At 37.9% G+C, this 57,671-nt stretch carries 57 protein-coding genes (1 of these 57 running past the window's edge); 43 read left to right on the top strand and 14 right to left on the bottom strand.

The features are described 5' to 3' along the window. Window positions 1-82, bottom strand: the start of a protein-coding gene (gene modA, locus HHO41_RS14230) for a molybdate ABC transporter substrate-binding protein (RefSeq protein WP_169099768.1). It extends 719 nt beyond the left edge of the window; only the first 82 of its 801 coding nucleotides appear in the window; its start codon is at window positions 80-82; its stop codon lies off the left edge, out of view. A gap of 185 nt (window positions 83-267) precedes the next feature. On the opposite strand from modA, the gene HHO41_RS14225 reads away from it, so the two are divergent. Both HHO41_RS14225 and HHO41_RS14220 read left to right on the top strand, forming a co-directional pair. Continuing rightward, window positions 268-1,053 carry an enoyl-CoA hydratase-related protein gene (locus HHO41_RS14225; protein ID WP_169099766.1) on the top strand — a complete coding sequence of 262 codons (786 nt, stop codon included), beginning with the start codon at window positions 268-270 and terminating at the stop codon, window positions 1,051-1,053. A 244-nt stretch (window positions 1,054-1,297) separates the two neighbouring features. Beyond that, complete coding sequence (locus tag HHO41_RS14220; RefSeq protein ID WP_169099764.1) at window positions 1,298-1,693, top strand: winged helix-turn-helix domain-containing protein; 396 nt, start codon at window positions 1,298-1,300, stop codon at window positions 1,691-1,693. 224 nt (window positions 1,694-1,917) lie between these two features. Here HHO41_RS14220 and zupT read toward each other — a convergent pair whose 3' ends face one another. Then, entirely contained in the window at window positions 1,918-2,715 is a 798-nt protein-coding gene (gene zupT, locus HHO41_RS14215) for a zinc transporter ZupT (protein ID WP_169099762.1), read from the bottom strand. Between the two features lie 343 nt (window positions 2,716-3,058). Here zupT and HHO41_RS14210 point away from each other — a divergent pair, with 343 nt between their 5' ends. The 9 genes from HHO41_RS14210 to HHO41_RS14170 all read left to right on the top strand — a co-directional run bounded on the left by HHO41_RS14210 (window position 3,059) and on the right by HHO41_RS14170 (window position 12,623). Beyond that, window positions 3,059-4,042: an endospore germination permease gene (locus tag HHO41_RS14210; RefSeq protein WP_169099876.1), complete on the top strand. Its 984-nt coding sequence runs from the start codon at window positions 3,059-3,061 to the stop codon at window positions 4,040-4,042. Continuing rightward, on the top strand, window positions 4,020-5,342 hold the full coding sequence (locus HHO41_RS14205) for a spore germination protein (protein ID WP_348981282.1): 1,323 nt from the start codon (window positions 4,020-4,022) through the stop codon (window positions 5,340-5,342). Before HHO41_RS14210 ends, HHO41_RS14205 begins: the two co-directional genes overlap by 23 nt. A 31-nt stretch (window positions 5,343-5,373) precedes the next feature. Further along, a complete protein-coding gene (locus tag HHO41_RS14200; RefSeq protein ID WP_169099758.1) occupies window positions 5,374-6,513 on the top strand; it encodes a Ger(x)C family spore germination protein in 1,140 nt (379 codons plus the stop codon). A gap of 246 nt (window positions 6,514-6,759) precedes the next feature. After that, window positions 6,760-7,923, top strand: a complete 1,164-nt coding sequence (locus tag HHO41_RS14195) for an acyl-CoA dehydrogenase family protein (RefSeq protein WP_169099756.1) — start codon at window positions 6,760-6,762, stop codon at window positions 7,921-7,923. 83 nt (window positions 7,924-8,006) lie between these two features. Continuing rightward, window positions 8,007-9,185, top strand: coding sequence for a lipid-transfer protein (locus HHO41_RS14190; RefSeq protein ID WP_169099754.1), 1,179 nt, complete (start codon window positions 8,007-8,009; stop codon window positions 9,183-9,185). 69 nt (window positions 9,186-9,254) lie between these two features. Continuing rightward, complete coding sequence (locus HHO41_RS14185) at window positions 9,255-9,698, top strand: MaoC family dehydratase N-terminal domain-containing protein (protein ID WP_169099752.1); 444 nt, start codon at window positions 9,255-9,257, stop codon at window positions 9,696-9,698. 28 nt (window positions 9,699-9,726) lie between these two features. Beyond that, complete coding sequence (locus HHO41_RS14180; protein ID WP_169099750.1) at window positions 9,727-10,119, top strand: MaoC/PaaZ C-terminal domain-containing protein; 393 nt, start codon at window positions 9,727-9,729, stop codon at window positions 10,117-10,119. 20 nt (window positions 10,120-10,139) lie between these two features. Further along, window positions 10,140-10,952 (top strand): SDR family NAD(P)-dependent oxidoreductase, encoded by an 813-nt coding sequence (locus HHO41_RS14175; protein ID WP_169099748.1) that lies wholly within the window; start codon window positions 10,140-10,142, stop codon window positions 10,950-10,952. Between the two features lie 81 nt (window positions 10,953-11,033). Next, window positions 11,034-12,623: a long-chain-fatty-acid--CoA ligase gene (locus HHO41_RS14170; protein WP_169099746.1), complete on the top strand. Its 1,590-nt coding sequence runs from the start codon at window positions 11,034-11,036 to the stop codon at window positions 12,621-12,623. Between the two features lie 36 nt (window positions 12,624-12,659). On the opposite strand, the gene HHO41_RS14165 is transcribed toward HHO41_RS14170, so the two are convergent. Next, on the bottom strand, window positions 12,660-14,234 hold the full coding sequence (locus HHO41_RS14165; protein WP_169099744.1) for a hypothetical protein: 1,575 nt from the start codon (window positions 14,232-14,234) through the stop codon (window positions 12,660-12,662). A gap of 277 nt (window positions 14,235-14,511) precedes the next feature. Here HHO41_RS14165 and HHO41_RS14160 point away from each other — a divergent pair, with 277 nt between their 5' ends. Then, window positions 14,512-15,486, top strand: a complete 975-nt coding sequence (locus HHO41_RS14160) for an NAD(P)H-dependent flavin oxidoreductase (protein ID WP_169099742.1) — start codon at window positions 14,512-14,514, stop codon at window positions 15,484-15,486. Window positions 15,487-15,543: 57 nt separating this feature from the next. Here HHO41_RS14160 and HHO41_RS14155 read toward each other — a convergent pair whose 3' ends face one another. Then, on the bottom strand, window positions 15,544-15,903 hold the full coding sequence (locus HHO41_RS14155) for a Lin0512 family protein (RefSeq protein ID WP_169099740.1): 360 nt from the start codon (window positions 15,901-15,903) through the stop codon (window positions 15,544-15,546). Window positions 15,904-16,057: 154 nt separating this feature from the next. Here HHO41_RS14155 and HHO41_RS14150 point away from each other — a divergent pair, with 154 nt between their 5' ends. The 4 genes from HHO41_RS14150 to HHO41_RS14135 all read left to right on the top strand — a co-directional run bounded on the left by HHO41_RS14150 (window position 16,058) and on the right by HHO41_RS14135 (window position 19,337). Next, window positions 16,058-16,417, top strand: a complete 360-nt coding sequence (locus HHO41_RS14150; protein ID WP_211171167.1) for a hypothetical protein — start codon at window positions 16,058-16,060, stop codon at window positions 16,415-16,417. 45 nt (window positions 16,418-16,462) lie between these two features. Then, window positions 16,463-17,104 (top strand): hypothetical protein, encoded by a 642-nt coding sequence (locus HHO41_RS14145; RefSeq protein WP_169099738.1) that lies wholly within the window; start codon window positions 16,463-16,465, stop codon window positions 17,102-17,104. Between the two features lie 88 nt (window positions 17,105-17,192). Next, a complete protein-coding gene (locus HHO41_RS14140; RefSeq protein WP_248278472.1) occupies window positions 17,193-18,257 on the top strand; it encodes an NlpC/P60 family protein in 1,065 nt (354 codons plus the stop codon). A gap of 123 nt (window positions 18,258-18,380) precedes the next feature. Further along, entirely contained in the window at window positions 18,381-19,337 is a 957-nt protein-coding gene (locus HHO41_RS14135; RefSeq protein WP_169099736.1) for an aldolase catalytic domain-containing protein, read from the top strand. Window positions 19,338-19,423: 86 nt separating this feature from the next. Here HHO41_RS14135 and HHO41_RS14130 read toward each other — a convergent pair whose 3' ends face one another. Beyond that, window positions 19,424-20,239 carry a DUF3939 domain-containing protein gene (locus tag HHO41_RS14130; protein ID WP_169099734.1) on the bottom strand — a complete coding sequence of 272 codons (816 nt, stop codon included), beginning with the start codon at window positions 20,237-20,239 and terminating at the stop codon, window positions 19,424-19,426. A 478-nt stretch (window positions 20,240-20,717) separates the two neighbouring features. On the opposite strand from HHO41_RS14130, the gene HHO41_RS14125 reads away from it, so the two are divergent. The 12 genes from HHO41_RS14125 (at window position 20,718) to HHO41_RS14070 (ending at window position 34,130) form a co-directional block, all read left to right on the top strand. Beyond that, window positions 20,718-21,335: a response regulator transcription factor gene (locus tag HHO41_RS14125; RefSeq protein WP_169099732.1), complete on the top strand. Its 618-nt coding sequence runs from the start codon at window positions 20,718-20,720 to the stop codon at window positions 21,333-21,335. Window positions 21,336-22,022: 687 nt separating this feature from the next. Further along, entirely contained in the window at window positions 22,023-23,312 is a 1,290-nt protein-coding gene (locus tag HHO41_RS14120) for a TrkH family potassium uptake protein (RefSeq protein ID WP_169099870.1), read from the top strand. 197 nt (window positions 23,313-23,509) lie between these two features. After that, window positions 23,510-24,373 (top strand): ABC transporter permease subunit, encoded by an 864-nt coding sequence (locus HHO41_RS14115; RefSeq protein WP_169099730.1) that lies wholly within the window; start codon window positions 23,510-23,512, stop codon window positions 24,371-24,373. After that, on the top strand, window positions 24,366-26,798 hold the full coding sequence (locus HHO41_RS14110) for an ABC transporter permease subunit (protein WP_169099728.1): 2,433 nt from the start codon (window positions 24,366-24,368) through the stop codon (window positions 26,796-26,798). The genes HHO41_RS14115 and HHO41_RS14110 overlap by 8 nt, the downstream gene beginning before the upstream one ends. Before the next feature lie 98 nt (window positions 26,799-26,896). Further along, complete coding sequence (locus HHO41_RS14105; RefSeq protein ID WP_169099726.1) at window positions 26,897-27,958, top strand: DUF3231 family protein; 1,062 nt, start codon at window positions 26,897-26,899, stop codon at window positions 27,956-27,958. A gap of 159 nt (window positions 27,959-28,117) precedes the next feature. Next, complete coding sequence (gene aroD / locus HHO41_RS14100) at window positions 28,118-28,879, top strand: type I 3-dehydroquinate dehydratase (RefSeq protein WP_169099724.1); 762 nt, start codon at window positions 28,118-28,120, stop codon at window positions 28,877-28,879. Window positions 28,880-29,012: 133 nt separating this feature from the next. Beyond that, complete coding sequence (locus HHO41_RS14095; protein WP_169099722.1) at window positions 29,013-29,327, top strand: metal-sulfur cluster assembly factor; 315 nt, start codon at window positions 29,013-29,015, stop codon at window positions 29,325-29,327. A 156-nt stretch (window positions 29,328-29,483) separates the two neighbouring features. Continuing rightward, window positions 29,484-29,789, top strand: a complete 306-nt coding sequence (locus HHO41_RS14090) for a hypothetical protein (RefSeq protein ID WP_169099720.1) — start codon at window positions 29,484-29,486, stop codon at window positions 29,787-29,789. Window positions 29,790-29,924: 135 nt separating this feature from the next. Next, entirely contained in the window at window positions 29,925-31,502 is a 1,578-nt protein-coding gene (locus tag HHO41_RS14085; protein WP_169099718.1) for a peptide chain release factor 3, read from the top strand. A gap of 204 nt (window positions 31,503-31,706) precedes the next feature. Continuing rightward, window positions 31,707-32,183 (top strand): hypothetical protein, encoded by a 477-nt coding sequence (locus tag HHO41_RS14080; RefSeq protein WP_169099716.1) that lies wholly within the window; start codon window positions 31,707-31,709, stop codon window positions 32,181-32,183. A 184-nt stretch (window positions 32,184-32,367) separates the two neighbouring features. Continuing rightward, window positions 32,368-33,126, top strand: coding sequence for an RNA polymerase sigma factor SigI (sigI, locus tag HHO41_RS14075; RefSeq protein ID WP_481747098.1), 759 nt, complete (start codon window positions 32,368-32,370; stop codon window positions 33,124-33,126). Continuing rightward, a complete protein-coding gene (locus tag HHO41_RS14070; protein ID WP_169099712.1) occupies window positions 33,123-34,130 on the top strand; it encodes an anti-sigma-I factor RsgI family protein in 1,008 nt (335 codons plus the stop codon). Before sigI ends, HHO41_RS14070 begins: the two co-directional genes overlap by 4 nt. Window positions 34,131-34,164: 34 nt before the next feature. Here HHO41_RS14070 and HHO41_RS14065 read toward each other — a convergent pair whose 3' ends face one another. The 5 genes from HHO41_RS14065 to HHO41_RS14045 form a co-directional block, all read right to left on the bottom strand. After that, the gene (locus tag HHO41_RS14065) at window positions 34,165-34,368 is read right to left on the bottom strand and encodes an alpha/beta-type small acid-soluble spore protein (protein WP_169099710.1); all 204 of its coding nucleotides are present in this window, start codon (window positions 34,366-34,368) and stop codon (window positions 34,165-34,167) included. A 323-nt stretch (window positions 34,369-34,691) separates the two neighbouring features. Next, window positions 34,692-36,035 carry a (Fe-S)-binding protein gene (locus HHO41_RS14060; protein ID WP_169099708.1) on the bottom strand — a complete coding sequence of 448 codons (1,344 nt, stop codon included), beginning with the start codon at window positions 36,033-36,035 and terminating at the stop codon, window positions 34,692-34,694. Continuing rightward, on the bottom strand, window positions 36,032-37,444 hold the full coding sequence (gene glcD, locus HHO41_RS14055; RefSeq protein WP_169099706.1) for a glycolate oxidase subunit GlcD: 1,413 nt from the start codon (window positions 37,442-37,444) through the stop codon (window positions 36,032-36,034). Before glcD ends, HHO41_RS14060 begins: the two co-directional genes overlap by 4 nt. A 137-nt stretch (window positions 37,445-37,581) precedes the next feature. Next, window positions 37,582-38,697 (bottom strand): CdaR family transcriptional regulator, encoded by a 1,116-nt coding sequence (locus HHO41_RS14050; RefSeq protein ID WP_169099704.1) that lies wholly within the window; start codon window positions 38,695-38,697, stop codon window positions 37,582-37,584. A 198-nt stretch (window positions 38,698-38,895) separates the two neighbouring features. After that, window positions 38,896-39,243 carry a DUF3905 domain-containing protein gene (locus HHO41_RS14045; RefSeq protein WP_169099702.1) on the bottom strand — a complete coding sequence of 116 codons (348 nt, stop codon included), beginning with the start codon at window positions 39,241-39,243 and terminating at the stop codon, window positions 38,896-38,898. Window positions 39,244-39,389: 146 nt separating this feature from the next. On the opposite strand from HHO41_RS14045, the gene HHO41_RS14040 reads away from it, so the two are divergent. Continuing rightward, window positions 39,390-39,575 (top strand): hypothetical protein, encoded by a 186-nt coding sequence (locus HHO41_RS14040; protein WP_169099699.1) that lies wholly within the window; start codon window positions 39,390-39,392, stop codon window positions 39,573-39,575. After that, window positions 39,556-39,714 carry a hypothetical protein gene (locus tag HHO41_RS14035; protein ID WP_169099697.1) on the top strand — a complete coding sequence of 53 codons (159 nt, stop codon included), beginning with the start codon at window positions 39,556-39,558 and terminating at the stop codon, window positions 39,712-39,714. Before HHO41_RS14040 ends, HHO41_RS14035 begins: the two co-directional genes overlap by 20 nt. Window positions 39,715-39,760: 46 nt before the next feature. Here the strand turns inward: HHO41_RS14035 and HHO41_RS14030 are convergent, their stop codons facing one another. Then, on the bottom strand, window positions 39,761-41,503 hold the full coding sequence (locus HHO41_RS14030) for a B12-binding domain-containing radical SAM protein (protein ID WP_169099695.1): 1,743 nt from the start codon (window positions 41,501-41,503) through the stop codon (window positions 39,761-39,763). Between the two features lie 131 nt (window positions 41,504-41,634). Continuing rightward, complete coding sequence (locus HHO41_RS14025; RefSeq protein WP_169099693.1) at window positions 41,635-43,329, bottom strand: L-lactate permease; 1,695 nt, start codon at window positions 43,327-43,329, stop codon at window positions 41,635-41,637. Window positions 43,330-43,895: 566 nt separating this feature from the next. Between HHO41_RS14025 and HHO41_RS14020 the strand changes: the two genes are divergently transcribed. From HHO41_RS14020 to HHO41_RS13990, 7 genes are all read left to right on the top strand, one after another. Then, window positions 43,896-44,612: a (Fe-S)-binding protein gene (locus HHO41_RS14020; RefSeq protein WP_169099691.1), complete on the top strand. Its 717-nt coding sequence runs from the start codon at window positions 43,896-43,898 to the stop codon at window positions 44,610-44,612. Window positions 44,613-44,687: 75 nt separating this feature from the next. After that, the gene (locus HHO41_RS14015) at window positions 44,688-46,115 is read left to right on the top strand and encodes a LutB/LldF family L-lactate oxidation iron-sulfur protein (RefSeq protein ID WP_169099689.1); all 1,428 of its coding nucleotides are present in this window, start codon (window positions 44,688-44,690) and stop codon (window positions 46,113-46,115) included. Continuing rightward, a complete protein-coding gene (locus tag HHO41_RS14010; RefSeq protein WP_169099687.1) occupies window positions 46,115-46,834 on the top strand; it encodes a LutC/YkgG family protein in 720 nt (239 codons plus the stop codon). The genes HHO41_RS14015 and HHO41_RS14010 overlap by 1 nt, the downstream gene beginning before the upstream one ends. Window positions 46,835-46,975: 141 nt before the next feature. Then, a complete protein-coding gene (locus HHO41_RS14005) occupies window positions 46,976-47,638 on the top strand; it encodes a copper amine oxidase N-terminal domain-containing protein (protein ID WP_169099685.1) in 663 nt (220 codons plus the stop codon). A gap of 19 nt (window positions 47,639-47,657) precedes the next feature. Beyond that, on the top strand, window positions 47,658-47,924 hold the full coding sequence (locus tag HHO41_RS14000; protein WP_169099682.1) for a hypothetical protein: 267 nt from the start codon (window positions 47,658-47,660) through the stop codon (window positions 47,922-47,924). Continuing rightward, the gene (locus HHO41_RS13995) at window positions 47,899-48,837 is read left to right on the top strand and encodes an FAD:protein FMN transferase (RefSeq protein ID WP_169099681.1); all 939 of its coding nucleotides are present in this window, start codon (window positions 47,899-47,901) and stop codon (window positions 48,835-48,837) included. The genes HHO41_RS14000 and HHO41_RS13995 overlap by 26 nt, the downstream gene beginning before the upstream one ends. Further along, on the top strand, window positions 48,830-49,405 hold the full coding sequence (locus tag HHO41_RS13990) for a ferric reductase-like transmembrane domain-containing protein (protein ID WP_169099679.1): 576 nt from the start codon (window positions 48,830-48,832) through the stop codon (window positions 49,403-49,405). Before HHO41_RS13995 ends, HHO41_RS13990 begins: the two co-directional genes overlap by 8 nt. A gap of 23 nt (window positions 49,406-49,428) precedes the next feature. Here HHO41_RS13990 and HHO41_RS13985 read toward each other — a convergent pair whose 3' ends face one another. Then, a complete protein-coding gene (locus HHO41_RS13985; RefSeq protein ID WP_169099677.1) occupies window positions 49,429-50,670 on the bottom strand; it encodes a sensor histidine kinase in 1,242 nt (413 codons plus the stop codon). Next, window positions 50,663-51,340 (bottom strand): response regulator transcription factor, encoded by a 678-nt coding sequence (locus HHO41_RS13980; RefSeq protein ID WP_169099675.1) that lies wholly within the window; start codon window positions 51,338-51,340, stop codon window positions 50,663-50,665. The genes HHO41_RS13985 and HHO41_RS13980 overlap by 8 nt, the downstream gene beginning before the upstream one ends. A 355-nt stretch (window positions 51,341-51,695) precedes the next feature. Between HHO41_RS13980 and HHO41_RS13975 the strand changes: the two genes are divergently transcribed. The 6 genes from HHO41_RS13975 (at window position 51,696) to HHO41_RS13950 (ending at window position 57,389) form a co-directional block, all read left to right on the top strand. Continuing rightward, complete coding sequence (locus tag HHO41_RS13975; RefSeq protein WP_169099673.1) at window positions 51,696-52,709, top strand: 2-oxoacid:acceptor oxidoreductase family protein; 1,014 nt, start codon at window positions 51,696-51,698, stop codon at window positions 52,707-52,709. After that, window positions 52,709-55,003: a thiamine pyrophosphate-dependent enzyme gene (locus tag HHO41_RS13970; protein ID WP_169099671.1), complete on the top strand. Its 2,295-nt coding sequence runs from the start codon at window positions 52,709-52,711 to the stop codon at window positions 55,001-55,003. The genes HHO41_RS13975 and HHO41_RS13970 overlap by 1 nt, the downstream gene beginning before the upstream one ends. Before the next feature lie 143 nt (window positions 55,004-55,146). After that, complete coding sequence (locus tag HHO41_RS13965) at window positions 55,147-55,632, top strand: methylated-DNA--[protein]-cysteine S-methyltransferase (protein ID WP_169099869.1); 486 nt, start codon at window positions 55,147-55,149, stop codon at window positions 55,630-55,632. 138 nt (window positions 55,633-55,770) lie between these two features. Further along, window positions 55,771-56,694 carry an NERD domain-containing protein gene (locus HHO41_RS13960; protein WP_169099669.1) on the top strand — a complete coding sequence of 308 codons (924 nt, stop codon included), beginning with the start codon at window positions 55,771-55,773 and terminating at the stop codon, window positions 56,692-56,694. Window positions 56,695-56,818: 124 nt separating this feature from the next. After that, window positions 56,819-56,980, top strand: coding sequence for a hypothetical protein (locus HHO41_RS13955; protein ID WP_169099667.1), 162 nt, complete (start codon window positions 56,819-56,821; stop codon window positions 56,978-56,980). Between the two features lie 157 nt (window positions 56,981-57,137). Continuing rightward, complete coding sequence (locus HHO41_RS13950; RefSeq protein WP_169099665.1) at window positions 57,138-57,389, top strand: aspartyl-phosphate phosphatase Spo0E family protein; 252 nt, start codon at window positions 57,138-57,140, stop codon at window positions 57,387-57,389. Window positions 57,390-57,671 lie beyond the last annotated feature (282 nt).

The raw sequence follows: 57,671 nt of genomic DNA, 5'->3' as shown, positions 1-57,671 counted from the left end.
TGTTTGGTAATGTGTCAGCACATCCAGTAGCTAATGGTAAAATAAGCATAAAGGAAAATAGAAGTGGTAGGTATTTGTTCATGATCAACATCCTTTATATGTTATAAACCATATTATAACTAATTAGACTTTGAGTTAAAGGTGATCCAACGTAAAAAATGGCCATTCTACTGAAAAAAATCACATAATCTCTATTTCTACTTGACCTGAATTTACAGAACATTCAAAATATAGTTATCAACTATAAAATAGCCAAGGAGTGGAGAAATGGAATTTTTAGCTTTTAGACAAACAGAGGATATTGCTTATATTACATTGGATAATCCATTAGAATTTAATACGTTATCAATGACACTTTTAGAAGAATTGGATATGTTATTGAAAGAAATAGCAGCTAAAAGAGAAGTAAAAGTTGTGGTAATTGAGGGATCCGAAAAAGTATTTTGTGCCGGGCACAGCTTAAGAGAGATTGAAGCGAAAACTGAAACAGAAGTATTACAGCTTTTTCAAACCTGTCAGGTCGTTATGAGAACGATGCGAGAAATTCCACAGCTTGTGATTTCTAAAGTTCGTAAAGCTGCTGTGGCAGCAGGCTGTCAATTGGTTGCAGCCAGTGATATGGCGATTGCCAGTGATGAAGCGAAATTTGCCACTCCAGGTATTAATAGTGGGTTATTCTGCAGTACGCCTGCAGTCTTTTTAAGTCGGAATATTGGTCGAAAAAAGGCAGTTGAACTATTATTCACTGGGAATTTTATGTCTGCTGAAGAAGCGTTACAGCATGGCCTAGTTAATAAAGTGGTTCCAGTAGAACTATTAGATGTAGAAACTGAGCGGCTTGCGAAAGATATCACGAAGCAGAGCCTGAATATTATTGAATTAGGAAAGCGTCAATTCTATCAGCAAATCAATATGGAAGATTTCCAAGCTTTAAATTATGCAACCGAAGTGATTTCGCTTAATACGAAACATCCAGATGCACAAGAGGGGATCAGAGCATTCTTAGAAAAAAGGAAACCTGTTTGGAACGATACAAAAAAACCAGTTCTTTAATAAAATTGAATACTAATAAATAGATGGAGGGTGCTCATGTACTATGAGCACCCTCTTTATGTGCGTTTGGCAACGCTTCGCACTAAGGTGTGAAAGTCCTCAACGTCCATTGTGGGGGAATGTATAAATGAAAAGCATGGTTTTATATAAATAATCTTAGTATAATTTAGTTATAGTTAATTGATTACTTACATTTGATAAATAGTGTTTTGAACATAATGAATATTTGAAAGGTGGGGAGTACTTGAGCAGTAAACAACAATTTACGGTGAAGTCAAAAATATGGATCGAACTTAACGATGAAGTAATTTTTGGACTCGGAAGAATTCGTTTGTTTGAGGAAATTGAAAGAACAGGTTCAATGAATCAAGCAGCTGCGGCGTTAGGAATGTCATATCGTGCAGCATGGGGGAAGGTAACTGCTACGGAAGAGCGCTTAAACATGCAGTTGGTGGAGCGACAGCAAGGTAATCGGCAGAAAGGAACGATATTGTCACCTGCAGGGAAAGAATTGCTCCATCGCTATAGATTATTTCAAAAAGAAGCACAAGCTGAAGTGGACACACTATTTGAGAAACATCTTTTAAGCCATCTAAATCAACAGAGTGACACAAAAAGTCAAGGAAAGGAGCTTGAATAATTAGCTCCTTTCCATTTTTTTTGTTTAGGCTGTGTTAAAGCTTAGTGTTGATTTTTCTCAAGTTGATTGGAGCGGAAGGCACGAAGACTCCTGCGGGAGTAGCTGGTATGGGAGACCCCACAGGCGCGAATGCGCCGAGGAGGCTCCCAACTAGCCCCGCGGAAAGCGAAGTGCCTGCAGCGGAAATCAACATTCATGTTTAACACAGCCTTTGTTTAAGAATGTTAAATAAATAATAGTAGGCTTACAGCCATCACAGCCATTCCACCAACAAGGCCGTAAATCGAGGTATGTGCTTCATCGTATTTCTTGGCAGCTGGCAATAATTCATCCAGTGAAATAAACACCATAATTCCTGCCACTCCAGCAAAAATAATACCAAACAACGTATCAGTTAAGAAAGGCATCAAAACCAGATAGGCAAGTAAAGCACCAATTGGTTCGGATAAGCCAGATAAGAATGATAGTTTAAAAGCTTTTTTCTTACTTTTTGTAGCAAAATAAATCGGTACGGAAACGGCAATTCCTTCTGGAATATTATGAATGGCTATCGCAAAAGCAATGGCAATTCCCAGTCCTGGATCTTGAATCGCTGAAGCAAAGGTGGCAATGCCTTCGGGAAAATTGTGAATACCAATTGCTAGCGCAGTAAAGGTGCCCATTTTTAAAAGGTCAGGACTAGTAGAGGGACTGTTCATTTCCTCCACTTTTTTAACTTCATGTGGATTTCCTTGCTTTGGAATGAATTTGTCAATCAAAGCAATTAAGAGCATGCCCCCAAAAAAGCTAATCACTGTTACCCAATTTCCGGGTACTTCCCCTAAATCAGATACGAGAGCTACCTTAGCTTTGGAAAATATTTCAATCATTGAAACGTAAATCATGACTCCTGCTGAAAAACCAAGTGCTAATGATAGAAATTTTGTATTAGTGTGGGATGTAAAAAAGGCTAAAACACTTCCAATCCCAGTAGCTAATCCCGCAAGAAGGGTTAGCCCTAACGCAAATAAGACATTCTCCACTTCTCCACCCTCACATTCCTATTTTTTATTAATCTAAGCTTAGTTTAGTTTCAATGCCTATTTAAAATTGGTTTTTTTATAACATATGCAACTCGAAACATATGTTACACGAGGTCAACATTATCCTTTAATGCTCATAGTCACAATGTTCTTCGTGTGCTTAGATAAAAAAGTTTCCCTAGGTAAACTTTTTAATATAAAGCCAAATTTAACATAATTTTATGTAAAAAGGAAGTAATTGAATTTGGAGTCTACTAATTTTGTGAAATGTTTGGGTTAGGAGAATATTAACAGCAATCCTGCGAAAAATAGGAAAATCAAAATTAGGGGGAGTTGAGTTAGAATTAACAATGCGAATCAAATTTCAATTTTTCAAATTATCCTTCTAATTATCACCGCAGTAGGGTTAAAAAATCATGTTTTTGCAATTCCTCCACTTATTCAAACAGCTAAAAAGGATTCATGGATGAGTGTGCTTTTAGCGCTAGTCATTACATTAGTTTGGATTTGGATTATTTTAGCGATACATAAAAAGACGAATCGAGAGAATATCTTTACATGGCTAATGAGCCGGGGAAATAAATGGGTTGTCTATAGTTTAATTGGTTTACTTATAATCAGTTTAACATTGATGGTGGCTGCGACATTACGAGAAACTGTAACCTGGATCCATATTACGCTGCTTCCAGAAACGCCAAAGACCGTTACCGCAATTGCACTTGGATTCGTATGTCTAATGATGGCCAACACAAACTTGAAATCCATCTGCGTCATTAATCAATTTCTCTTGTTTTTTGTGATCATTTTCGGTTTTTTTGTAGCCATCGTTAACATGCAATATAAGGATTACTCATTATTAAAACCTATTTTCGAACATGGCTACGCACCTATTCTTAAAGGGACCATATTCCCGTTATCTGGCTTCTTTGAATTATTTTTAGTCTTATTAATGCAGGATAAGATTAGGGAAAAATTTAGCTTTAAGCAATTTGCCATCACGGCTATTTTGCTAACAGGATTAACGATTGGTCCGCTCGTGGGCGCAATCATTGAATTCAGTCAAGGCGAGGCGGAAAAGCAACGATTTCCGGCGTATGAAGAATGGGAGCTAGTATCGATTGGACATTTTATTGAACACATATTCTTTTTTGTCATTTATCAATGGCTTACCGGTGCCTATATTCGAATCAGTTTTCTATTTTTCTTAATAAGAGAGCTTTTCTCCCTAAATAACCAAAAAATCGGGAAATATGCCCTTTTTACCGTGTTTGTTTTAGTTGAGATTCTTACTCTTTATCCGTTGAGTGCTTTTCAATACAATTCCTAGATTGATTGAAAAGTTTTTTGATCAATTCCAAAGTGTTCCTACACAAGAGGAAATTCTCGAAAACCTCAATCTCCCTTCTTTAGGAACAATACATAACAAGGAAGAGGCCATAGCGGATGTTTTTGCAGGAATGCTGTTAATTGATTTCGGTATACCTGGAACCATGATTACTGCAGATATTTCCAAGCGACCGCAACGTACCCCTGAAGATACTAAGGCGGAGTCAACTATCCTTGGACCTCGTGATGATTTTATTGAAGATCTTAACGTTAATATTTCACTAATCCGGAAGCGTTTAAGGACGACTAGCTTAGTTTTTGATGAATTTACGATAGGGAAGAGGTCACAAACGAAGGTTTTACTTCTTTATATGGATGATATCGTCAATAAAGATACCCTTGCCCAAATCACAAATAAGCTGAAAAGCGTTTCAGTTGATACTCTGACAAGTGGTACACAATTAGAAGAATTAATAAATGATAATCCTTACGGGATTTTTCCAAGACACAAATATACAGGGAAACCTGATTTTGCAGTTCAAAACCTTACAAGCGGCAGGTTTGTGATATTAATAGATGGAGTGGCAACAGCTTATATTACGCCGATTAATTTTCACCTTTTATTTAAAAGTAGTGAAGATCGTGAAGTAACCTATATTTTCAGCTCATTAGAGCGATTTTTACGGGTTTCGGGTTTAATTGTATCGACGATGTTGCCTGGAATTTGGATTGCCTTGACCACCTTTCATCAGGACCAGTTACCGCTGACATTGTTGGCAACCATTGTTGAAACCAGAAGGGGTGTCCCTTTCCCGGCACCTTTAGAAGCATTTGGGATGTTGCTTTTATTTGATTTGTTCCGCGAAGCTGGAGTTCGGTTGCCGATGGCGATTGGTCAAATATTGAGTGTGGTCGGTGGATTAATTATTGGTGACGCTGCGATCCGCTCTGGATTAACCAGTCCTTCTATGTTGGTCATTATTGCTTTATCAACAGTTGCTACCTTTACTTTAATCGATCAATCTTTAATTGGGACGATATCAGTTATTCGTTTTATTTCGATATTATTGGCCTCTATTCTTGGCTTTTTTGGAGTACTCATTTCATTTTATTTACTATTAAGTTATTTGGGAACGATTCAAGTTTTTGGTGTTGCATATTTAGATGGTCTTAATGAATTCAATAAAGGAACCTTCTTAAAAATCTTTTTCAAATTGCCAAGTAATGAAATGCGGAGCAGGCCTGAGGACTTAAATTTAAATGATGTGACGAGAAAAGAGGGGACTAATAATCAGAAGTAAGCCGAAATTCACCTACTTAATCTCATTTGTCATGATATTTTCCTTTATTGTCCCACTAACGGGTTGTTGGGATGCCAATGAACCAGACCGAATGTCATATGCTCAAGGCTTAGGTGTTGATTATAAAGATGGTAAGTACATAGTATATATTCAGCTCATGAATTTAAGCTTGTTAGCCAAAACAGAATCAGGTGCGGGAACAGGAAAACAAATTAAGGCAGAAATAGGACACTCTACCGGTAAATCGGTTGAGGAGGCTATTTACAATCTATATCAAACAACACAGCGCCGAATTCATTGGGGGCATCTGACTTATATTTTTGTTACCAAAACTGCAATTGCGCAAAATGGATTAAAAGATGTCACTGATATGATTGATCGCTATTTTGAAACGCATTACCGCATGTGGATATACTGTACATCTGATTCATTATCAAAGGTGATGGATTCTGCGCCACCGATAAATATGTCAACGTATTTAAGTCGATTAAGTGACCCCGATGCTGCATTCGGTCAGTATTCATTTATTCAAGCCCAAGATATGCGAGAAATCCTCATTTCTCATTATGAGCCGCCTCATGAAATGATCATTCCGGTTGTTGGTAGTGATAAAACAACTTGGAAAGGTGATAAGGAAACTCGGAATGTCGGTGTAATTAAAGGGTTGTCAATTGTCAATAACAATTCATTATTAGGTACGATTTTGGACAAGGATGCTAATGGTTACCGTTGGATTCAAAAAAAATTTGATCGAACAGGGATAAGCATCGAAGCTAATGATAATGAGACGATAGGCATTACCGTTGGAGATAGAAGGGTAAATATTAAGCCCATCGTTACAAACGGAAGAGTCCAATTTGATATCGAGCTTAAGCTACGAGCGTATATAAGTAAATTTGAAACAAACCTCTCATCATCTCAAATTAGTTCGAAGGCAAAAGGTTTGATAAAACAAGAGATTCAAAAAACGTATTTAAAAGGCCTCGAGAGTGGTGCTGATGTTTATCGCTTGTCGCATGTCCTATATAAAAATAATCTCCCAGCTTGGAAAAAAATTGAGATAAACGGGAAAATTCCTTTAAAAAAGGATTCAATTAGGAAAATAAAGATTGATTTGTTGATAAGCCATGGTGGAAAACAACGTAAGATGCCAACCTTGGAAAATAAGTGAATGGGAATTGAGCCAAAAACAGACTCCTCAAACATCAAAGAGGAGTCTGTTTTGTTTTGGAAAGAAGGAGTTAACGCTTAACCAGCATAAGCGTTAACAACTAAGTGTTAACTTTTTAGACAGTTTACAATACTTTGTTAACTATCCTTAACAAATATAAAGGTAAGTTGTTTTAGTTTCGATGGTTTTAATAGTGGCACAGGAATTGCAATAAGGTTATTTAAAAGTAGAAATGGGGGAGGAACTTTGAATTACAATCAGCTAGCGATAGAAGAAGAGATAACCTTATTCAAGAAATCACTTGAGACTTTTGCTAAGAGGGAAATTGAACCATTTTATGCACAGTGGGAAATGGAGGGGATATTCCCTAAATACCTCTGGAAAAAACTTGGTGAAGCAGGCTTCCTTTGTGTTGATATTCCTGAGCAATACGGTGGACTGGGGGCATCCTTACCATTTTCAGCTTGTGTTGTTGATGTATTTTGTCGGCTAGGCTACAATTCCGTCGCTACAAATATCGCTGTTCATTCTAATATTGTTGCTCATTATATTCTCAATTCGGGAAGCGAGGCTCAGAAGCTGCGCTATTTACCGAAAATGGCAATGGGAGATTTAGTAGGTGCTATCGCAATGACCGAGCCTGGGGCGGGGAGTGACTTGCAGGGAATTAAGACAACAGCGATTAAAAATTCAGCAACGGGTGAGTATGTCATAAATGGCTCGAAAACCTTTATAACTAATGGTCAACATTTAGATATAGCAATCGTGGCGGCAAAGACGAATTTCGATGTTCCTGCTGCAAAAGGAACAACCTTGTTTATTGTTGAGTCTAGTAGTGAAGGGTTTGTAAAAGGAAAGAATTTGAATAAAATTGGGCTTCATTCTGCAGATACATCAGAATTGTTTTTTGATGGTGTAGTCGTTCCAACGAGCCAAATCCTTGGTGAGGTAGATAAGGGTTTTGTCACGCTAATGAAGGAACTGCCACGGGAACGGACGATTCTTGCCGTTGGGGCATGTGGGGCGATGGAAGGGGCATTGGATCTGACAATAAAGTATCTTCAAGAACGAGTTGCGTTTGGTAAACCGTTGAGCAGTATTCAGGTTATTCGCCATAAAATTGCCGAGATGACAACTGAAGCAAAGGTAAACCGTGCTTTTACTAATCAGTGCATGGCGTTATTGGCAGAACATCGATTGAGTGCAGCTGATGCTAGTGTGGCAAAATTATCAACTACGGAAGCACAGGGTCGGGTCGTAGATGGATGTCTGCAGTTGTTTGGAGGTTATGGTTATATGGTCGAGTATCCAATTTCGCGCATATTTGCCGATGCGAGGGTGCAGCGTATCTATGGCGGCACTTCAGAAATTATGAAGGAAATTATTAGCAAAGAGGTACTAGGAAAGTAGATTTATAGTGATAGTTTTTGTTTGAAGTTCATAGGATTGAAATTGGGTGGAATTTTGGAAGAGAGTTGTAAGGAGGAAGAATAATGTCAAATCGGGCAAATATTATTGGTGTCAGTATGGTCAAATTTGTTAAACCAGGCCAAAACGAACCGTACGAAATCATGGCCGCAAAAGCCATTAATGGTGCACTTAAGGATGCGGGAATTTCATACTCGGAAGTAGAACAAGCCTATGCCAGTTATGTTTATGGGGATAGCACTTGTGGGCAAACCGCGCTTTATCAGGTGGGGATGACAGGAATTCCTATCATAAATGTCAACAATAATTGTTCATCGGGATCAACTGCTTTATTTTTAGCAAGACAAGCAGTGGAATCAGGGGCAGCTGATTGCGTGCTCGCCTTTGGCTTTGAGGAGATGAAGCCAGGAGCATTAGGAGAAAATTGGATTGACCGGACTTCACCATTTCAGTGGATTAATGATCGCTTTCAAGCGTTAGACAGTAAATTGCCAGATGGCCCGATTGCGTTAAAGGTATTTGGTGCAGCTGGGATAGAATACCTTGAGAAAACAGGGGCTAACCCTGACATCTATGGAAAAGTTGCTGTGAAATCACGCCAGCATGCGATCCATAATCCGTATTCTTTATTTTCGAAGGAGATGGATTTGGCTGAGGTCATGAACGCACCACAAGTTTATCCAGGTTTGACACGGTTTATGGCCTGTCCACCTACTTGCGGGGCAGCGGCAGTTATTGTCTGCAGCGAAAAATTCGCAAAACAGCATAACCTGAATCGAACCGTGAAAATCATTGCCCAGGCAATGGCAACGGATAAACCTGATAGTCACGAGGATTACCTCCATTTAGTTGGCTACGGAATGACGGAGCGAGCAGCCAAACAGGCCTATGAAATGGCTGGGTTTGGGCCTCGAGATGTCGATGTCATCGAGCTTCATGATTGCTTTACGCCAAATGAGGTCATTACTTATGAGGGCTTGGGACTTTGCCCAAAAGGCGAAGCAGAGAAGTTTATTAACGATCGAGACAATACTTATGGGGGTCAGTATGTCATCAATCCATCAGGGGGCTTAATGTCCAAAGGTCATCCGCTTGGGGCAACCGGGTTGGCCCAGGCGACTGAGCTTGTCTGGCATTTGCGTGGTGAGGCTGGAAAGCGACAAGTAGAGGATGCAAGGATTGCCATGCAGCATAATCTTGGACTAGGTGGGGCTTGTGTTGTGACGGTTTATCAAAAAGGTTAAATCTGTATTTATTAAAAACCTTCTCTAATAGTGCAATATCATTAATTGACAAGGAGTGAGTCATTAACCATGCTAAATAAACTTTCTCATAAAATTGGTCTCGAATTTAAGCCATACAGCTACAGTGTCGAACGTGGAAAAATCAAAGAATTTGCCCAGGCAATCGGCGATGACAATAGCATTTATTACAGTGTTGAGGCAGCGCAAAAATCCGGATTTCGCGATGTCCCGGTTCCACCGACCTTTGCAACGGCCATTGATATGTGGGCTGGTCCTGATTTTGAGCAATTAATAGAAGCGCTTGAAATCAATCCACTGAAAGTCCTTCACGGCGAGATGCAATACACATATGTGGGGGATATTTGTGCAGGAGATACGATTCATTGTACGAGCAAGGTCATAGAGGTAATTGAGAAACGAAATATGAACTTGTTTACGATTGAAACGAAATACAAAAACCAGCATAACGCGATCCTACTAATTTCTAAATCAGTCCTGATAGAAAGACAATAATTTATCATTTTTTAAAAGGAGCGAAACGATGAAAATACTTCAACCATTAGAAAAACAACCAATCTCACATAGCCAATTAGTTCGCTATGCCGGAGCATCAGGGGACTTTAATCCGATTCATACGGTTGTACCTGTTGCTCAACAAGCGGGGCTTGGAGACGTCATTGCACATGGGATGTTAGTGATGGGATTTGCTGGACAAGCACTTACTCAATGGTTTCCTCGCCAAAATTTACGAGATTTTAAAGTTCGCTTTGTGAAAATGACTCATCCTGGCGAAAAGCTGATCATTACTGGCCAAATTACTGAAGAAATAGAACTCGCTGGTGAAACTAGATGGTTAGGTGAGCTGTTTGTAAAAAGTGATAACGAAGTGAAGCTATCAGGGAGATTTGAAGTGGTTAAAAAAGATAACAAATAAACGGATTGGAGGGGGAAACAATGAGATTATTAGAAAATCAAGTTGCGATTATTACAGGCTCTGGACGTGGGGTTGGACGAGCACTAGCAGAAATCATGGTCGAGCATGGTGCAAAAGTCGTCATTTCGGATAAGGATCATCATGTTGCCGAAGAAACCTTACAAGCCATTACAGCAAAAGGTGGTGAGGCGATTGCCGTTGTTGGCGACGTCACTGGAGTTGATTTTCCAAAAAAGATTATTGCTGAGACGATTTCGGCATTTGGAAAGCTTGACATCTTAGTGAATAACGCTGGCTTCACCTGGGATAGCCTGATTCACAAAATGTCTGATGAACAATTTCAAAAAATGCTTGATATCCACCTAATAGCGCCGTTTAGGTTAATTCGTGAAGCGGCTCCGTACATTCGTGATTCCGGTAAAGCAGATATCGAAGCCGGCATAGCCCATTATCGAAAAATCGTGAATGTTTCCTCCGTTGCCGGAGTGATGGGGAACGTAGGACAAGCCAACTATGCATCAGCAAAGGCGGGTTTAATCGGCTTAACCAAAACGGTAGCGAAGGAATGGGCTGGCTTTAATGTCAATTGTAATGCTGTCGCCTTTGGAATGATTGATACACGCTTAACCCAGCCGAAGGAAAAAGGGGAACATGTTGATGGAGTGGCTGTTGGGATTCCAGTGAAAGTCAGACAGATGTTCGAGCAATCGATTCCACAAAAGCGAGCAGGCACGATTAAAGAGGCGGCAGAAGGAATCTTTTATCTCACCTCGCCACTATCAAATTATGTGAATGGACAGGTACTAAACATCAATGGTGGAATGTACACCTAATCGTTGAATTACAGTAGAACACACATAAAAAATGAGTTCCATTAAATGCGATTTTTTTATTAACCATAAGGGAGAGATTATATGTTAATTACGAAAGGGCTTCTTTATGCAGCACGGACTTTTCCAGAAAAAGTAGCAATGATTGATGGAGACAAACGGTTTACGTACTCTCAATTTGCCGCACGAACTGCCAAAATTAAGCATTCACTCTCTCAGCTTGGTGTTAAAAAGGGTGATCGGGTTGCCGCCCTCCTCTTAAATGAATATCGCTACTTAGAAATTATTTATGGAACGACGGCACTTGGTGGGATAATCGTTCCGATTAATACTAGATTAAGTGCCGAAGAGATTTCGTTTATCCTAAATGATGCCGGAGTTGAGGTTTTATATATTCATCCTGAATTTTTAGGAGTTTTATCGGAAATTAAACAACAAGTGAAAGGGCTACGCCATGTCATTCTTGCTGTGGATGAAGGGGAGCATGTTGGTCAGGAAGTTCATAATGATGTTCTTCAATATGAGGAATTGCTAAAGCAACATCCGGAACAGTCGTTGTCGTGCATGGGACTTTGTGAGGACGACGTCGCAGGTCTTTATTACACAGGTGGAACGACCGGACGTTCAAAAGGCGTCATGCTCACTCACAAGAACATCGTAGTGAATGCCTATCATAGTATGCTTTTTTACAGCGTTCTAAAGGAAGACGATGTGTACCTTCACGCTGCACCGATGTTCCATTTAGCAGATGGAGCAGCAACATTCTCAATCACAATGTTGGGGGCGACCCATACATTTGTGCGCTCGTTTACACCTAATGGGGTACTTGCGGTCATTAAAGAAACGAAGGTAACATCATCCCTGCTCGTTCCAACCATGATTAATTTGCTGTTAAATATGCCAGACTTTGATAAACCGTATGTCAATTCATTGCGGACGATTATTTACGGAGCATCGCCAATGTCAGTTAGTGTTCTGCAAAAGGGTTTAGAAAAGCTTGAGAATGTTCAATTCTGGCAAGCTTACGGGATGACGGAAGCAGCTCCAATCCTAACTCTTCTTCATGGGCAAGACCATCTCCTTGATGGAAGCGCTGCAAAAATCGAGCGTTTGGCTGCAGCAGGCCGACCTGTTCCAGGAATCGAAATGAAAGTTGTCGCTCCGGATGGTAGGGAAACGGCTATTGGTGAAGTAGGTCAATTTGTCGCCAGAGGTCCCAATATTATGAAGGGTTATTGGAATTTACCGGAAGAAACTGCTAATGCCTTGCGTGACGGCTGGTATTATACGGGTGACTTAGGCTACCGTGATCAGGATAACTATTTTTATGTGGTCGACAGGGCCAAGGATATGATTATTACGGGTGGAGAAAATGTATACTCCGTTGAAGTCGAACAAACAATCAGTCAAATTCCAGAGGTTCTGGAGTGCGCAGTTGTAGGTGTTCCAGACGAAAAGTGGGGGGAAGCAATCAATGCGGTTGTTGCGTTGAAACGAGCAAACAGTATTACAGAGGAAGAAATCATTGCTTACGTGCGGCAGAAGCTGGCAAACTATAAAGTGCCAAAATCTATTGAATTTGTTGCCGAGCTTCCGAAAAGCGGTGCCGGCAAAATTTTAAAACGAAACCTTCGCGATCAATACTGGCAGAAGCAAGAACGGAAAGTAAATTAGATATAAAAAGTAGCCCTCGTCACTAGGACGAGGGTTTTAATCGTTTAGCCAGCGGTACATTTCTAAAATGGTTCTCTCAGTATTACATTGTCCGTTCAAATAATAAAGCGGTGTTTGGCATTTGTTTAATTCCTTCATAATTTTCTTATAAAATGTATGGGCAAACACGGAGGTATTAATAAAGACAGCATCGAAGCGCTGAATTTTTGAGATATCCCGGTTTTTCTCATCGACATCAACAAATTCTACATTGGGTAAGTGCTCCTTTAATTTATGACGCCAATTTGGTGAACCTCCAAAAATGACAATGCGTTTCTCATGTATCAATTTTGACATATCATCAATAGTAGGAAGCTTTTCATGGTGCTGATTTGATTTTTCTCCATGATCTTCCCAGTATATATAGTCCCGTAGTGCATGAACTTCACTGGAGTAGTCCTCCAATTCATTGATTTGCTGCTCCAATTGACGGATTTTCGACTGTGCTTCACGAAGTTCTTGCGTTAACCCATCGATTTCTTTTTGCTTGCGATGATTGGTCATTCGCCAATCCTGCAGTCTTCGGTGAAGATCGGCTTCTTGCTTAGCTATTTGAATCTCTTTTGCTTTCATTTCAATATAAAAATCATGCTTGGATTCGTCAAGGTATAATGTTTTCGTTTCCCGATAATGTATTCCTAAACATTGCATATATAAACAGGAGATGAAAAATAAATCTTGATCCTCTGCTGAAATATAATTATATTTCTTTGCATAAATCAGTTCTAGGAAAACCATATCCAAATGATGCTTTGTAAATGGGATATTTTCAGTAGCATCCAATTCATGAATATTAAGTGTTTTAAGCCAACCGCCTAAAGCGCCGATATATTTTGTTGGATACTCCTGAAAAACGAGTCTTTCTGCCTTCTCTGATGATAGATTGGGCCTTTTCTTATGAATTTTCATAAGGTTATGGCTTATTAAGAAATCAATAAAAACACCCAAAGAATCAAATCGGGGATTTTTAGGTATTTGGTAATGTCTGTAAAGGGATTCGATTTCTTCTTTATGCTCAGCATACTTACTGTCACAAAACATTAGGTTTTGCAGTTTGGCATCGTTCATTGAGGTATTTAAAATATTTTGGAAGGACTCCCAGGCAACATTGTTTGTTTTGAAAGGCTTCTTTTCCCGAACACATAAATACCAAAGAACAATGTTTTGATAGATTAAATCTATTTCCTTAATAATTTTGCTCTTTTGCCGTTTGGCATATGCACGCATGAAGTGTTCAAAGTCAATTTCTAATTGCTGTTGCATATATTGATAAGCAAATTTATAGCCCTTTTTAATGAGGGAATCAACTGGAGTGAACTGATGGTTTTGATCGCACCATTCAACGAGTCCCGCTGCCTGCCGAATTTTCTCCTCACTTTTCGTTGTGTACATCGAAAATAGCGGATTCCCTTTTAATTCACCGCGTTGATACGCCTCATAATACTCCCATTCGTTTTTACGATAGGCTTCCTCAATAAAAGGATGCAAGTACGAATTCCCACCTAAGGCAATGCTTAAGAATTGATGGATGATTAACTGATCCTGTTGCTTCGCTGTTAATTGAACCGCCATTTGGTTTCGCGCCCCATCTTAGTGATTTTAATTATAAAAATTGTAATCTTTTTATAACTTGAAAACAACGATTTTTGTTACGTTTCGTTAAGTTTTGTTTAATTTTGTTGTAATTTTTTTATAAAACTAAACGTAAGTAAACAAAACTAAACAAAACTAAATTTATATAGAAGGCGAACTAGATATTGATGTTCTTATAATCTGCTCTGTTTAATTAACAGAAAATTCAGTTATAATTAAGAGGTTACAAATATTTATCCGAAGAGGAGGAGTCATTTTGTCAGATAAAATCTCAACAACAATAGCATCACAATTGGAGCTTCCAGTTATCAGCGCCCCGATGTTTCTAGTTTCCAGTCCAGAAATGGTCATAGCAGGTTGCAAAGCAGGTATTATCGGCTCCTTCCCGTTGGCCAACGCCCGTACCACTTGCGATTTAGACTCATGGATGACACAAATAACCGAGGAACTTCAAGAGGCAAAACAGGAGAATCCAAAGCGAAAAATTGCACCATGGGCGGTTAATCTAGTTGTTCATCGCACTAACAAGCGCTATGAAGAGGATTTAAAGTTCATTGAAAAGTATCAGCCCCCCATTGTGATAACCTCCCTTGGCGACCCCAGCCCAGTTGTTAGAATCGTCCATCGATACGGTGGTCTTGTATTCTCGGATGTTGTGAATCTATCGCACGCGAGAAAAGCTGTCGAAAAGGGAACGGATGGATTAATCCTTGTCTGTAATGGTGCTGGTGGTCATGCCGGTACGTTGAATCCATTCGCATTCATTAGTGCTGTTAAGGAATTTTGGAATGGTATAACGATTCTATCTGGAGGAATTTCGAGTGGTCAAGAGATTGCTGCTGCCAAGCTTTTAGGTGCAGATTTCGTGTATATGGGAACAAGATTTATTGCTGTACAAGAAAGTCTTGCCAGCGATTCTTATCGTCAAATGCTCATCGAATCGTCACTTGAGGATCTTATTTATACAGATGCATTGAGTGGAATTGCTGCTAATTATCTGATTCCAAGTATTGAAATAGCAGGGCTAGACCTACAGAAATTAATTAAGAAGGACTCGTTTGACTGGTCCCATTATAAAGGAGGAAATGGTCCGAAGCCTTGGAAGGATATTTGGTCAGCTGGCCAAGGGGTTGGTGCAATTAAAGAGGTTGAAACAGTGGCCGAAGTAGTCACGAAGCTTAAACATGAATATCAAATAGCCACTAATAAAATAAACTGTGGTTTTTCATAAGCTTATCAAAAAGACAGGTGCCATCTCGTCAAAAATGGTACCTGTCTTTTTGGGGATTTAATACCCTACTTCTACTGAGGCAACAACGATGTACATTAAATCGTTTTTATCGCCCTTATCTTCGAGCACGATTCCACTTGTTGTTAGCATGCCGCCATCCATAACTTCCACTGTAACTTGACCATAAGGTAGCGCTGCTTTTACAGTGTCAACATCAAGGCTTTCTTTTTCACAAGGAACGGCTAGCTTGACATTGACCTTCATATTCTCAAGGCTGTTTCCTGGTAATACGGAACGAATCCCTGGCATCGAGTTGAAATGAATGGCATTTTTGATGGCACGAACTGCTGCCTTTGTGATGTCCTGACCATGCACATCAATGCCCATTCCGGTTTCAATAAACATGATTTTTTCCATTATCGCTTCACTTTCCCTTCTGAATGTTTATCTCTTTTATTGTAGCGCTTTTAGGCGATGATTAGTAATTTTCAGGCTGGTAGCTTGTGCAACATGGTTGATTATTTTTTTGAATTACATTGAATACACTCTTCCTATAAAGGGGAGAGCATAAATGAAAATTAACTTAAACATGCAAAAAGCAAATATGCTTGCTGAAAATATTCATGATTTTATTAAATACGTTTCAAAGCTAGATGGGCAACGTGAAACTTTGTCCGTTAATCGAGATAAGCTATATCAAATTACCTTATATATTGAAGAGTTTAGGTTCCAAATTCTTGCCGATGAGCTAATCCGCATCAATCGCTTTGATTGGGATGAAAAATATACCACTTACTTAGTAGAGCAATTTCAAAAAGGACTCGATATTATCAACGATTACGTAAATCGCAATAAACAGGAATTATTCCTTGTAACTGCCAGGATTTATACCCTAATGAATTTTACTTCATTATTTGGTAAGAAGGAGTAAAATAGAAAAGATACTGAACTTAAATTATAGGAGTAGAATTAAAAAATGGATCTTAAACAAAAATCATTATTGAGCACCTATGTGGAAAAATTAGCTAATGGCAACTTTGCCGAACAGGATGTTCTCGGCTTTTTATTATTAATTCAAAAGCAAGCTGATGATATTAAATGGATCAATGAAGTGACAGAACTTGCGATAAATCGTGTGCAATATAAAGGAATCATTAAAGATTACTTATTAGAAACGAGAAAGAAATTTGCACTAATGAGTCAGTCTAAAGTCTCACTTAGGATCCACGACGTTTTTTCGTTTAAGGAGCTTAGAAATGGACTTAATAAAGCATTATCCGATTGTGATATGGGCGAACTACCCCATGAAAGAATCAATGATTTTGTTGCTTGTTTAATTTCAATATTGCAGCAGATTATCATTACGGATGAGCATGACAAGGAGATTGGCAAGCTTTTCTTTGCGATTTCCAATAAAGAAGTTATCCTGATGGCTGAGGTAGCTATTGCTAACAACCTCCTGAAGAAAACGAATGTAGTTTTTCCGGTTTTAACTGCAAATAATCGTTATGTAAATCTAAAAAAACAAGACCAATACGACACACCATACTTATTTCTTGATGATGTCGTTGAGATTGTAAATCGTGATGGAAAGTTGGATATCATCATTCCTAATTAATCGCATGTACTCTCCTTTGCATAAAAAGTAATTGTTAACAAAAGCTATTCTCGATTGTTTTCAATTACAAAAGGAGGAGAAGATACCCTTGCAAACACAAAAGCATCTAAGAAAAATTTTCCGGCCGATACTGATTACTTCACTTATTATTGCACTTTCCTTCATTGGAAATCATGCCACTAATGCTCAGGTTCAACAGGTTCCTACAGCAAAGCTTGCGATCAATGGGAAAGCGGTTAACGGAATTAACCCGATTAAGATTGATGGAATTTATTACTTGCCATTAGTGCCACTTGCAAAAAGCTTGGGCTACAATAGCATCAAATTTGAGGCAAAAACACTAACTTATCAAATTACAGATGGCTCAACTACCATACGGACAACCATGGGTGGGTCTAAAGCGAAAAAAGGGAATGAATATGTCAACATCAAGCCTCCACGATGGATACATAATACTGCTTACGTATCACTGCATGGTGGAGGAGCTTTGTTTAATGCTTATATTACCTTTCAGTCACAAGATGGCTCAATTCAGGTGCAGAGACCAGCACAAAAATATATCGCCCATACTGGCGACAGTTTATATAATATTTCACGCTTACATCACGTGACGATACTAGAATTGAAGGCTGCAAATAAATTAGCCTCAGACATAGTCAAGGATGGCCAAGTTTTTGTGATTCCACCGCGTGATCAGGCAAAGGAAATGGAGCCGGCTAAGGAGAAAAAGCCTGTTAAAAACACAAACCATATGACGGTCGCCACGCAAAGGCAGAAGGTGATTGCACAGGCAAAGCTCTACATTGGCGCTTCCTACAAATTTGGAGCATCATTAGCAGATGCACCAAAATATTTTGACTGTTCATCGTATACTCAACTTGTTTTTGTGAAAAATGGCATTACACTTCCACGAGTTTCCAGAGACCAAGCAAGTAGGGGAACGACCATATCCAGACTTGAGGCTGGTGATTTGATGTTCTTTACACAAAAGGACATATACTCTGATGGTCGTGTCGGACATGTTGGTATATATATGGGCGACGGCAGTATGATCCATGCATCAAGCTCAAAGGGGGTTACGATTACAAAAAATGTGTTGCAAAATCCATATTGGAAGCAGAATTACCTTTATTCGAAGCGAGTAATCTTTTAATAAATTTTAAGCTGTCAAAATCGACAGCTTTTCTTTTTGTAAGAAAATTTGTAAAATGGAGAGTATTCAAGACGTACAATGTCAAAAAATCTGTTATGATGATAAAAAGGGGGAAAATGGATTATGGAAAATAATTGTAAAATATTAGACTGCACCATTCGCGATGGCGGATTGGTGAATAACTGGGATTTCAGTATTGAGTTTGTCCAAGACTTATACGAGGGCTTAAATGCTGCTGGTGTTGAATATATGGAAATTGGATACAAAAATTCTGCGAAACTCCTTAATGCTACTGAGCCCAATCCTTGGAGATTCCTCGATGATGATTTCCTTAAACAAGTAATTCCTGTTAAGAAGAAAACAAAACTTTCCGCTCTCGTTGATATCGGACGTGTTGATCCGAACGATGTCCTTCCACGTGAACAAAGCGTATTAGATATGATTCGCGTTGCTTGTTACATACGTGAAGTGGACAAAGGCTTAGAGCTAGTGCAAATGTTCCATGATTTAGGTTATGAAACAACCCTTAATATCATGGCGCTTTCAAGTGCACCAGAACGTCAACTTATCGATGCTTTCGAAATGATCAAGGAAAGCCCCGTTGATGTAGTATATATCGTTGATTCATTTGGAAGTCTTGATCCTCAAGATATTGAGCATCAGGTGAAAAAGTTCCGTGAAATGCTGCCAAACAAGCGTCTTGGTGTCCATACTCATAACAATATGCAGCTTGCTTTTGCCAACACGCTTTCTGCTATGAAAAATGGCGTTGAATTCCTAGATTCATCTGTATATGGCATGGGACGGGCAGCAGGAAACTGTAATACTGAGCTTCTTGTAAGCTACATACCAAAAACAAGCTACGAATTGAAACCTGTGCTTGGTGTTATTGAAAAACACATGCTGGAAATGCGTGAAAAATGGGAGTGGGGTTACATCATTCCTTACATGATTTCTGGTGTACTTAACGAACATCCACGCGTGGCGATGGCTTACCGCAATACCCCTGAGCGTGATGAGTTTGTTAATTTCTACGATAAAGTAACATCACCTGAAGTTTCTGTAGCACGAGCGAAATAAACTAGATTTTGATAAAAACGATAGTATTAAGCCCGAAAGGTCGTTTAGATGCCTTTCGGGCTTTTCTTATACTCCACTGCTTTGCATTATTTCTTAGGCTTAGTATGGGTAATGAGGCCATCATAATTTGTAATATAGAAATCCATACTCGGCATTTCATCTAATAAATGCTCCTGTACTAATAAATAGCCATTGACTCGACGAGCGTGGTCGTATGGTATAATTGGATACTCTTTATGTTCGCGCACATAGGCATCGACCGCCTTTTGGACCTTATCCATTAATGGTGGGATATGAGCCTCGTGCTCCTCGAAAATCTCATACGTTTCTTTGGACATATAATATTTTTGTGTTGGTTTTCTAGGTAGGAATCTACGTAATTGGGATAAATCAATGCTGTAGTCATCATTTACGAGGATTGTTCGGTATGTTCCATCTGGGAGGTTATCAGAAAATTTACGAACTGCTTTAACGACATCTTCCTTCGTAATATCGTCTTTAAACTTATCTTCATCGCGTTTACGATGCCTTTTCTTTGAGTTAAAGAAAGAAAAAATCGATGTTTCTTCCTTTGTCTCGGAACCGCTTTCAAATGTATAAATGGTTCGTGCTACTAGCAGTAAACAGCTTTTAGCCTGTTGTTCGGTAAAGTATAACAAATCAAAGCTTAAGTGGATTTGTTGGTGTTCGCCATCTACATTGGCTGTAACCGTGACCATGCTTTCAGAATAACCTTGAAAACGTAGCTCTGTTTCGACTTTTTTTGCTGTTTCGGCTGCATTCTTTACGGTGACCACAACCGTAGGTGGTTCTTCGTCATCCACATAGGAAAAGCCATCGGGGAGATGGTCCTTTAAAAAGTACTCATATTCTTTTTGTAAATCTGCTTCATTAGATAACATCGGATTGCCTCCATTTCTCTAGCAATATAATATTTTGCTTTAGTCTAGGAAAATAGAATGTAATCATGATGTGCCTCTCCTTCTATTTTACTCTTAAATTCCAATATTGTGGTAATAATTTCTAAACAATCTTAATCAAGTCATTTTGGATGATCGAGCAAGGAGAAAAGACTTAGTGAAATTCGCTATTAAGAACAAATAAGCATCAGTTCTAACTTCTTCTAAAATCGTCTAAAACAAAAAGTTTTGTAATTATTTTACACAAAAGTAAAAATTTTTAAAAATATGAAATTTATAACAAAAGTATAAAATATCAGTGTATAATGATATTTGAACATAACGAGTGATGTTTATCACTATTATATCGGATTATTTGCAATCATTTTAATCATTTGATGACAAAATTGGTAACAATTGCCTTGTGATAATAAGTTTCTCGTCACCAGATGAAATTTGTTTCCGTTGTAAGGAGGAAATTATGGAGGAACCTATTAAAGTTGTAATTATTGACAATCATCCGTTTACGACAGAAGCAATTGCTCATTTTTTCGAAAACGAAGAGGTAGGAATACAAGTGGTAGGTAAGATTACAGATGGAACAAGAACCATCAGTATGATTAACGAGACTAGACCAGATGTTGTAGTAATGGAACCATATTTAACCAATATCAATGGAATAGATTTGGCACAGGAGATTATTGAAACTTATAACGACAAAATTAAAATTGTCGTATTTGCAAGCCATGCATGTGAAGAATTAACTCGAATTCTTTATAAAATTGGAGTACATGCGGTTGTGTTGAAGGTGGAGCCGTTTAAGACCTTGATTAACGCCGTGAAGCAGAGCTATTTGGGTAATATTCTACTGTCGAATCGAACGCTGTTAAAAGACCATCACCATCAATTAACAATGACAGAAATTGAAATACTTCAACTAATTTCTCAAGAAAGAAAGAACCATGAGATTGCCAAGCAATTAAGTATGAGCAAGCGAACGGTCGAATACCATATTACCTCTATTTTTCAAAAGCTTGATGTCGATAGTAGAGTTGGAGCAATCATGAAGGGAACGCAAAAGGGATTAATTTACATATAATAAAAAGTCAAAAAATGTCGATGTATCGGCATTTTTTTTGCGTTTTTTGCGGAATCACGCAAAAAGATTACGAAGTACACCGCTGATTTTGTCGGAATATACGATGTTTTGAAAAATTGAATTGAAATATGATGTATATAACAAATCGATAAGGTTTTAGGAAGAGTAAACAAACCGTGATCATTTGTTAAGTAATGGATGGGAGGTGTATTGAATGTTAGCATTAGGTCTTTCTTTAGCAGCAGCTCTTGACTTAACTGGTGTAATTGGTCTTGTTGGCGGATTAGTAGGTGGTTTACTAGGAGGATTACTTTAATCCTTTAATGAATAACAGTTGGAGGTGAAATGAATGTTATCATTAGGCTTATCTTTAGCAGCTGTTCTTGATTTAACTCCAGTTCTTAATCTTGTTGGCGGATTAGTAGGAGGACTTCTAGGCGGATTACTTTAATCCATACATAAATTTTTTTTATGAACCTTTCAGCTATTCGCTGGAAGGTTTTTTTTTGTAAAGGGATAACCTATTATGTACCCAAAATACATCCTGAATATTTTTGGTAACAGATATTCGTCTATACGAAAATTTGGTATACTATGCCTATCATGTAAGAAGGTCGTGAAGTGGTGGGAAAAAAGAGAGTTGAAAAAAAACGATTAACCTCTGTTCAGTTAATCGTTTTATTTTATATGACGGCAATCATTATCTCAACGTTTTTGCTGAGTTTGCCGATTGCTCATCAACCGGGTGTTCAATTGTCATTTACGGATGCCCTTTTTACTGCAGTAAGTGCGATTAGCGTTACCGGCTTGACTGTTGTTTCGACAGCGGACACTTTTAATACAATTGGCTATTTTATACTAGTATTTATTCTTCAACTTGGTGGAATTGGGATTATGACGTTGGGGACTTTTGTTTGGCTAGTATTTGGCAAGAAAATCGGTTTGAAGAATCGTCAATTAATTATGATTGATCAAAATCAGTCAACCTTTTCTGGCTTAGTTCGATTAATGAGGCAAATTTTAGTTATCATTATTTCAATTGAACTATTGGGAGCGTTTATTTTAGGTGTTCATTTTCAGAAATATTTTGATGGCTGGCAAGAAGCTTTTATTCAAGGGCTATTTGCTTCTGTCAGTGCCACGACAAATGCAGGCTTTGATATAACAGGCACGTCGTTAATCCCATTTGCCAATGATTATTTTGTGCAAATAATCAATATGGTTTTAATCATACTTGGTGCGATTGGCTTCCCTGTATTAGTTGAATTAAAAGATTTTTGCTTACATAAAGGGCCCATGCCCTATCGTTTTACTCTTTTTACAAAGTTAACTTCAACTACTTTTTTTCTTCTCGTTGGGTTAGGTGCTATTCTCATTCTTTTATTTGAACATAATCATTTTTTCTCTGATAAATCTTGGCATGAATCATTTTTTTATGCGTTATTCCAATCGGTCTCAACGCGAAGTGCGGGACTAGCAACAATGGACATGGCCGACTTATCACGTCCATCTATTTTATTGCTAAGCGGAATGATGTTTATTGGAGCTTCACCAAGTAGTGTTGGTGGAGGGATTCGTACGACAACCTTTGCTATCATGGTTTTAAGTATTTTTTTCTACGCGAGAGGACGAGATTCAATTAAAATATTCGGGCGCGAGGTCGACCCAAAGGATATTCATAAAGCATTTATCGTTGTATCGACTGCCTTAATTATCTGGTGTGGTTCTGTTATGATGATTAGCTTTTTAGAGCCTGCTACAAGTCTTTCAGAAATTATTTTTGAGGTTTCATCTGCCTTTGGTACGACAGGTTTTTCATTAGGGATTACTCCATATTTAAGTGCGGGTGCCAAGTGGATTCTTGTTGCGTTAATGTTTATTGGTCGAATCGGCATCTTCTCATTCCTGTTCCTTATTCGTGGAAACACGGTTACTGAGCAGTTTCACTATCCAAAGGAAAAAGTGATTATTGGTTAAAATAAGGTTAGCGTAGTGGCTGGGCATTCTTGCTCAGTCATTTTTTAATATTACTAAATTCAATATATTGTCAAAATATATCGAAAATAGTTGACGTCATGGACAGTTAAACGGAAAATGGGAAGAGAATATATTATTTTTAAATAGTAATATAAAAGCGAGTATGCGTGCTTATTGTTTCAGAAAGGGGAAAGCCAATGGTTCGAATCATTCAGCAAGTGGTTTTGATTTTCGTTTTAATCTTATTTTTGGCGGCGATTCCAACCATTGTTGGACTCAATCCGGCGGAAAAGCAATTAAGCTGGGACTGGAGTATGTTACCAACAATCTATGGCGATTTTATTACGGAGATTATGAATGGTAGTCTTGGTACCTATCAACTTGGTTCACAACAAAGACAAATCGCTGATGACATCGGTGGGAATTTTATCACAAGCCTACAAATTATGCTTGTTGCTGTAAATCTGGGTATCATACTTAGCTTATTATTTGGAGTGTTTGTCAGCAGATATAAACTGACTCGCTTTTTCAATCTTATCTTAAATATTCTTTCGGCAATTCCTGATTTTATTATCATTGTTTTATCGTTGTTGTTAGCAGTAAAAATCTATAAACTAACTGGAATTAGAATTATTTCATTTAGAGCAGATGCAGGCGTGTTAAATATCTGGTTTCCGATGGTTCTTGTGGCAATTGCTCCAACACTGTATTTATTTAAATTAATTGCTGTAAAGTATTATCAAATTAGTGGCGAGGATTACATAAGGACTGCCATCGCTAAGGGATTACGATTAAACTATATTAATTTTCAGCATGTTTATAAAAATATTGAACCGTTTATCCTTGCTGAACTGACAAAGATTGTTTCATTAGCAATTGGAAATATGTTTATTGTGGAATATCTTTTAAACGTACCTGGAATTACGAAGTTTATTTTCCAAAGCAAGGAGATTCAGCCGATTGCGATTGGGCTGTTTTCAATGCTGATCATTTCGCTGCTAGTTTATTTTTCAGTTAGAACGATACTTTATTTGTTTAAACGAGGTTTTATTCATGAATAAGTTATGGAGGATTAATTATTCATTTTATATCGGTATTTTTTTCGTAGGTGTGCTGATTGCTCTGTCCATTTTTGGTCCGTATCTTGCACCACATTCAATCACTGAAGTTCTCGAAACACACTACAATGATGGTAAAGTTTTGGCCCCACCGCTTGAGCCATTTACGTCAAAGGAATATCCACTTGGAACTGATAAATGGGGCTATGACCTGTTAACGATGGTTCTGTACGGGATGCGCCATACCATTTTTATCTCATTAATTATAACACTAATAAAAATGACAATCGGAACGGTTATTGGTATCTATATTGGAGCTTGGAAAAAGACGCCCGGGTGGCTCGAATCTCTTGAAAACTCATGGAGTTACGTCCCGTTATTTCTGATTCTCTATTTCTGTTTAATGCCAATTAATTTTGGTAATCAAATTGATGAATCGATTTTGATTGGTTATTTTATCCTCATCACTTCTATTATTAGCATTCCCAGTATTATTTCTTCGGTTCGCAAAAAGACAAATGAAATTGAAAAGTCCGTGTTTATTGAAGCCGGAAGAGTTTTGGGGGCAGGTCCGCATCGGATTATTTGGAAGCATATTTTTCCACAGATGAAAGAATCACTTCTCGTTATGTTTGTGCTTGAAATTGTCTATTGTCTTACCATCATGGGGCAATTAGCTTTAATGAATATTTTTATCGGTGGAACTGCCGTGCGCTATGATCCACTCATTTATTTATCAATTACAAAGGAAATCTCGGGATTAGTAGGTCAAGCGCGAGGAAATCTTTATGGTTCTGCACATATTTTGGTTATTCCGCTATTAGTTCTATTATTTATTACGATATCATTCAACTTATTGGCAAATGGTTTAAAGAATCGCTATCAGTCCAATTACCAGCGAACACCATGGATTATAACGGGCTTTGAGCCGAAATTTGTGCCGGTTCGAGTCCAATACGAAGGTCGGAAACGGAGGAGGCTTGTGGGGGAAAAACTGCTTGTAGCGCTGTTTGTTTTTGCTATGCTTGGAACATGTGGCTATCTTTATACTACATTCTCTGCGCTTGATGGTATAAAAACGCTCAGTAAGGCTAAAGGAGTTGCAAATGGAAGCGAGGCAAAATATGATTTGGACTTGAAAATGTCAAGGTCAGGTGAATTTTTAGCAAATGCTGGAATAACCGTGAAAAATAAATCTGATAACACTTGGAATGAGCTTATCTTTTATTTCATTCCTAATGCTTTTACAAAGGGGCATACAATTGAGACAGTCAGCGGATTTTCAAAGATTAAGATGATGTCAGTGAAGATTAACGGCAAGGAAACTGACTATTCGCTTGAGAATGACACTTTAAAAATTGACCTTACTGAAGGTCTTCAAAAAGGAGAGTCTGGTAAGGTCGAGATTACATATAATTTTACGTTACCAGAGGGAGGTAATGGCTTTCTTTCATCAAAAGGCTCATATTATCTCGGTCAGTGGTACCCGATGCTGGCAACTTTCCAAAATGGTTATTGGAACAAAGCAGCTTATGAAGTAGGGTTTAAAACTTATCACACTGATTTTTCAAATTTCAATATTGATTATGAAATTCCTAATGGGTATTCGCTTGTTTCAACAGCAGATAAGGACGCGGTTTTATCTGCAACAAAGGGGAATTTAAAAATCAATCGTGTCCGAGAATTTTATATTGCGATTTTAAATGAAGACATGAAATTATTAGAAACTACAAGTAATGGTGTAAAAATCCGCTTGTTTTCTAAGGATGATCATCATGAGAATCCGAATATAGCCTTAGTCAACGCGAAACAGGCACTCAGCTTTTTCCAAGAGAAAATCGGGAAGTATCCACACCGTCAACTTGATATTTTGTTAGCAGACGGATATTCACATGAGTATCCTGGTGTTATCATGGTTGACCCTTATCATGGTGGGGATATGTCATTTAAAAATACGCTCATTCAAAAAATCGCCCACCAATATTTCTACGGTGTAGTCGCTAATGACTCTTATCACGAAGCGTGGCTTGATGAGGGATTTAGTGAATTTGCAACAAATCTTTATTATTACTCCCGCGAAGGACAACGAAAATATCAAGCTCTAGGAGTGTCCTATAATCGCATAAGTGATATTCAAAATATGGGACTTGGTCGGCAATATTCCAATGTGTCACTGGCAGAAAACCAACACCCTGGATATATTTTAGGACAACCTGCAGTCCAGCTGTTTAATATGATTGAGGAGAAATATCCGTACAGAGAGAAGGAATTTGCATTGGTGCTAACCGAGTATTTAGCGGATTATTACAGGCAGTTCCAATATCAGCAAGTTGATACATCTGCATTCATTCGATTTTCAAAGGATTATTTCAATGTCCCAACCGGATATTTTAATGAGTGGCTAGATACGTCGAACCTAAGAGAATAAGGAAAGGAAATGTCCTGTACATTGGTGCAGGACATTTTTGTATGATTTTTTTAAAAATAGCTCATCCTAAAAGCAAATGATAGAAAGGTAGTATGCCAATGGATTCGATTAAACCAATAAAAATTAATGCGAGAAAAGCCAATCAAGCGATTCACCATGAACGGATGACTGCAGCAGAAATTGGAAAGATTTGGGCAACTTATATGGGAAATAGTATGTCCAAATATATCCTTATGTACTTTCTGAGAAATTGCGATGACGATGATATCAAAAAGATATTGGAAAATTCATTGAATCTATGCGAAGAATTTCTCGCTATCATGGAGGATATGTTAAAAAAGGAAAATCATCCAATTCCCGAAGGGTTTTCTGAGAAGGATGTGAACCTTCAAGCGCCACGATTATTTGCTGATGAATTCTATCTTGAATATTTAAGATTCACAGGGAAAGCAGGACTAAGCCTCTATGTAATTGCGATTCCGTTGGTTACACGACTGGATATCCGTGAATTTTATACAAATGTAATTGAGGCAACGGTTAGCTTATTAAATCAGGTCAATGATTTATTGCTTGATAAGGGCTTAATGTTTAAAATCCCTGTGCTCCCGACTCTGGATCAAATTGAATATGTCAAAGAAAAGAGCTATTTAAATGGATTCTTTGGGAAAGAACGTCCGCTTCATGCACTTGAGGTAGCTCATCTTTGCGACAATATTGAAAATAACGCTGTCAGTAAAGCGCTTTTAATTGGTTTCGGTCAGATTGCTCAAAGTGAGCAAGTGGGCAACTATTTTCAAAATGGGAAAGGAATTACTTCAAAACATATCGATGAATCCGCACACATGCTACATAAAGAAGACCTTCCTTCACCACCTTTAATAGATGATTTGGTTACAAATTCAACAGAGTTCACCTTTTCAGACAAGTTGATGATGTTTCATAAAATTGATATGTTTACAATGCGGATACGCTCGTATGGGAATTCAATGTCTGTAAATGGTCGCCATGATTTAAGCTTGCTATATACGAGAATGCTATCGGAAATAGGTCTATATGTGAATGAAGGGGCCAATATTTTTATAGAAAATGGTTGGATGGAAAAACCTCCGCATGCAATTAATCGCAATCAGTTAATGTCAAAAAATCATCATACAAAGTAAAAAACCAAATCTTTCATTAGATTTGGTTTTTTGTTGCAGAAAAAATTGCGGAAGTGTTTTCATTCCTCATGTATAATGAATGGAAACAGAAAGAGTAGGCTTCTTGAATAACCAAAAGGGTTAAAATAAATTGTAATTATTGCTAAAGAGGTTGATAGAATGAGTACGTTAAAAATAAGAAATATCGTTGTTGGAGAGGGAGCGCCAAAGATTATCATTCCACTAGTGGGTGCATCAATTTCGCAATTGCTCGAGGAAGTAGATTATGTTAAAAAACAGTGCCCTGATGTTATTGAATGGCGTGTTGATTTATTTGAAGGTGTGGAGGATTTGCAGGAAGTCGCTATGATGCTCTCGAAGCTACGCGCATTATTGAGCAATATACCTCTATTATTTACCTTTAGAAGTCATCGCGAAGGTGGCAATAAAGAAATAAGTAATGAATATTATGTTGACTTAAATTGTTTGGCAATCAGGTCCGGAATGATAGATATGTTGGATGTAGAACTTTTCAATCGAGATGAGGTTCGTAAATCAATTGTAACTATGGCAAAGGAACATCGTGTAATTGTAGTCATGTCTAATCATGATTTTGAAAAAACGCCAAACAAAGATGAATTGGTGAGTAGATTGCGAAAAATGCAGGAATATGGAGCTGATATTCCCAAAATCGCTGTGATGCCAACATGTGTAGCCGATGTCCTCACCTTGCTTGATGCAACCAATACAATGAAAACTATATATGCCAATCGCCCGATTATTACCATGTCGATGACGGGGACGGGAGTAGTGAGCCGTCTGACTGGAGAATTGTTTGGCTCTGCATGTACGTTCGCTGCTGGAAAGGCCGCATCTGCACCAGGTCAAATTCCCGTAAATGATTTGCGTTTGGTTTTGGATATCATTCATCGAAGTATGTAAGGTTATATTGTGAGTCTAACTCGTTCGATAGTGATAATTGTCACTACGAATAACAGTCTACCTCGCTAAAATGGGGATAGTTAATCATTCATTTATGAATTTCTTCATTATAGTATTGTAGAGGAGTGAACGTATGTCAGAGAAATTAGTTGAAAGAATATATGAAGTACTTGAAGAAGTAATGGATCCAGAGCTTGGCATTGATATCGTCAATCTTGGCTTAGTATATGATGTAGAAGTTAACGAAGAAAGAGATGTAGAAATTAAGATGACAATGACATCAATGGGATGTCCGCTTGCTGGTCAAATCATCAGTGATGCGAAATTTCATCTAAATGACAAAATTGAAGGACTTAAGAGTATCGATATTCAAATCGTATGGAGTCCGCCGTGGAGCAAGGATAAAATGTCCCGTTATGCCAAAATCGCTCTTGGGGTTCGTGATTAAGGGAAAAGAACCTGTTTCCTTCATGTGATAAATGTACTAAAATAAATAAAGTAATAACAAACTGTTCAATCGACAAAAACGACCGCCAAAAAAGGACTCGTACTTTAGTACTATATAGCGAATTGTTATCCATGTAGATTGAAACGGAGGAATAACATGTTTTGGAAGAAAATTGACGGGATTAATTTATGGAAGGTCAACCGAGTTTTTAACAAGCTTGCCCTATCCAGAACCTATCTTGAAAAATGCTTATCCAACGGTAGAGTAGTGATTGAATTAGCACCTAAAAAAACTCGTGAGCTTACGATGCATGCAACAAAGTGTGAAATTGAAGAAAAAGTACAAGCTACAGAAGGCTTTGAAGTATTACGCCTTTCTTTATTAGAAGATTGTAAACCAGAATATAAAGAAAAAGTGACGATGTCTGGTGTATCAAGATGGTTGGAGATTTCAGTAAAATAAAAGTTCAGTACCTGTCCCAAGTTCGGGGCGGGTTTTCTTTATGAGAGACGAAAAGTAAGATTGCAAACATTACGAATGAAAGTTAAGATTGAAATTAGGGTTAATTTTTGAATGGTAAAAAGAGAGGAATTAGCAATGACAAAAACATTTAATGAAGATGTGTTATCTCGGCGAACGTTCGCAATTATTTCCCATCCTGACGCCGGGAAAACTACTTTAACAGAAAAATTATTATTATTTGGTGGCGCAATCCGCGATGCTGGAACAGTTAAAGCGAAAAAAACCGGAAAGTTTGCTACCAGTGACTGGATGGAAATTGAGAAACAACGCGGAATCTCAGTTACCTCTTCAGTCATGCAATTCGATTATTTAGGATTTCGCGTCAATATTCTTGATACACCAGGACACCAAGATTTCTCTGAGGATACGTACCGGACCTTAATGGCAGTTGACAGTGCAGTGATGATTATTGACTCCGCCAAGGGGATAGAAGATCAAACCATTAAGTTATTCAAGGTTTGCCGCATGCGAGGAATCCCTATTTTTACATTTATTAATAAATTAGACCGTCAAGGGAAAATGCCACTTGAGTTATTAGCTGAGCTTGAAGAAGTGCTTGGAATTGAATCTTATCCGATGAATTGGCCGATTGGGATGGGCAAAGAGTTCTTAGGCATCTACGACCGGTATTTTAATCGGATTGAACAATTTCGTGTTGATGAAGACGAACGGTTTATACCATTAAATGATGATGGCGAAATTGAGGGAGACCATTCATTAAAGCAATCTGGTCTTTACGACCAAACACTCGAAGAAATCCTGTTGTTAAATGAAGCAGGTAACGATTTTTCACCAGAACGAGTAAAAGAGGGAACTTTGACACCTGTATTTTTCGGAAGTGCGTTAACCAACTTTGGTGTACAAACCTTCTTGGAAACATATTTGAAGTTTGCGCCTTCACCACAGCCACGTCAATCATCGCTTGGTGAAATCAATCCTTTATCAGAGGACTTTTCAGGCTTTATTTTTAAAATCCAGGCGAACATGAATCCGGCACATCGGGACCGGATTGCGTTTTTACGTATTTGTTCCGGGAAGTTTGAACGTGGTATGTCTGTGAATCTTCCTCGAACAGGAAAACCAATTAAGCTATCTTCATCCACTCAGTTTATGGCGGATGATCGCAGCACCGTTAATGAAGCAGTTAGTGGGGATATTATTGGTTTATATGATACTGGTACGTACCAAATTGGCGATACACTAACAGCTGGCAAGCAAGCATTTGAATATGAACGTTTACCGCAATTTACACCTGAGTTATATGTAAGAGTAAGCGCAAAAAACGTTATGAAGCAAAAATCCTTCCATAAAGGAATTCAACAGCTTGTTCAAGAGGGGGCCATTCAGCTGTTTAAGACATTAAAAACAGATGATTACCTCCTTGGAGCTGTCGGTCAGTTGCAATTTGAAGTGTTTGAACACCGCATGAAAAATGAATACAATGCAGAAGTGATCATGGAAAGATTGGGTTCGAAAGTCGCCCGCTGGATTGAGAATGAAGAGGCGGTTAATGACAACATGTCAAGCTCACGCAGCCTGCTTTGTTTAGATCGTTTCGAAAACAAAGTGTTCTTATTCGAAAATGAGTTTGCATTAAGATGGTTCCAGGATAAAAATCCTGAGATAAAACTATATAATCCAATGGATCAATAAAATTCTAAAGCCTGTACGGTTCAAAAAGCCGTTACAGGCTTTTGTTTTTCCAAAAACTTCAAATTACATTGATAAAGCTTGGCGAATTTGTACAATCTAACTTTATCAATAGTGTGGAGGTACATAACGAGATGAGTTTATGGTTTAGTGGTTGTAATGTTGATTGTACGAATACTGGATTTCAAGCAATACACTTAATTTGATATGAATAACAAACAAAAACCTGGAAAATTAGAAGCACTCCTTTGGAATATTGCATTGCCGGGATTTAGTCAAATTTTATCAGGCCAAGTTACCAAAGGAATCTTCTTTGTATTATCTGAGATGTTCATCAATGTGTTTAGTCATTTTAATACAATCATCATGTACAGCTTCTTGGGGCAAATTCAAAAGGCTATCAGTACTGCAAATTATCAGTGGTTAATGTTTTATCCGTGTTTTTACATGTTTTCGCTGTGGGATGCCTACCGATTTGCGATGCCAGAATCGGAAAGAAGATCCTATTTACCATTTGTTTTTGGGGCATTTTTTGTAACAGTAGGTCTGATGATTTCACCGAAATTTAAGATTTTTGGTGTTTTATTAGGACCAGTTTTTCTACCGATGCTGTCCTTAATCCCAGGGCTGTTGGTTGGTTTTATGATTAGAATAATCATTTTACAGTTTGAAAATAATACCTGACCCGATTCAAAAACTTTTTCTAGGGTTAGAAAAATAATTTTAAAATGGAGGAGTTTGTACCCTCACAAAAACCGTACATGGAAGGAATTCTTTATGTGAAAATAATAAATTTCAATTATTGCCAGCTTTGACCCCGGCAATTCACAAACTAGGGCCGTATGTTATAATTGTTTGGGTCAGAGAGGTGAGATCATTGTTTGGATTAATTTTTTTTAAGAAAAAGAAACCACTTAATTTAGAAGAATCTATTGCCTTAATTCAACAAGGTGATCGGACCCTGCAAAATGAGTTAATTGAAAATTATAAGCCGTTTATCGCCAAAACAGTATCAGCCGTTTGCAAGCGATATATTTATGAGACAGACGATGAATATAGTATTGGTTTAATTGCCTTTAATGAGGCGATTGAAAAGTTCAGTACAGAAAAAGGAAAATCGTTATTAAGTTTTGCAGAAGTGATCATTAAACGAAGAGTGATTGATTATATTCGAAAAAATACAAAAGAAAACAATCTCCGTTTTGATACAAGCTTTGATGTTCAGGGGGATGAAACCCAGAGTGGGTTAGCGATTGAAAATGAGCTATCAATTGAGCATCATCTTCAAAAGCAAGAAGCGGAAAAGCGTCGTGAGGAAATTCTACTATTTCATCAAAAGCTTCAAGGCTTCGGTCTCTCTTTACAGGAGATTATTGATCAAGCGCCTAAGCATGCTGATGCACGAATAAATGCCATTTCGATAGCGAAGCTTATTTGCGAAAATGAAGAATTGCTTGGTTACTTACTGGACAAAAAAAGACTACCGATTAAGGAATTGGAAAAGTATGCGCAGACTAGTCGCAAAACAATTGAACGGAACAGAAAATATATTATTGCGATGTCAATTATTCTCTCAGAGGAATTTTATTATTTACAGGACTATCTTAAAGGGGTGATAAAGGAGTGAAGACGGGTATTATTTTAGAAATAGATGAGCATTATTTAACTGTATTAACCCCTGATGGTCAATTTTTACGCACTAAAAATATTAAGTCCCCTTATCAAATTGGTGAGGAGATTCAATTTGTACCAGTTGATGTCCCAATCCGTGCATCCCTAAAATGGTATAGTACAGCTAAAGGAAAAGGATTAGCCGCAGCAGCGTTAGCCATTATGATTGGTGCTTCGACTTTCATTCCTTTTTACCAAAGTAACCAAGTATATGCATATATGACGATAGACGATGGTTCTAGTATCGAATTGGAAGTAAATAAGGAACTCGAGGTTATTGGCATGATCCCTTATAATGATGAGGGCGAAAAAATTGTAAATTCCATTAAAGATTGGAAAAAACAAGAGGTATCGATTGTTTCAGAAAAAATCATTTCAGAGATGGAGAAGCAAGAGGTAGGGGATGGCAACATTGTCATGAGCTCCACCATTCTTGCCGGTGAAACTGAAACAAACAGAAAGCAAAAGTTAAACCAAGTGATGACCGCAATTCAAACGTTTGTAAAAGAAGAACATCAAGCAACCATCACCCATGTTGAAGGAACTGAGGTCGAGCGCGAAAAAGCGAAGGAGCAGGGTGTTACTGTTGGACAAATAAAAGAGAAAGAAATGCGTAAAAACGCAAAGGAAAACCAGCATCCTAAAAAGTCTAAAAAGGGTCAGAATCAAAAAAATGAACAAAACATTGGACCTGGGAATGTTGAGGTTGACCCGAAGCTCGAAAATCAAAAGCATGATACAAATGCTCCTGAAATGAATAATGACAATAACCACAAGAACAATCAAAATACAATTGATAATAAAGAAAAGTGGGATAAGACACAAAATCAAAACCCAAATTCAGCCCCGCAGAACAAATTCCAAAATAATAATCAGCATAATAATCAAAATTGGCAGAAACCAAACCCATCTCAGCAAAGGAAGCAAGATAGTCCAAATGGAAAAGGGAATCAAAAGTAAAAGTCCGGGTTTAACCGGACTTTTTGCCATTGTATTATGATTGGTTGTTACTGCCAGACATTTGAGCCTGAGCTTGTTTAACAAGTCTTTTTGTGATCTCGCCGCCGACTGAGCCATTTGCTCTTGAAACGGTATCTGAGCCTAAGGTAACCCCGAATTCTTGAGCAATTTCGTATTTTACTTGATCTAAAAATTGTTCAACTCCGGGAACTAAAAGCTTATTGTTGTTCCGTGCCATTTTTGTTCACTCCTTACGCAATGTACAGAGAGGAATCTCTGTAACAATAGTTTGTGGGAGTGTTATGAAATGATGCATGGTAATTTTAGCAATTTGCAAATAGGTATTAAAAAATTTAATCATGCTCATAAAAAAACCTCCGCAAACGGGAGGTTTTTTTTCTGTTTAAGAAAATAAAAGTTTTGAACTAGTTTTAGTGTCTAGCTCCAGGCGCCATCGGCTCGAGGTCACAAGTCAATCCGTCCAGAAGGTAAAAAGCAACCTTCCGGCCGGCTCGCCTTGTGCTTGTCGCCGATATGCGGGCGCCTTACGCTTTTCGCAAGTTATTTACCTGGATTAGCTTGTGCGTATTCAAATGCTTCTAGCAGTAGGTCGACAACATGTACTCCCCGTGAAGTTTTACTCAAACCTTCACGTTCAATGCCTAGCTTCATTTGTAATAGACAGCCTGGGTTAGAAGTTGCAATCGTTGTTGCTTGTGTGTCGCGAACTCGATCCATTTTATAATCAAGGAACTTCATCGACATTTCTGATTGAATAATGTTATAAATACCGGCGGAACCACAGCAACGGTCTGCTTCAACCATTTCATGGTAATCAACACCCTTGATTGCTTTAAGCAAGATTCGCGGATATTGAGAAGCCTTCATTACATTCTTTAAGTGACAAGAATCCTGATAAGTGATGACTTGGTAAGGTAAGCGAAGATCTTTCTTATGGAAATCAAGCGCTACAAGAATCTCACCAACATCTTTCAACTTATTAACAAAATCCTTTGCACGATCCTTAAATTCTGGATCATCGTGAAGGACGTGATCGTATTCGATTAAGAATGCACCACAACCTCCGGCATTTGTAATGATATAATCAACATTCATATCCTCGAATGCTTTAATATTTTTACGGGCCATTTCCTTCGAATTATCCTTTTCGCCGTAGTGACCATGAAGGGCACCGCAACAAGCTTGATCTTCCGGAATGACGATTTCACAGCCAGCGTGCTGTAAGATCTGAATCGTTGATTTATTGGTTTCATAGAACATTGTATCCATTAAACAGCCAGTGAAAAAGGCAACGCGCTTTTTCTTTGTGCCGATTGCTGAAAACTCGTTTGGACGGCTTAACATTTCCTTACGGGTTGCAATTTTCGGTAAAACACGCTCCATTGTTGCAATCGTATCAGGGAATAACTTCATTACCCCAACAGAACGAGCAACCGTTTGTAAACCAGAGCGTTGATAGAAGCCAATTAAGTTAACCAGCAATCTCATGTTGTTTTGTTTAGGGAAAAGATGGTCAAATACCACTGTGCGCACAGCTTTTACTGGTGCAGAGTATTTTTTGTTTTGAGCGATACAATCACGAGCTTGTTCAAGTAAGTGACTGTAGTTGACACCTGATGGGCAAACTGATTCACAAGCACGACATCCTAAACAAAGGTTCATTGAATGCTCAAAATCTTCATCGGGTTCGATTAATCCGTCAACAACTGCTTTCATTAATGCAACACGGCCGCGAGGGGAGTGTGACTCTTGGAACCCGGATTCAATATAAGTTGGACAGGATGGTAAACAAAATCCACATCTCGCACAGTTATAAAGATCGTCTTCGTTCATCTTATCCTTAAACGATTGTTGGATTAATTCCCGTTCTTTTGTTGTTGTCATCTTGAAATCACCACACGGTTTCGGTTATTTTCCATGAACACTTTTCCAGGATTAAAGATATTGTTTGGATCTAAAGCATCTTTAACTAACTTCATTGCGGCTACGCCTTCTTTACCTAACTTTAATTCTAAGAAAGGTGCTTTTTCAGTGCCAATTCCATGTTCTCCTGAAATTGTACCGCCAAGTTTAACCGCTGCTTCAAAGATTTCAGCAAATGCCTGCTCAACGCGGTGCATTTCCTCTTTATTACGAGAGTCAGTTGGACATGTAGGATGAAGATTTCCGTCGCCTGCATGACCGAACGTACAAATTTGCACATTATATTTTTTGGCAATTTCGTTAATTGCTTTAACTAAGTTAGCAACTTCAGATCTTGGCACAGTAGCATCTTCTAAGATAGTTGTTGGCTTTAAACGAGCTAGTGCTGATAACGCTGTACGACGGGCAGTTGCAAGTTGATTTCCTTCTTCGTCGTTTTTTGCCACCTGAATAGATGTTGCATTTTGGGCTTTACAAATTTCAGCAATTTTTTCCATATCACGAGCTACGATTTCTGCAGGACCGTCTTGTTCGATTAGAAGTACGGCTTCAACATCTGTTGGAAGTCCGATTTTGGTTGCAGCTTCAACAACTTCGATTGTAGCTTTGTCCATAAACTCTAAAGTTGTAGGGATGATTTTTGCAGCGATAATTTTTGATACTGTTCTTGCAGCTGATTCCACGTCTTGATATAACGCTAAAGCAGTTTTTTTCGTTTCAGGTTTTGGAACAAGTTTTAAGATTGCTTCGGTGATAATACCAAGTGTACCTTCAGAACCTACCATTAAGCGTGTAAAATCGTATCCAGCAACATCTTTAGCCAATTTTCCGCCAGTTTTGATAATGTCGCCGTTTGCTAATACAATTTCTAATCCAATTACATAATCACGTGTAACGCCATATTTTAAACCACGAAGTCCGCCGGCATTTTCTGCAATGTTGCCAACGATAGTAGAAATTTTTACAGTACCTGGATCTGGCGGATAGAATAAGCCTTCAGCTTCTACGGCCTTGATAATGTCCATTGTGATCACGCCAGGCTCAACAGTAATCGTTAGATTTTCTAAATCCAACTCTTTAATTTTGTTCATATTCTTAAATAGCATCACAATTCCGCCTTGAGTTGGCGTACAGCCGCCACTAAGGTTAGTGCCCGTACCGCGTGAGTAAATCGGAATGGATAACTCGTTACATACTTTTACAATTTCAGATACTTCTTTAGTATTGCGGGGACAAATTACTGCATCAGGCATTGCTTGTTTTACAGGTGTAGAATCGTAAGAATAAGAAGCTCGTCCAACTTGTGAATCATCGTAGTTTTCTTCTCCAACTATAGCAATAAAACGTTTTGCTACATCTTTACTTATCATGTTGATTCCCCCAAAATGATTATTAAGCGCTTTCAACCTTGCCGAACCTTGTCGAATTGCGTTATTACTATTATTAGTATAAAAAATTGGGCTAAGATTTTCTATAGAAAAAACAACAAAAAAAAGCCTATATTAGGCTAGATTTTTGTTGTTTCATCCAGTAGTTGTAGGCTTAAATATAGAATCAACAAGTCGTGAATATTAGCAGGGTCGAGATTTGTCAATTCATTGACTTTTTTCAATCGATAATGAAGTGTATTGATATGAACATGGAGAGACAGGGCGGTATTTTTTAAAGAATGATTATTTTCAAATAATATTTTCAGTGTGTGTATTAATTCGGTTTCATGTCTGATTGGTCCAATTGTTCGTTCAATAAATATTTTTTTCGTATCCTTTTTCACATCATCTAGAATCATTTCAATTGTTAAATCTTCATCAAAAATAATCGGTGAAAGTTTCGTGCATGATCGTAAAGCGCGCTCAGCTTGATTGTAGGATTGTTTCATGTCGCGTGCGGATACAATTTGGCCAATTCCAATCGAAAGTTGTGAATGGAGGTTTTCTTCGATAAAGTTTTGAAATGAAATGACGTAATTTAATATTTGCTCGCGATTTTCATCACTTTGTATTTCTCGTAGGACGAGGATTCGATTTTTCCCCCAACGAATTAATATATCCCCTTTCCGAGCATGATTCCACCTGGATAGTGTACTGTATATATCGCGAAGTAAAAGGTGCTCATATTGGTGCATATCAAGCATGATGGCTTGTCTTCGTGATGTAAGATCAATATTAAGCAACTTGGCCTGGTTGAAGAAAACAGAATCCCATTCGCGATTTTGTAGCCAATCAAATACAAATGCTTCGAGTGACCGTGAATGTAGCTCGAGCTGTTCGGCATAATAGTTTTCACTTACAATCATTTCCGTCATTTTCCTGATGATTTCCCCAAATGGCGCAACCTTTGCAGGATCTCCTGTAATCCCAATAACTCCAATCACGTCTCTTCGGAAAAAAACAGGTAGGTTGATGCCAGCTTTAACACCAAGTAATTTTTTTTCATCTTGTTCCAAAATAACCAAAGTATCTTTTTTTTCAACCACTTTTAGAGCACCTTGATGAAAATTACCAATTCGATTTTCTTCAGTGCTTGCAATAATAATTCCTTGAGTATTGACAATAATAATATCCTCGCCAATCAATTTTTTGACATCTTTAACGATTTTTTCAGCAATCTCTGGGAAAAGCATGTCAAATTCCCCCTATGTGATTTGTAGTTAATTATAAGGGATATAGTGAATTAAGAGGCGAAACTTCACTAATTTGCCATAATTACATAAAAAATGTAGGAAGACCCGGAGGAAAACTCCTCCGGGTTCAATATTTCAAATTGTGCAACCTATGAAATTTCCAAGTATTCAAGCTGATATTTAGTGAAGTCAAAACGATTAATCCTTTCCCTGGCTGACATCCTTGGTAGGATGCATAAATGGTTGAGCTCGTTGAACCTTTTTACTTTCCAGCAATTCACGATTTTCAGGGGTATTCCAGCCAATATCATTAGTTGGGTGAATCCATTGATCTCCAGACATAGTGGCCGGGTCCGTTTCTTTACTCCAATTTTCTAAAGGAGATTGCTTGGAACGGTATTGACTATCCCCGATTGTAACCCCGTAATCGTTGACAAAGGGTGGCTGCATTCTTATGCCTGTTCCTTTAAAGCTTGGGGCACTTATTTGGTGAGGTAGTGTCTCATCTACAGCCAATTCATTTTGTCGTTCCTTTTCATCGGTCATCGTTAACATCTCCTTTTTGATTAGTTTTTGATGTTTGGCTAAGTTTATGAGTGTTTTATATCTAATAAAATGTGGAAGTTGAACTGTTGTATTGAATTTTTGTATCGGTGAACAATAAAAGCATCATTTATTGGAAGGAGGATATTATGGCGAAAAGAAAAGCAGCATATAATGCCGTGGAAAAATACAGTAAAACGCCCCATAAAAATAATGAAGAGGTAGAGTTTTCTGCCGAATTTGCCAGAGGTGAAAACCCAATGAAAGGGGCTAATCGAAACTCAAAGCAGGGTCGAGTAGGGAAAGGGAAACATAATGAAAGACCAATTGAATAATCCTAATGACCAAAATGCGGATGCAAATGTCGAATTTGGAATTGAGTTCGGTGACATTAACGGAGCTAAGTTAATTGAATATCCGTTTATGAATCAGAATCAACCTAAAAAGAAGGAAAAAAAGAAGCAGAAAAAATAATAAAAAAGGATCAGTACATCTAAATATGATGGCTGATCCTGATTTTTTAACCGAGCGTAAATATATGTGCAGAAGTTGTCTCTGGCTGATAATAGGCAAGCAGTTGGAAGTTTCCTTTATTTATTGTACCGCTTTGTAAGTATTGGTCTAAATCAAAATGGAGTTTTTCGATTACTGTCAATTTATATAAATCCTTTTCCGAAAGGTTTAAAAAGACAAAATCGGTGCCAACAATTTCGGGTGTTGCTAATATTGCTTGGTATATTTCTGACCGTTCTTGTTTCTGAATACGGTCCTCCCACCAAGACTTTCTTGGTTTATATTTTTGATTACGTAAATAGTCATATTTCATTAAATCTACAATTACCGGGAAATCAGGGAGATTTTGTGCGTTTAGAAATTGGAATAATCTGCGATACAAATCCTCTAACTGATGACCAATTCGTGCCCATCCTTGTTCATCCCAAAAGATACCGAACTCTTGAAAAAAGTCAAATGGTGATGGGAATACTTTTGTTACTAAATACTCGATTGTTGTATCCATCCGGTGGTCGTTCCAATACTTCTCCAATACATCCTCCACTTGCTTGATTCGAATAATTTCCGCAAATGTCATGACGTGATTTCCAAGGATTTCATATGGTGGAAAGTCCATGTAAATGTAGTTGTATTGTTTGGCTTGGCGTCGCAAACCAGTACCATGAAGCATTTTTAAAAAGCCTAGCTGAAGTTCCTCAGGACGAAGAGCGAACACATCATTAAAGGTTTTTCGAAAGCTTTGATAATCTTCTTCAGGAAGACCGGCGATTAAATCAAGATGCTGGTCGATTTTACCGCCCTCTTTAACCATGGTGACAGTTCGTTTTAGCTTTTCAAAATTTTGTTTACGATGAACAAGTTGATTTGTTAAATCATTGGTGGATTGCACGCCAATTTCAAATCGAAATAACCCAGGTGGGGCAGTCTCATTTAAAAATTGAATGACCTCCGGCCTCATGATGTCGGCAGTGATTTCAAATTGAAATACGGTTCCTGGTACATGTTCGTCAATTAAAAATTGAAATATATCCATCGCGTAACTGCGACTTATATTAAAGGTTCGGTCAAGAAACTTGATTGTTCTCGCACCGTGTTCCATTAAATAACGAATATCATCTTTAATTTTTTCACGATCAAAATATCGTACTCCAACTTCAATTGAAGATAGACAAAATTGACAATTAAAAGGACAGCCACGGCTTGTCTCAATATAGGCAATCCGCTTCGAAAGATTAGGTCGATCTTCCTCAAATCGAAATGGGGAAGGAAGGTCACGCAGGTCTATTTTTTGAAGCTGCCGATTGACGATGATTTTCCCAGCTTCATTTCTATATGCCATTGATGGTACTGAGGCAAAATCAAGTGAATTCTCAATGTGGACGAGCAATTGTTTGAAGGTTTCCTCGCCTTCGCCAGTTACAATGACATCAATCTCAGGGACACGGTTCATCCTGTCTTCGACATCATAGGAGACTTCAGGTCCCCCAAGGACGATCATGATTGAAGGATTAATCTTCTTGATCATCTGAATGACTCTGATTGTTTCTTCTATATTCCATATATAACAGCTAAAGCCGATGACCTGAGGCTTCTTTTGAATGAGATCAGTAACAATCCGTAATGCAGGGTCTTTGATCGTATATTCAGGGATTTCGATGTTGAATTCCGGGGCACTATATGCTTTTAAGTAGCGAATCGCCAAATTGGTATGAATGTACTTGGCGTTTAGTGTGGTACAAATGATTTTCATAAAAAAGACTCCTTAATAAAAAATTGCCAATGTAATTATAGTCTAGTATGGACGAAAATGATAGCGCAAAACCAATGACCAATAGAAAAGGCATTCTCCGAAATCGGAGAATGCCTTTAAAAGCCTAGTGTTTATGGAATCATAAACGAGAATACTGCGTGTTGCAAGTAAGTCATAATACAAACGAGTAAAACTAAGAAGAAACTGTATTTTAGAGTGAAACGTAATAATTCACTTTCTTTACCTGCTAAACCTACAGCCGCACAAGCTACGGCAATTGACTGAGGCGAAATCATTTTACCAGTTACACCACCAGAAGAGTTAGCGGCTACTGCAAGAACAGGATCCATTCCTACTGATAGTGCTGTAATCTTCTGTAGGTTTCCGAATAGTAAGTTTGCAGATGTATCGGAACCAGTGATGAATACTCCCAACCAACCAAGTAAAGGTGAGAAGAATGGGAATAACGCGCCAGTTTTTGCTAATGCCATACCAAGTGATGTACTCATACCAGATGCGTTTGTTACATATGCAAAACCAACAACTGAAGCGATTGTGATGATTGGGAATTTCATTTCATTTAGTGTTTCACCAAATGTTTTAACCCAATTGCTCCAAGAAATGCCAGTAATGAACTTTGTAATTACACAAGCGATAAGAATTGCTGTACCAGCAGCTGCTAAAACTTCGAGCTTGTAAACAGCAGGTACCGCTGCACCAGCTGTGTTAATGATTTTGTTGTTTAGACCAGGAACTTCAGGCATAAATGTTAACGCATGACCAATTGAGTTAATACCTTTTAAGATTGCGTTAGTACCTTCATAATGTCCAGCAAGAGCTAGTTTAATCGTTGGAATACCCCAAATAGAGATAATACCAGTTAGCACGATAAACGGAGACCATGCTTTGAAGACTTGACCACCCGTATAATGTACTTTCTTTTCATCTGATTTCTTAGCTGTTGCCGTTGTTGCAGCCATTTCTGCTTCAGTAGAGAAACGGTAAATTGTTTTTGGTTTCCAGAACTGTAAGAAAATAGCTGTTGCAAACAATGAAATTAATGCTGATAAAATATCTGGAAGCTCAGGTCCTAAGAAGTTTGAGCTCAAATATTGTGTTAAAGCGAAAGAAAGTCCAGATACTAAAACGGCAGGAAGGACTTCCATCGTACGTTTGAAACCTGTCATAATCATGACTAAGAAAAATGGGATAAATGCAGATAGGAATGGTAACTGACGTCCTACCATTTTAGAAATTTCCATCGCTGGAATTCCTGTCGGACCTTCTACTGCGATAATTGGAATCCCAATCGCACCGAAAGCAACTGGTGCAGTGTTCGCGATTAAACATAGACCTGCTGCATAAAGTGGATTAAAGCCTAAACCTACTAATAGGGCAGCAGAGATGGCAACCGGAGCACCGAAGCCTGCAGCACCTTCAAGGAAAGCACCAAATGAGAAAGCGATTAATAATGCTTGAAGACGACGGTCTTCAGTGATTGATAGTACTGAATGACGAATAATGTCAAATTGACCAGTTTTTACAGTAATTTGATACAGGAACACTGAAGTGATGATAATCCATCCAATTGGAATGATACCGTAAACGGCACCTTGTGATGCGGACATAACCGCCATACCAACTGGCATTTTGAAGAAGAATACTGCCACGATAATTGATACGAGTAAAGTAGTAATCCCGGCAATATAACCTTTCATTCGTTTAATTGCTAAAGCCCAGAAAAAGTACAAAATCGGAATTAGTGCAACTACTGCCGACCAAAGGAGACTATCTCCAACTGCGGTAAAATTTTGTGTGAACGTCATAATACTCCCCCAAGTATTTAGATTTGGTGTGTTAAGTTACCCCCGTACATTACGATAAAAATACTGTCACTCCTTCCAATATTCTAGTAACCGCTTTCAAAGAAGGTTAATTAAGTTAACTTCTTTGCTAGTCATCATTTCTATTGGTGATGTCTAGTTAAGTCGAATTATATGAGAATACTGTCGAAAAAACAATATTATTATCAAAAATATTTTGCTAATAAAATAATATTTTTATTCAATGTTTTTTATATTTATATATTATTCGCGTTGTTTGTCCTATAAAACACAGGGTTAATAGGATTTAAAAAGTGAAAAACTATATAGAAAAAAGTTGATTGGTTTTGGATTAAACAAAAATTAAAATATGACAATAACTTTAGTCACTTTTAAAGTTTGTCTATTTTGTGAATATTATTTAAAACACTTCCAAAAACTTATATCTATATAGTATTAATAGTAATAATGGTAATGTTTTTCAAATGCTGTTTGGTCGATTGGTTACCTAATGACCAGTTGACTAGTCTTTGCTGAATTGAATTTAATGTCACGAAGGAGCGAAAAAAATGAAGGTATCCCTCTTTGCAACATGCTTAGTGGACTTGTTCCGCAGTAATGTTGGTAAAGCAACTGTTGAATTGTTGGAACGATTAGGGTGTGAAATTGATTTTCCTGAATCTCAGGTATGCTGTGGCCAACCAGCTTATAACAGTGGTTATGTAGAATCAACAAAAGATGCAATGAAAAAAATGATTGAAACATTTGAAGATGCAGAGGTGGTAGTTTCACCTTCGGGATCTTGTGCATATATGTTTCATGAATACCCACATATCTTTAAAGGTGATCCAGTATGGGAGCCACGAGCGAAGAAGCTTGCTGCCAAAACTTATGAGTTAACTCAATTCATCGTTGAAGTTTTAAAAATCGAGGATGTTGGAGCAAAATTTGACGCAACTGTTACATATCATACATCCTGTCATATGACTAGATTATTGGGTGTAAAGCGTCCGCCAATGGTTCTTTTGCAGAATGTAAAAGGACTAAAATTTACTGAACTTCCTGGTAAGGAGCAATGCTGTGGATTTGGTGGTACTTTTGCTGTGAAAATGCAACATATTTCTGAGCAAATGGTTGATGAGAAAGCGCAACATGTTGAAGAAACAGGTGCTGAGTACTTGATTGGTGCTGACGAAGGTTGCTTGATGAACATTCGCGGTAGAATTGACCGCAAAGGAAAGCCGATAAAAGTAATGCATATTGCCGAAGTATTAAATATGCACTAATAACAGAGCATAAAATACAATATTTAATTTTTTCAACATTTCATAGGATTTTTGAGAAAAAGGGGGCAATCGTACATGGCAATGAAGCTTGGTGAAGAGAAACTGAAGGAACGCCTTGACAAAGGAATTAATGATTCCTTTATGCGTGGTGCTGTATCAAATGCTCAAAACAGCATGGGTATTCGTCGTGCCAATGCTACTGAAGCATTAGGGAATTGGGAAGAATGGCGAAATCATGCTGAGGAAATTCGTCAGCATGTGCTTGAAAACTTAGATTATTATTTAAACGAATTGGCCGAAAATGTTGCTAAAAGAGGCGGTCACGTCTTTTTTGCCAGAACTGCAAAAGAAGCAAATGATTATGCCCGTGACATAGTGATTAAAAAAAATGCGAAAAAGGTTGTAAAAGCAAAATCAATGGTCACAGAGGAAATCAGTTTAAACAAAACCTTAGAAGAAGCTGGTTGCACGGTTGTGGAGACGGACCTTGGCGAATATATTCTTCAAGTAGATGATCATGATCCACCGTCACACATCGTTGTGCCTGCTTTACACAAAAATAAAGAGCAGATCCGTGATGTGTTTAAAGAAAGGTTAGGGTATACCGGAACTGAGAAGCCTGAGGAACTTGCTGCTCATGCCCGCAAAATGCTTCGTGAAGAATATTTAACTGCTGATATCGGAATTACGGGATGTAACTTTGCCGTTAGTGAAACAGGTTCCATCAGTTTAGTCACCAATGAAGGAAATGCGGATTTAGTTACAGCACTTCCAAAAACGCAAATTACGTTCATGGGGATGGAACGGCTTGTGCCAACTTTTGCGGAAATGGAAGTTCTTGTCGGTATGTTAACACGGAGTGCAGTAGGTCAAAAGCTGACAAGTTATATTACGGTTCTTACCGGCCCACGAGATGAAGGAGAAATCGATGGACCAGAAGAGTTTCACTTGGTTATCGTTGATAATGGTCGTTCTGATATACTGGGTGGAGATTTTCAGTCGGTATTACAATGTATTCGATGTGCGGCTTGTATAAATGTATGTCCGGTGTATCGTCATGTAGGTGGCCATTCATACAATTCGATTTATTCCGGGCCGATTGGGGCTGTATTAACTCCGCTTTTAGGCGGATATGAAGAATTTAAGGAGCTTCCATATATGACTTCACTTTGTGGGGCATGTACAGAAGTATGTCCTGTCAAAATCCCAATTCATGAGCTTCTTCACAAACATCGTCAAGTCATCGTCGAAAATGACGGACGAGCTCCGTTTGCAGAAAAGCTACTAATGAAGGCGTTTGGACTTGGAGCAGCTACTCCAGCACTTTATCGGTTTGGTACCAAATTTGCTCCAGCCGCTATGAATCCATTCGTGGTTGGTGAAAAAATTACTAAAGGCCCAGGACCGCTAAAAGCGTGGACTGAAAATCGCGATTTTCCTGCACCAAATAAAGAAAGATTCCGCGACTGGTTTAAGAACCGGGAAAAAGGAGGAAACGCTTGATGCAAGGGACCATTCAAAACCGAGAATCATTTTTATTAAATGTGGCAAAACGTCTTGGACGGGAAAAGGTAAATTCGGTGTGCAAAACACCAGAATACAAATATAATCCCCAAAATTCAGTGCTTCAGGGACTTACTCAGGATCAACTAGTAGAAGTATTAAAAGAACAATGTAAAAATATTCACACTACAGTGATTATGGCTAATCGACAAGACCTTCCAACTATACTAAGTGATACCGTAAAATCGTTAGGCGGGGGAACAATTTCTGTACCAGATGATAAACGTTTTGCTGAAATGGGGCTGGACACCTTAATGGAGCAGGAGTGGCCAAATCAAGGTATTGAAATACAAGTTTGGGACCCAGCTAAAGGTAAGGAAAATATTGTTTATGTTGAAAAAGCAAACATTGGAATTGTTATAAGTGATATCACACTTGCAGAATCCGGGACGGTAACCATTTTAAACGACAAAGGGAAGGGTAGAAATATTAACTTTTTACCATTGAATTCGATTATGATCGTTCCAAAAAGTACGATTGTTCCACGGATAACGCAAGCTGCCAAAATACTTCGCGAAAAAGTTAAAAATGGTGAGAAGGTTCCATCGTGCGTTAACTTTATTTCTGGACCAAGTAACTCTGCTGATATCGAGTTGAATCTTGTCGTAGGTGTTCACGGACCGGTTAGAGCTACCTATATCGTCGTTGATGATATATAAGAAGACTTATTAAAGCAATCTAAGCAACGTATTACAAACGTCGCTTGAATTGCTTTTTTTTTATGAGCTCCTTTCTCTTTCAGTTTTTTTCCAGAAACGCTGTATATGATGACATTATCAAGCGAATTGAGGTGGGAAAAAATGTTTAAAAAGAAGTTGAAATGGTTTGGTGTTATGAGCATTCTTTTGCTTTCTTTTTTCACGGCGAATGTAGGGGTGCTAGCTGACGATGATGATGATGATGATGAAAGATATGAGCAACGTGGTTACCAAGAAGAATATTATGGCGGTGATGACGAAGAGTATGAGGATGAATATGAAGGAGAAGACCGAGGCAACTTTGGAGATGGAAATGGTGGATACGAAAATTCACAACCGGTTCAAAACGGATATTGGAATTTTTGGGTGAGAGAAGCTGTTTCATCACAAAATACAAATTTACCAATTACCCAGGCTGGAGAAATAACAGTTAAAGTTAATGGTATTGATTCAGGAAAAATTCATGTTGTACCTCAAGAAGGTCAGCTTTTGGTACCAGGTGAACAATTTGCTAAGCTTTTAGGTGCTAAGACAGATTTTTATTCAAAAAGTCGTATTTTAGTGGTGACTAAATCCAAAACTGAATTGATTGTGAGAGCTGGTTCAAATGCTGCGTATGAAAATAAAAATAAAACACCTATGCCAATGCAGGCTCAATATATTGAAACAGCGTTGTACATCCCTGTAAGTGTAATTGCTAATGCGTTAGGCTATCGAGTTTCTTGGAATGAAGTCGAACAAGTGCTTAGTATTGATAATATTTAACTAAATTGAGGTGGAAAAATTGAAAAATACTACAAAATCAAAATGGATTGTTGGAGTAGCTGGTACGGCGTTTACGGCGTTTGTGTTAAGTCAATTAGGCAGTGGTGGTGAGGCAAAGATTGACTCTGTTAATACTAATTCGTTAAAAATTGACTCAAAGGTATATGCTTCGATGGATAATAGGGAAAAAGAATTGGTCGAATTAGATTGGTCTGATTTTACAATTAGTGAGGTAAATCCAGGTATGGGAGCCGGACAAAGTGATCGAAATACAAGAAGATCTTAAGTCGGTAACGGAACTAGCCTTTAAAGCGATGAATACTGATTTTTATATCTCAATTTCCAATAGTGAGGTAGATGATTGGAAGGATCAGCTCATCGAGTGGTTTAGCTATGTAGACCGTGAGTGGTCAAGATTTAATTCAGATAATGAACTTGCAAGGCTTAACGGATTAACCATGGGTCAAACTTTGACCTTATCACAACCCTTGTTCGATCTTCTGCAAAAGGCGGAGAACTACCGTCTTATAACCGGTGGAAGATTTTCACCGTATTTAGCAAAACAGCTCCAGTATCATGGCTATCAGCAAAGCTTCCCATTTCAGAATGCGGAACCTAACCTTCAATCCATAGGAGTTTTAGTTCAAGAATGTCCATTTTTATATGACGCAAGTCAATGTACAGCAACACGAAAGAGCGAAGGTCAAGTTGAGTTTGGTGGGTTAGGGAAGGGCTATGCTGTCGAGGCCGCAATGATTTGGCTTAAAACACAGGCGAAAGCAAATAGTGGAATGGTCGACGGTGGTGGGGATATGTCGCTTTGGTCAGATGGAAAAAAAGAGTGGAACATTGGTATCGCTGACCCATTTGATCCCAATCGCACATTACGGCAAATAACTTTGAAAAATGGTAGTGTTGCTACCTCTAATATTATTTATCGGAGCTGGCAGCAGGGAACAGAGAAGAAGCACCATATCCTAAATGGGATTACTGGGATGCCGGTTGAAACGGACATCATTCAGGCAACCGTTATTACAACGAATTGTTTAGATGCCGAGGTACTTGCTAAGCTTTGTTTTATGGAAAATCCTCAAGTTTTGAATCAGTCCTTCTCTAATGTTTTTAGGCATTTTGAATATATTCTTGTTGATCAAAATGGTGATTTAATGATCAGCAAGGAAAGGGGTATAAATGGTTAACGAATATTTATCGACATGGAACTTAATCCGTCTGTCTGGGTTTTTGAGTTATTTTTTGTTAACAATTTCTTTAGTGTTTGGATTTTTACAAGCATTTGCTGGATTAAAAAAACGGAAGGGTGAATTTTTATTAGTTCACCAAAATAGTGGATGGCTTGGGTTGTTAGTCATTGTGTTTCATATGTTGATGCTATTTTGGGATCAATATATTGAATATCCTCTGTTAAGTATACTTATTCCGTTTAGTGCAGAGAATGAGCCGTTTTATTCGGGTTTAGGGACGATTTCCTTTTATTTGTTCCTCATCATTATCGGTTCATCGGATTTCTTTATGAAAAAATTAGGCAGAACAGTATGGAAAAAAGTTCATTTATTGGCAATTCCAGCGTGGTTATTAATGGCTATTCATGGCATCATGATTGGCACGGATTCACAGGAAGGCTGGGCTAAATTAATATATATAGTTTCGATTGCCGTCATACTAATATTAGGGATTGCTAAAGGAATGGAAGTAGGAACTGGTGCAGGAGCAACTGTCAAAGCAGTCACGAAAAAAACGCAGGTATAAACGCTGCGTTTTTTTCTTTTAGATTAAATTTTGAAGGTGATGGTAAATTTTGTTCCAACATCTGGTTCACTTTTTGCGCTAATTTTTCCATTATGGGCTTCAACAATCGTTTTGGCAATTGACAGCCCTAAACCAGAGCCATCTCTTACCCTAGATTTATCAGCGCGATAAAATCTGTCAAATATATGCGGTAAATCGTCAGCTTGAATACCAACTCCTGTATCCTCTATCGTTATGTTAATGCCGGTTTGATTTTTAATTAAAGAAATTGTAACTGTCCCATTTGGAGTATACCTAAAGGCATTATCGATTAGGATATACATCAATTGTTGAATACGAACCTCATCTCCAAAGAAATGTAGATCATCTTGGATAGAGGACTCTAAAGATACTTGTGCTGAGATTGTTCTTGAGACTTTATCTACTAATGAATGGAGTAATTTTGAAAGGTTGATATCTTTTCTTTCTAGAACGAGTTGCTGATTATCACTTCTTGCCAGAAAAAGTAAGTCGTTAATAAGCTTACTCATCATTTCACTTTCGGATTTTACATCTAAAAGGACTTCTTGGCCAAACGGGCTAAGGTTCTCCTTTTCCTCACGCATTAACAAATCAACTGAACTATAAAAAATACTTAATGGAGTCCGAAGTTCATGTGAAGCATCCGAAACAAACTTTCTTTGTTTTTCAAATGCTTTCCCGATAGGTTTCATCGCTTGACCGGCGAAATAGTAGCCAAGTAATCCGAATAACAAACTAAAAATAATCGTCAATCCGATTAATATCCAAGTGATGTTTTGGATGAAGTGAACTTCATTGGTTATATCCATACCAATGAATATGGTCGCTTGCTTATTATCAGAAATTGGTATTAAATCTTTCAATATTAACAGGTGTTGATTTTGCCATCTGTCTTTAATGAACTCCGAACCACTTTTGCTCTTTAGTAGGTATTCGTGTTCTAGTCTGTATGAATAATTCCGAATCGTCTCATTGCCAAAGATTAAACGTTCCTCATGTGAGAAAACATAAAAAAAGATTCTCTTGCCTGGATCAAATTCTAGTTCCTGTTCATCATCATCTTCATAATAATTCTCGAGAATTTCATGACGTTCCTTTTCGTAAAAATCGCTGAGCTCATGTTGTTGCTTTAATACTATTTGATGCGAGATAAGATAATATAACAGGCTAATAAAGATAATCAAGGATATCAACAAAGAGCCTGTATAAAGAAAAGTCAGCTTCTTTTTGACGTCGTTAAACATCGCAATCCCTCACTAAATAACCAATCCCTCGAACTGTTTTTATCAGGGAAGGCTTACCTTTTGTATCTATTTTTTTTCTGACAAGCTTAACAAGTGAATCTAAGGCGTTATCAGAAACGAATGTTTCAAAGCCCCATATTTTTTCGAATAAGATTTCCCTTGGTATCACTTGGTTTTTATTTCTTAATAACAACTCTAGCAGGTGATATTCCTTTCTTGAAAGGTCGATTGCTTCTTCATTCTTAGTAGCGGTATGGGTCGACATATTTAGTTTTAGGTTGCCAGCTTGAAGGATTTCTTCAAATACCTTTTCCTTACGTCTGGATACTGCCCGTAGTCTTGCTAATAATTCCTCAAACTGAAATGGTTTAACGATATAATCGTCTGCTCCTGAATCTAATCCTAATACCATGTCCTCGATTGAATCTTTTGCTGTAATAAATAAAATTCCACCTTGATAACCATTTTTCCGAATTTGCTTACAAACCTCAATTCCGCTTCGTCTTGGCATCATCCAATCTAATACAAGACAATCGTAGTCTGTCAATCGGGCATAATCGTACGCATCATCACCATTTTTAACCCAATCGACCACATGCAGTTCCTTTTGAAGCATGTGGTTAATTAGCTTCCCTAACCTTTCATCATCTTCTGCTAATAAAATATGCAAGCGAATCACTCACTTTCTTAAACGCAATTTCAACAGAAAAAATTGTTTTTCTTTCATCATACCAATTTAATCTGATAGAAAAATGGAAAAATTAATATTTTTTCCGCTAAAAAACTTGAGTGATCAGTCTGTTATATTACAATTTGTCATCTGTTATATAAAAAGAAAATAAGTTAAAACCCATAATAAATAAGGGGTGTAGCATAATAAAATAAACTGTGTTATAATCTTTTTGAGTAGTGTATGACATTTGTCACAGCGTAAATAACTTTCATGTAATACAATGCAATTAGAAAATATGTCATTTGTGTTAAATTAATTTAACCAATGATGGAAAAGTACTGGGAGGGAGAACATGTCAGTCTTACCGAAAAAAAATGACCTTGGTTTTTATGAAATCCGTCTGGAATCAATTGGAGGATTAGGGGCCAATTTAGCTGGAAAAATGTTAGCTGAAGCTGGAGTTTTAGGTTTGGGGCTTAATGGTTCGAACTTTTCTTCCTATGGTTCAGAAAAGAAAGGTTCTCCAGTAAAAAGTTTTATTCGTTTCTGTGAACCAGAAGTTGAAATTAGAGATCACAGTCCAATTGAGCAGCCGCATGTGGTGGGTGTTTTCCATGAAGCGCTTTATAAAACAATTGATGTTGTAAGCGGTTTAGCTGCAGATGGAATTGTACTTGTAAACACAGAACGTGATTTTGATGAAGTTAAAAAAGATTTAAAGTTGGAATACGGTACATTAGCCATTCTTGATGCCTTAACAATCGCTGTTGAAGAAAAGACAAAGGTTAATACGGCAATGTTAGGCGCGTTGTTCCGCATTTGTGATTTCCTTGATCCTGATGCGATGAGAAAGGTCATTCGCAAAACGTTTGAGAAGAAATACCCTCATTTAGTTGAACCTAATATTCGTACTTTTGACAGAGGGTATAATTCAGTAACATTTAAAACATACGAAACTCCTGAAGGCGTGGAAGGAAAAGCATTCAAACGTCCACAGCCACTTTTAGGTTATATGACTCAAGAACTTGGCGGCGTGATTGTTGCTCAAGCTAACAGTATTTATAAGGATTTGAGCGGATCTCGTCAAGGCTTCTTACCAGAATACAAGGCTGAGTCCTGTATTCATTGTGCAGCGTGTGATAACGTATGCCCGGATTATTGTTTTGTTTGGGAAGAAGGCGAAGATAAGCGCGGCCGCAAGCAAATGTTCCTTAAAGGTATTGATTATCAATATTGCAAAGGCTGCTTAAAGTGCGTTGAGGCTTGTCCAACAGATGCATTAAACGATTTACGTGAAGTAATCGGCTTTGCAGATGAAAATCGAGTGAAACAGAACTTTCCGTATGTTACAGGGGGTATGAAATAATGGCACTTCTTGAAGATAAAGTTACAACTGGAATTTCTGCAGAACAAGTAACTACATTTGAGTCTGGAAATGAAATGGCTGCGATGGCTGCAGCTCAAATTAATTATCATATTATGGGATATTTCCCAATCACTCCTTCAACAGAGGTAGCGCAATACTTAGATATGATGAAAGCGCGTGGCGAACACGATATCAAGTTAATTCCAGCAGACGGTGAGCATGGTTCAGCAGGTATTTGCTACGGTGCAGCAGTCACTGGTGCTCGTGTTTTTAACGCAACTAGTGCGAACGGATTTTTATATATGATCGAGCAATTACCAGTTCAAGCTGGAACTCGTTTCCCGATGGTTATGAACTTGGTAACTCGTTCTGTAAGTGGTCCGCTTGATATTCGTGGTGACCATTCTGATTTATACTACGGTTTAAATACTGGATGGGTTATTTTAACAGCTAAAACACCACAGGCCGTTTACGATATGAACATTATGGCATTAAAAATTGCTGAGCATTCAGAAGTAAGATTACCGGTTATCGTCGCTTATGATGGTTTCTTCACTTCCCACCAAAAGCGTAAAGTAAATTACTTCAAGGACCGTAAAATCGTTCAAAAATTTGTTGGGGAGTGCCCAACTGATTATAATTTTGCTCGCGATCCGAAAAAACCTGTTACAATCGGCGCCCATATGGACGGTCATGATTTAACAAACAATCACTTCCAGCAATCAGAAGCAATTTATCGTGCTGGTGAAGTTTTCCGTGAGGTAGCAGCAGAGTATGCGGAACTTTCTGGTCGAAACTATGATGTACTGGATTTATACAAAATGGAAGATGCAGAGGTAGCTCTTTTCCTATTAAACTCAGCAGCTGAATCCGCAAAAGATGTTGTTGATAAGTTAAGAGCTCAGGGGATTAAGGCAGGCGTTATCAGCCCTAATATTATCCGTCCATTCCCAGCAAAAGAAATCCGTGAAGCATTGAAAAATGTAAAAGCGTTGCTTGTTGGAGAGCGTGCGGATTCTTACGGAGCTAATGGCCCTAACTTAACTCATGAAGTAAAATCTGCATTACAAGATGACAAAGAAAATAAAACAATCGTGCTTAGCCGTGTATTCGGTCTTGGCGGTAAAGATTTCTATGCTGATGATGCTGAGGCGTTCTTCCAAATGACCGTTGATGCAATGGAAAAAGGCTATGCAGAAAAACCATTTGATTATTATGGCCATGTTCCAGGTAATCCGGAAAAAATCTTAAAGCCTGTCATTGAACCACAGCATGATGATGCATTTAAAACAGGACTTATTCAGGTAACACAAGATGAAGAAACACATAAATTAAAGGTGAAAATTCCGCCTTTAAGAGCACTTACGACTAAGCCAAAGCGTATTGGCTCAGGCCATGGTGCTTGTCCGGGCTGCGGTATTTTCGGCGGACTTGAATTGTTCTTTAAAGGAATCGAAGGGGATGTTGTAGTCCTTTATCAAACAGGCTGTGCCTATGTAACTACAACATCATATCCTTATACATCTCATAAACAAACGATGATTCATAACCTTTTCCAAAATGGTGCAGCAACATTGTCTGGTACTGTTGAAGCTTTCTTGGAATTAAAGAAACGCGGAGAAATTGAAGTTTCTGATGATGCAACCTTCGTTATGATTACTGGTGACGGTGGTATGGATATTGGTATGGGTTCTGCGATTGGTACGGCGCTGCGCGGCCATAAATTGATCATGCTTGAGTATGATAATGAAGGCTATATGAACACAGGTTCTCAAATGTCTTACTCAACACCAATAGGTCATATGACAAGTACTTCATCGATTGGGAAGACCCAAAAAGGTAAAACGTTCCACCATAAAGATACAGCTCAAATTATGGCGGCAACAAACATTCCATATGTATTTACTGGAGTAGAGGCATTCCCACAAGATTTGATTAAGAAAGCAGCAAAAGCTCAATGGTATGCACAAAATGTTGGTACTGTTTATGGTAAAATTTTGATTGCATGTCCACTGAACTGGAAATCTGAAGATCGTTATGGAAATGTTATTGTTGAGGCAGCTGTTAACTCTAACTTCTTCCCACTTTATGAAATTGAACAAGGGGAAACAACGATTACTTATGATCCAGAAGCTAAGAATAAAAAGATTCCTGTAGCTGATTGGTTAAAATACATGGGCAAAACGAAGCATCTCTTAAAAGAAGAGAACAAGCATTTACTTGAACAATTTGAAGTAGAAGTTGAAAGAAGATGGCTTAAGCTAAAAGCTAAACACGAAAGCCCATTCCTATAAGAATAAATATTTGTAAATCCGTTCCGATTTGATTAATTGTTTTTTATAACCCATTCCTATTTATATATATGTTTGACCCAGCGCCTTAGGTGTTGGGTTTCTTTTTGCAAGAAAGTATAATTAATGAAAGAAAGGGTGGTTTGATGCGCTATTATTCTAAAGTGAATTCGTTAATTGATGAGCTTTACTTAGTTGCTGAAAGTGACCAGCTTGCTGTCATACATTTAGGTGAAGCGGATTTTAATCGCAATGAGGATATCAATACAATAATCTATCAACCAGAACATCCCATTCTTCAGGAGACGGCTAAGCAATTACAGGAATATTTTTCTGGAAAAAGAAAGACGTTTGATCTGGAGTTAGGGATTTTGGGGACTGATTTCCAAAAGGCAGTTTGGGAGCAATTAAGCTTGATTCCATATGGGGAAACAAGAAGCTATCAGGACATTGCTAATGCTGTTGAAAATCCCAAAGCAGTCCGTGCCATCGGTCAAGCTAACAAGGCTAATCGCTTTCCAATCATTATTCCATGTCATCGTGTCATTGGCAAAAATCGTACTCTCACTGGATACGCCGGTACTCGTGTTGACATTAAAGAGAAGTTGCTAGAATTTGAAGGTGCGCTATAATATTTTTTGAGGTCGTGGCCATTGTCACGACCTCATTTTTTGTTTCTCTGTTGAATTTAGAAAATTCACATTATGTCCATGTGATATATAGTCGGAATTTTATATGATGTTTTTGGAATCGCAGAAAGGGAGTGGAAAATGGAATTTTTTAAAAATAGAACAGAATCAAAGGAATTGAAGAAGTTTCGTATCTTAAATGGAAGAATGGATTTACCAGCTAAAACAAGGCAAGACTACCATTACCTAAAGAAAGGATATGAAGGAGAAGTTCAATTTGATGAAATCACAGCCAGCGCTGGACTCAATCAAAAATTTTACATACTAAACGATTTATTCCTCATGCAAGACAACAATAAATTTCAACTCGATACCACCATTATCACTCAAACATCAATCATCCTATCTGAAATCAAAAACTTTGATGGTAATTATTATTACATGGATAAAAACTTTCACTATTTCTCCAACTCTCCGAACAATTTTACAAAGAATCCTTTAGAACAACTAAATCGAAGCAAAATATTGCTGAGTAAATTAATCCAAAGAAATGGTTTTAATCTTGCTGTTGATGGAAATGTCGTCTTCATTAATCCTGAATTCTTCTTGTATGACGCTCCAATGAATGAACCCATTGTATATAGACCTCAACTTAATCACTTCATCCAAGATTTAAATACAAAACCCGCTAATCTAAATGGTTCACACTTAAAACTTGCTGAAATGCTAGTGGATCAGCATATTTCGGATGTATCTTATCTTGTGTTACCTTCGTATAGTTTTGGTTCACTTCGGAAGGGTGTTAAGTGCAAAATATGTGGATCATTTTCTCTTGTGGTAAATGGGAGAAAACTTATTTGCGCAGATTGCGGGCAAGTGGAGAAGATTGAAGATGTAGTATTGCGGAGTGTGGTGGAGTTAAGATTGCTATTTCCGGAGATGAAGATTACGACCGTAGCGGTTTATCAGTGGTGCCAAGTTCAAATTGATATTCGTTGGATTGCTAGAATATTAAATAAATATTTTAACAAAGTTGGATATGGACAATGGACATTTTATCAATGAGATCAAACAATATGTTGATTGGAGCTATATTTTGTAGTGATATCGGAAAAAAGTAGTACCAATAAGGGTGGTTGGAGCTATATTTTGGTGGTGATATCGGAAAAAGTAGTACCAATGAGGGTGATTGGAGCTATATTTTGGTGGTGATATCGGAAAAAGTAGTACCAATGAGGGTGATTGGAGCAATATTTTACAAGTGTTACCGGAAAATATAGCACCAATAAGGGTGATTGGAGCAATATTTGCTAGCAATACAGAAAAAGATAGTGCCAATGAAAGCAAGTGAAAATTCGACAAATGCTGTCGATAAATTTATACATTAAAAAAAATGTCTAGTTTTGCGATTCTATTTACTTTTAGCTTATTTCTTGTGATAATTCATCAGTACCATTGCTTAATTTAAAAATTGAACGATATGGGATTGGGTTAGGAGGAAACAGAAGTTGTACCAGGAAAAGGAAAGTAAGACATTATTAGAAGAGATTAACAGATCCAAATCAAGACTGGTTGATACGGTCGAAAAAAAGGGGAAAACTCTAACTGATGCTGAAACGGTAAGGCGGAGCCAGGAATTGGACCAGCTCATTTTTCAATATCAGAAGGAAGCTTACCAGAAATTAAAGCGACAGGAGGGAAGCAAGGCAGTACTTTGGTCGATGATGGCACTATTTCCCAATGTGCTTGTCGAAGTTTGAAAATCTGATTTCTTATACTGGACGACATTTTGAAGCTTTCTCAGTGATGGTTTTTTGAATGCAATAAATCAGTTTGGTACATGGACAAGTCTTCCATGTGCAACTAAACTATCCCGATTTTTAGATAAATAGATAACGAAATAATTAAGAGGCATACTCAACTGATCGCCAAGTGAGTATGCCTTTTTTGTTGTTTAGGAAATTATAAAATTCTCGACTTGTGGATAACTGTTCGATACACTGTTCGTATAAATCCTTAGGGGAATGGATATGGGTAAACAA

The organism is Bacillus sp. DNRA2 (assembly GCF_012843265.1).
Taxonomy (GTDB): domain Bacteria; phylum Bacillota; class Bacilli; order Bacillales; family Cytobacillaceae; genus Bacillus_BU.
Note: the sequence above shows the minus strand (reverse complement) of the source record. Positions and strands in the feature narration are given on the sequence as shown.

Coding starts and splice junctions, on each gene's coding strand:
- HHO41_RS14225 (WP_169099766.1), top strand. CDS start 268: ATGGAATTTTTAGCTTTTAGACAAACAGAGGATATTGCTTATATTACA.
- HHO41_RS14200 (WP_169099758.1), top strand. CDS start 5,374: ATGATATTTTCCTTTATTGTCCCACTAACGGGTTGTTGGGATGCCAAT.
- HHO41_RS14190 (WP_169099754.1), top strand. CDS start 8,007: ATGTCAAATCGGGCAAATATTATTGGTGTCAGTATGGTCAAATTTGTT.
- HHO41_RS14185 (WP_169099752.1), top strand. CDS start 9,255: ATGCTAAATAAACTTTCTCATAAAATTGGTCTCGAATTTAAGCCATAC.
- HHO41_RS14180 (WP_169099750.1), top strand. CDS start 9,727: ATGAAAATACTTCAACCATTAGAAAAACAACCAATCTCACATAGCCAA.
- HHO41_RS14175 (WP_169099748.1), top strand. CDS start 10,140: ATGAGATTATTAGAAAATCAAGTTGCGATTATTACAGGCTCTGGACGT.
- HHO41_RS14170 (WP_169099746.1), top strand. CDS start 11,034: ATGTTAATTACGAAAGGGCTTCTTTATGCAGCACGGACTTTTCCAGAA.
- HHO41_RS14165 (WP_169099744.1), bottom strand. CDS start 14,234: ATGGCGGTTCAATTAACAGCGAAGCAACAGGATCAGTTAATCATCCAT.
- HHO41_RS14155 (WP_169099740.1), bottom strand. CDS start 15,903: ATGGAAAAAATCATGTTTATTGAAACCGGAATGGGCATTGATGTGCAT.
- HHO41_RS14150 (WP_211171167.1), top strand. CDS start 16,058: ATGAAAATTAACTTAAACATGCAAAAAGCAAATATGCTTGCTGAAAAT.
- HHO41_RS14145 (WP_169099738.1), top strand. CDS start 16,463: ATGGATCTTAAACAAAAATCATTATTGAGCACCTATGTGGAAAAATTA.
- HHO41_RS14135 (WP_169099736.1), top strand. CDS start 18,381: ATGGAAAATAATTGTAAAATATTAGACTGCACCATTCGCGATGGCGGA.
- HHO41_RS14130 (WP_169099734.1), bottom strand. CDS start 20,239: ATGTTATCTAATGAAGCAGATTTACAAAAAGAATATGAGTACTTTTTA.
- HHO41_RS14125 (WP_169099732.1), top strand. CDS start 20,718: ATGGAGGAACCTATTAAAGTTGTAATTATTGACAATCATCCGTTTACG.
- HHO41_RS14120 (WP_169099870.1), top strand. CDS start 22,023: ATGACGGCAATCATTATCTCAACGTTTTTGCTGAGTTTGCCGATTGCT.
- HHO41_RS14115 (WP_169099730.1), top strand. CDS start 23,510: ATGGTTCGAATCATTCAGCAAGTGGTTTTGATTTTCGTTTTAATCTTA.
- HHO41_RS14110 (WP_169099728.1), top strand. CDS start 24,366: ATGAATAAGTTATGGAGGATTAATTATTCATTTTATATCGGTATTTTT.
- HHO41_RS14105 (WP_169099726.1), top strand. CDS start 26,897: ATGGATTCGATTAAACCAATAAAAATTAATGCGAGAAAAGCCAATCAA.
- aroD (WP_169099724.1), top strand. CDS start 28,118: ATGAGTACGTTAAAAATAAGAAATATCGTTGTTGGAGAGGGAGCGCCA.
- HHO41_RS14095 (WP_169099722.1), top strand. CDS start 29,013: ATGTCAGAGAAATTAGTTGAAAGAATATATGAAGTACTTGAAGAAGTA.
- HHO41_RS14090 (WP_169099720.1), top strand. CDS start 29,484: ATGTTTTGGAAGAAAATTGACGGGATTAATTTATGGAAGGTCAACCGA.
- HHO41_RS14085 (WP_169099718.1), top strand. CDS start 29,925: ATGACAAAAACATTTAATGAAGATGTGTTATCTCGGCGAACGTTCGCA.
- HHO41_RS14080 (WP_169099716.1), top strand. CDS start 31,707: ATGAATAACAAACAAAAACCTGGAAAATTAGAAGCACTCCTTTGGAAT.
- HHO41_RS14065 (WP_169099710.1), bottom strand. CDS start 34,368: ATGGCACGGAACAACAATAAGCTTTTAGTTCCCGGAGTTGAACAATTT.
- HHO41_RS14060 (WP_169099708.1), bottom strand. CDS start 36,035: ATGACAACAACAAAAGAACGGGAATTAATCCAACAATCGTTTAAGGAT.
- glcD (WP_169099706.1), bottom strand. CDS start 37,444: ATGATAAGTAAAGATGTAGCAAAACGTTTTATTGCTATAGTTGGAGAA.
- HHO41_RS14050 (WP_169099704.1), bottom strand. CDS start 38,697: ATGCTTTTCCCAGAGATTGCTGAAAAAATCGTTAAAGATGTCAAAAAA.
- HHO41_RS14045 (WP_169099702.1), bottom strand. CDS start 39,243: ATGACCGATGAAAAGGAACGACAAAATGAATTGGCTGTAGATGAGACA.
- HHO41_RS14040 (WP_169099699.1), top strand. CDS start 39,390: ATGGCGAAAAGAAAAGCAGCATATAATGCCGTGGAAAAATACAGTAAA.
- HHO41_RS14035 (WP_169099697.1), top strand. CDS start 39,556: ATGAAAGACCAATTGAATAATCCTAATGACCAAAATGCGGATGCAAAT.
- HHO41_RS14030 (WP_169099695.1), bottom strand. CDS start 41,503: ATGAAAATCATTTGTACCACACTAAACGCCAAGTACATTCATACCAAT.
- HHO41_RS14025 (WP_169099693.1), bottom strand. CDS start 43,329: ATGACGTTCACACAAAATTTTACCGCAGTTGGAGATAGTCTCCTTTGG.
- HHO41_RS14020 (WP_169099691.1), top strand. CDS start 43,896: ATGAAGGTATCCCTCTTTGCAACATGCTTAGTGGACTTGTTCCGCAGT.
- HHO41_RS14015 (WP_169099689.1), top strand. CDS start 44,688: ATGGCAATGAAGCTTGGTGAAGAGAAACTGAAGGAACGCCTTGACAAA.
- HHO41_RS14010 (WP_169099687.1), top strand. CDS start 46,115: ATGCAAGGGACCATTCAAAACCGAGAATCATTTTTATTAAATGTGGCA.
- HHO41_RS14005 (WP_169099685.1), top strand. CDS start 46,976: ATGTTTAAAAAGAAGTTGAAATGGTTTGGTGTTATGAGCATTCTTTTG.
- HHO41_RS13990 (WP_169099679.1), top strand. CDS start 48,830: ATGGTTAACGAATATTTATCGACATGGAACTTAATCCGTCTGTCTGGG.
- HHO41_RS13985 (WP_169099677.1), bottom strand. CDS start 50,670: ATGTTTAACGACGTCAAAAAGAAGCTGACTTTTCTTTATACAGGCTCT.
- HHO41_RS13975 (WP_169099673.1), top strand. CDS start 51,696: ATGTCAGTCTTACCGAAAAAAAATGACCTTGGTTTTTATGAAATCCGT.
- HHO41_RS13970 (WP_169099671.1), top strand. CDS start 52,709: ATGGCACTTCTTGAAGATAAAGTTACAACTGGAATTTCTGCAGAACAA.
- HHO41_RS13965 (WP_169099869.1), top strand. CDS start 55,147: ATGCGCTATTATTCTAAAGTGAATTCGTTAATTGATGAGCTTTACTTA.
- HHO41_RS13960 (WP_169099669.1), top strand. CDS start 55,771: ATGGAATTTTTTAAAAATAGAACAGAATCAAAGGAATTGAAGAAGTTT.